The sequence below is a fragment of the Mycoplasma sp. 5912 genome (genome assembly GCF_054353835.1).
In genome coordinates this window covers 57,672-99,573 of sequence record NZ_JBTHHI010000004.1, presented here as the reverse complement: position 1 = coordinate 99,573, position 41,902 = coordinate 57,672, and the positions used below count along the sequence as shown (strand labels likewise).

Genomic DNA, 41,902 nt, shown 5'->3' with positions numbered 1-41,902 from the left:
CAAGAAAATTGGTTAAAACACCCGAGAGGGTGTTTTTTGTATGTTGCTTCTTAGTTCTTTTCGTTACCTAGCTTGAATCTAGAACCTGGACTGCTATAACTACTGCTTTATTCTGCAAACATCAATAAAATATGCTTAGCACAAATTAATTGCACTAAGCATATCTTATACATTTGAAAGAACCTCAAAACCTCATCTGGTTCATTGAACATATAATATTTTTAAACCTTTAACATTCTTTTGATAAAAGTCTTCAAAGTATTGCTTGGTAAAAAAGAAAGTTCTTCCATAATATAAATTTTTTATTGTCTTTATGTTAAAACGAATGATAAGATTTTCAATGATTTGATAGTCTATATAATCTTGTTCATCCATCTTTTCAACTTTATTGCGATGTAATTGAAAGTCAAAACCACGAATTCGCATTAGCTTATTAAACAAATAAAAATCCTTATCAGAATTAAATGAAAAAATAATATTAGTGTTTTCTCATTGATTATATTTAATAATATCCTCTAAAGATTTAGCATGTTTGATAACAAAATTACGTGATTTTGGTGTCAAAACTTTTCATATTGGAGGAACAACTCAGTATCCGTTTTCCATATGATTAATTTTTATATATTTAACTTTCATTCTTATTCCAACATATTTAAAAAGTTTGCTATCCCTTGTTCATCATGTGAATTTGTGATAAATGTTGCTTTTGATTTAACTTCATCTCGTGCTTGACCCATTGCTACCGAATATTTAGTAACTTCAAACATCGAAACATCATTATCTTCATCACCAAATACCAATGTTTTATTTAAATCAATGTTATATTTATCTGCTAAAATCTGCAAACTTTTTCCTTTAGAATTATTGATTGGCATAATATCATAAACATGTACTTGCGAGTTGATAATATATACATTGTCAATCTTTGAAATTTTCATTGCTGAAATATCAGTCTTTTCGGCTGTACTATCACGCTTGATAACTAAGAACTTTAAAATATCTTGCTCATCTGTGTTAAAGTTTGGATTTTGATGATTTAAATCATAATAGTCGAATGCAAATTGATTTTCTTTTCTTCGTTTAGCAATTGTCTCTTCTAATCAAGCAAATCAACTTGGTTTGCTTGCATTTTTATGAAAACCATAAATTTGGTTACATGTATACACCAAAAATACTACACCTGATGCTATCAATGCTTCAAAAACTGCCTTAGCAGATGCTTTATTTATAGGATTTTTATAAACAATTTGATCATTTTGAAAATCGTAAATAAGTGAACCATTGCAGCAAATTGCAGGATAATCGCAATCTAAATTAAAAAACTCTTCTTTAGCTAAATAATGTGGTCTTCCTGTGATAACTGAGTATTTTTTACCAAGACTTCGCATTCTCTGGATGCCTTGATATGATTGTGGTGTAATATTTTTGTGTGAATCAAGTAAGGTTCCATCTAAATCAAAAAACAAATACTCAAAATCACTATTTTTTAATTTGTCCATAATATGCATTTGGTCCATGTTTGCGAAAGTGATGCTTGTTTTGTAAAGTCTGATTTGCAGGACCTTTATCGGGAACTAAAATTAAAGTGTGTAATGCCATTTTAGCAACTTCTTCCAAGGTAAGTGCTAAATTAACTGCATCTTTTGGATTTTTAATCGATCAAACAAATGGACCATGCTCTTTAACCAAGGTCGCACTAGTAGATTCAAAACTTATGTTGTTTTTAGTGAAATGTTCGATGATAACTAACCCTGTATTATGCTCATATGCACCATTTATTTCATCATCTGTTAGTTCTCGGGTGCAAGGAACGGAACCATAAAAATTATCAGCATGAGTAGTTCCAAAACACTTAATTTCCTTACCTGCTTGTGCAAAACCAACAGCATAAGGTGAATGGGTGTGAACGATACCTTTGATATTCTTATTTGCTTTATATAATAAAGTATGAGTAGGAGTATCTGATGATGGATTAAGTTTAGAATCTATTACATTATTATCCATATCAACTACTACCATATCATCGACACTCATAGTTTCATATGAAACACCTGATGGCTTGATTACCATATATTTGCGATCTTCTGATATTCCTGAAACATTTCCTCAAGTATGAATTGCAAGCTTATACTGATATAATAACATATTAGCTTGATAAACTTCTTGTTTAAGTTTTTGGATTTCTTCTTTATTCACCATTTGCTTCCTTTCATTGTTTTTGATAAAATACTTTTGCCTGTTTTAGCAATTCAATGTTTTGCATAGCAGTTTCATCTGGGTGGTTTTTTGATCACATTTCAATTAAAATTGGAACATTTAAATTGTGTTTAGTTAACTGCTTTAATGAATGTACAAAATCAACACTTCCATGTCCTCACGGAACTTCTTTGAATTTATTTGGTAGAGTGTCTTTAAAATGAAAACCAACGATTTTATCTGCACCCAAAAAGATTTCATTTTCTATATCTTTGGTAAATTGATTTAAGTTTCCTAAATCAGGATATATATAAAAATTAGGTGCATCGATTTGTTTTAAGAATGCTAAACATTTTGAAATAGTTCCTGCAAATGGTGTATCCATTGTTTCAAAAGCAACTGTTACAGAATATTTTGATGCAAGTTTAGCAACCTTTTTCATCCCTTCGATAAATCATTGCTTGGTTTGTTCATCCGAATCTTCATAATAAACATCGTAGGCAGCTAATTGAATAGTTCGAATACCAAGTTTTTTAGCCAAAATTAATGCTTTTTCCATTATCAGCAAGGCATGTTCACGAATTTTTAAATCATGTGATCCGAAAGGAAATTTACGGTGTGCTGACAAACACATTGAATTAAAGTAAAAATCTTTTTCTATCAAAAGTTTTCTTAATTCATTGATTTGTGTATTATTTCAATCTAATCTTTCAAGACGAAAATCTGATTCATCGACACTGAATTCAATAAAATCAAATCCTGCTGCCTTGGCAATATCGATTTTTTGACTTCAATGAAATTTATTATTGATTGCTTTTTCATAAATGCCTAAAAAACGGGTTTTAGTTTCAGTATTTTTTAAATTCATCTTTGAATTCCTTTGCTGCTTGCTGTGGATCTTCAGCATCGCGAATCGATCTTCCAGCAATGAAAATGTATACTGGAATACCTTTAAAGAGTTTAATATCTTCAACTGTTACACCCCCTGTAACAGTTACTTTAAACCCCATATTAGCAAGTTTTGCGACTGTATCAATGTCTTTTTGACCTCATTTAACTCCAGCAGCTTGAGCATCACGGGCACGGTGTCAAACGATTTGTGTAACACCAGATGCTTGTCATGCATCAACTTGATCCCATCTGAAGTTAGTAGTCATTTCAACTTGTATTTCTTTTTTAGTATCGAAAGTTTGTGAATATTTTACTAAATCAGCCATTGTTGCATTTTCAGCAGCACATATTGCAGTTGTAAAGTCTGCGCCTAATTCGAAGAACATTTTTGCAAATACTCTTCCTGCATCAGCAATTTTTCCATCAGCGACAATAATTTTATCTGGGAATGCTTTTTTGATTTCTGAAATAGCTTTTTTTCCTTCGGAAGCTAATAAAATAGTTCCAACTTCGATTACATCTATGTATTTTGCAGCTTTTGATGCTGAATCGATTGCTTCTTTAATTGTTAAGTTATCTAATGCGATTTGTAGTAGTGGTAATGCCATATTTTCCTTTATGCTTGTGCATCTATTTTGCTAATAATATCGATGACTTCTTGATTACTTTTTGCATTCATAATTGCTTCAATATTTGAATCTTGTTCAAAAATTCTAACAATTTGTGGTAATGCTTCTGATGTATGAACATCAGCTGATGTTGCTGCTAAAGCAACTAATAATGAAACTGGACGCTCGTCATTTTCAAAGTAAACTGGTTGTTTTAAAGTTACTAATGAAAATGAATTTTGTAAAACTCCAGCTTCGCTTTGGGCATGAGGGATTGCAAGATGGTTTGCAATAATATAATATGGTCCATATTTTAAGGTACTTTCAATCACAGCATCGTAGTATCTTGGTTCAACAAGCTTTTTATCAATTAAAGGTTTAATTGATAAATAAACTGCTTCTTTTCAGTCTTTTGCATGTAAACCTACATTAACTGTTTGATATTTTTTAAGTATTTCTAATAAATTAATTTTTTCCATAATTATAAACCTAGTGCTTTTTTAAGAGCTTCTCTAATTTCGTTTTCATCCATCAAATTTGTAACACCAACAATTTTTGCACGTTGGTTGTGATTAAACATTTCTGAAAGATGTTTTGATGAAATAATAATATCTACAGAATTTGTCATTCCTGTTGATTGGCCCATTGATAAAGCATCAACAGTTGCGCTTACTCCAAGTTCTTTCATAATTTTTTGAACTTTAAGTTTAATTATCATGCTAGTTCCCATTCCATTACCACATGCTGCGATAATTTTAAGTGTTTCCATAAGTATCTCCTAAATAATATAATAATATGTTTTTTACCTATATCATAGATAAAAAGATGTTTTTTTGAAAAAAGATTAGCACAAGGCTAATCTTAGTAAATTAGCTGTTAACTAATTTTGGTTGTAACTTAAGTATTTTTTGTAAAAATGTTTTTTTGGTTTGTGATCCATTATCTACAATTTGTCCTAATGCCAATAATCCAATTATTGCTAATATAACTAAAATTCAGGCAAGGATGAAATTATATGAAGAAATTCACATTAATAAACCAAAGAATAAGTTTCAGTCTGCCATACCAATATAACCATTTGCAACAGGTGAAACAAAACCACTTTTATCTATACCATCAGCAAATTGTGAGTGTTGTGTAATAATTGATTGGTATGAATTATCAATTGCTCTTGTCGCAATCGAAATAATTACAATTTCCAAGAAACCAAAGATTCCAGGAAGAAGTAATGCGGCTCTTCATCCACCTGATGCATTTGCATATACACCCAATGATCCCGAGTTAAAGAATAAGGTGATAAATAATGGTATTGCAATATTAAAGAATTTTTGGTTCGGAATTGCTGACAATCCACCAATAATTGCTACTGCGATAAATTGCCCAATTACCCCTGAAATAAATCCAAATGTAACAGAGTTGATTGAAAATCCATAAACTGCAGCTACATCGACAGCTACAACTGCACCAGGAATTATTTTTTCACTAATTCCATGGAATGATTGTTGTAGTTCTGTAATGAACATTCTAACCCCAGTAATAATTGCAACTAATGATGCAACTATTTTCAATGCTCCACCAAGGATATTTAACCCAAAGTTAGCACCACCAAATGAATTGTTTCATATTGCATAATTTGAGGTAAATTTAATGTGATCTGGAGCGATAACACTAAACGGATTAACAGATAACAATACAATAAATAATACTAAGAATAATAGCAAGATAATAATTGTTTGTGTGAAAATGTTATCTTCAAAGATTTTAAGGTATGAAGGAAGTTTTTTGTTTTCAGCTGAATCTTCTTTTTTACCAAAAAATCTACCTAATTTATATGTTGTAGCGATTGCAAGCATTTGTTGGTGTCCAACTGCAAAACCTGCATTTTGTGTTACAGCATTTGTTCCTTTTACAGTTGATGCAGAACCAACTGCTCAGTAAATTCCTAAGAAAATACCTGACATAATTATAATTCCTGCTTGTTCACCTGCCGATAAAGCACCTGTAAAGATACGCATATCTTGGAATAAGATAATGTATAAAATGGTTGTAACAACAGCTGATTGTTGAATCATAACATGTCCTGTTATCATTAAACTATTTGTGTTTGTTCATCTTTTTAATGCTACCATAACAATATTTACAGCAAATCCAAGGATGAATGCAAATGAGATTAATGAAACATAATTATTTCCTAAGAAAGCTTTTTCAAAGAATGTATTTGAACTTGCTAATGCAAAATACGGATCTAATGGTACGATTCCTGCACCTTGACCTATATTTTTAACTCCTTCAAATACGGGTTTAGCTAAGGAAACTAAGGTTCCTGAACCAATTTGTAATAAGATAAATCCAATAACGGTTTTTAAAAATCCGATTACTGATTCACGAAAACCTCTTCCGATGGTTAGATAACCTACAAATGTAAGCGAACCTAATAACAATGCAGGTTGCTTAAAGAAGTTATCCATATAAACTTTGTTAAACATGAAAAGGAAGGCATCACCAGCAGCTTTTGGTGTTCATGGTAACACCTTTGGATCATTTGGTTGTGCTGATTTAACCAACATTGATACTAAAATAATGAAAACATTGATTAAAGCAAATATTGATCACCCAATGATTAATCCTTTCCTTTTCTTAGAGTCAATTTTTTTAATCATATTTGTCCTTAAATAAGGTTATTTTACTTTTAATAGTTTTTTTAATTCTAAGACTCTAGGATTTACTTTAGTAACATCGTATTTTCTTGGTTCATCAAAAGCCAAGATTTCTGCTGGGTTGTTTACTAACATATCTTGAATTGCTTCTTCGCTAACTCCAACTTGTTTAAGAAGCGGAATAAATCTATCGAATAAGTATCCGAGACCAAAAGTTTCTTTACCTCTTTCGGCACCATAGTGTCTTTGATATAACACTCTACCAGCATCTAATGCAAGTGTAATGTGTTTTTGATACCCCTTGTCAACTAAATATTTGATGTTTTCTGCTAATGTTAAATCTGTGTAATATTTAACTCTATCAGGTCCATCAAAACATAAAGTTACCCCAAGTTCTGAAATAATTTTCTCATAGTAAAGTCTGTCAGGATTTTTATTTAAATGTGATAATTGAATTTTTCTCGGATTTGCTCCAAAATCAATTAAATGTTGTGCGGCTTCATATGCCATAGTTCCTAATTGTGTATGTACTAAAATTGGAGCTCCGGTCTCGATACTTGAACGAGCCGCAACCTCTAATGATTTAAGTTCAAGTCTATCAATAGCAGCATATCCTGTACCTGCTTTAATAATTCCTGCCTTTGCATTAGATCTTTTTACAACTGGTCCACTGTAGTTGTATTCATCCATACCAACTTCAATTTCTGCTTTAACCATTTCAACGATATCATCAATTGGTGCTAAAGCTAATCATGAAGCTCCCTTATCATAAAATGCTGCTTTATGAAAACCAGTAGCCATAATAATATGAGCTTTGTTTTTTAAAGCATTCGCTATTTCTAGCATCTTATGAACATCTCTACCTACATTGGGTGGGTCCATAGTAACCATACTTTTACCACCTTTTGCAATGTATTCATCCATTTCTTTTAATGCTGCATCGACTGAGAGCATAACAAAGTCAGGATGTTCGTGTGCTTCAGGACCATAATTTTTAATTAAATGATCATGGCAATCCACAACACCTAATTCTTTAGGATCAATATCACCTAAAACTGTTCTTGCGAATTTTTTCATTTATTCTCCTTTTAATATTATGAAATGTATTTTTATCATAAAACATTTTTTCATTTATTCTTGTAAAATATATTTATTTTAGTTTAAAAATATCTAAATACGGAAAAAATTGCGTATTTTTTCCATAAATTATTAAATTCTTGATAAAGCATATTTAAAAAAATTACAAAATGAAAAAAATAAATTTTTATTTTGTAGTACTGTAAAAGTAATAAATTTCGTTTTCAACTGTATATAAGGGAGAAAAGTTAGATAAAATTTGTAAATTATGTTCCTAAAATATATAAGTTTTTATCTTTATTTATGAAATTGATTTCATAAATAAAGATAATTTATTAATTTTTTCTTTTTTTTATTTCCTTACAGTGAAGACAAACTTACACAAGATAACAACTACATCAACAAACAAATACAATTTATAAGTGTAAAATAAATATTTTGATATAATCAAAACCAGAAAGGAAATAAATGGTAAAAGTAGAAAATACAAGAAATTCATCAATGCTTTTAAAAGCTGTTTTTAAAGGTGACAGTTATCCAAAAACCTTAGTTGAAAAAGAATCGGTTTTAACTGAATACTTTGACAGCAATGAAGCATTAGTTTATTTTGGAACAGAAGAAAAATATGACTATAATGTAGTCTCAAAATTCGCTAAGGGATTATTCGCATCACAAGTTCGCAACTTACAAATCGATCTTGATTCATTTGTTCGCGGAAAGGTTTGTATCCCTTGTGTTGTAGATGCGTTTACAAATGCATATAAATATGTAAATGCAGATATTTACAATGCAAAAACTTCTAAAAAAACAGAAAAATTTGCAGTAAGCTTTTTATCAATAACAGAACCACAAAGATATGAACACAAACTTTATAGCGCAAATGTTTTAGCAGATGCAGTTAATTACGCAAGAAATTTACAAATTATGCCACCTAACATTTGTAACTCTGAATATTTAGCTAAAACTGTTGTTGAAGATTTAACTAAATATGACAATTTAAAAGTAACAGTATTAAACAAAGCACAAATACAAGAACTTGGAATGGGATTACTTCTTTCTGTTAATCGTGGAAGTATGTATGAACCTAGAGTTGTTGTGATTGAATATAACGGGAATCCAGATTCAAAAGCCAAAACAGTTTATGTAGGAAAAGGAATTACCTTTGATTCAGGTGGATATTCACTAAAGCCAAGTCGTTCAATGCTTGGAATGAAATTTGATATGTCTGGTTCTGTATTTGTAGCAAGTGCATTGAAAGCAATCGCTCAATTAAAACCTAAAACCAATGTTGCTGCTGTAATGTGTATTACAGATAACCGAGTAAATGGTGATGCATCATTACCTGATTCGGTATGAACCAGTATGAATGGAAAAACTGTTGAAATTAATAATACCGATGCCGAGGGAAGATTAGTAATGGCAGATGGGTTAACATATGCAGTTAGAAATCTGAAAGCAACAAGACTTGTGGATGTTGCAACTTTAACTGGAGCAATCCTTGTTTCGCTCGGAAGTACCTATACCGGAGTTTGAGCAACAACTGATAAAGCATGAGATGATTTAAAGGATGCGGCAGAATCTCAACATGAACTAGTATGAAGAATGCCTCTTGATGAAGCATTTGCTAAGGAAATTAAAAATTCAGTTGTAGCTGACCTTAAAAACACTGACTTATCTGGTGCAGGTGGTGGAAGTTGTTCAGCAGCAATGTTTTTAAAAGAATTTACCGAAGGGATTGAATATATTCATTTAGATGTTGCTGGGACAGCAGAACAAGGTGGAAAACCAACTGGTGCAATGGTTAAAACATTAGTTCAACTAGCGCTTAATGCAACTGAGTAATTAAAAAACCATCAATTATGATGGTTTTATTTTGCTCTATATAAAAAGTATAAAAAAATGGCGATCACGAGAGGATTCGAACCTCTGACCACAAGCTTAGAAGGCTCGTGCTCTGTCCATCTGAGCTACGCGACCACTAGTATTTATTTTATCATAATTTGATTGTAATTTAAATTATTTGATTATATTTTATAATTTTTTGTTCATGTTTTTTCAGCTATTTTCATAATTATTATTTTTCTTCTCTTTTCAATAATTCTTATTATATTGAATATCATTTTTAATACAAAATAATTATGTGTATAAACATAATTATAATTGAAAATTAATATATCAAAGCATACTTCTAATATTTATGATAACTTATTATTGATACACAATATAATTAGCTTCAATTATGAATGAATATAAAATATCTTGATGAAAATGAAAATGTAAGTATTAACCAAAATATCTTAAACGATAATACAATTGAGTTTTATGAATATCTAAAAGATTTATATCTAAATACTACTAATAAACCAAAATTATCTATAATAAAAATAGCATAATTTCTGCTATTTTACATGCACAATAATTTGTCAAATAATTATTCCTACAATTACGATTAAAAGCAAAATTGAAATAATTGAAATTACATATATTCAAGTATTTCTACGATATTTTTTTATTGCTTCTTTAGGTAATGTATTTTCTTTAATAATTGAATTTACTAATGTAGTATATTGAAGATCTATTTTATCTTCGGTGTCTGTATTTATATTTGTTTGTTTTTTACTCATTTTTTTCTAATTCTACCATCACAGATACTGCAAATGCTTCTGGACCAGTATGTGCTGCAATAGGTAATGGAGTTGTTATTTGTGTGCTTGCCTTGATAAATTGATCAGATGTAATTGCTTGATTAACTTCATCATTAACACCTGAAATTAAATCTACATAATATTTAGCATTTTTGTCTATGTTTTTTAAACTATCTATAAACTCATTAACTAAATCAAATGCCTTAGCAGTAGCATTTTTAAAGTTTCATTTTGTTGCCACTGATTTAACTTTACCTTCTTCGTTATAGCTTAATACAGGGTATACTTTTAATTTAGATAAAAGAAATTTTTTAATACCAGACAACCTACCACCATTAATTAAATATTCTAAACGATAAGGAACAATAAATGTTCTTGATGTTTCATTAATATTATTTAATGTTTCAAAAAGTTGGTTAATGCTCGCACCGTTTTCATACATTTTTTTAAGATGTGCAACTGTTCGAACAATTTGATTGCCAAACAAGTGATTTTCCATTATATGCACATTTGACAGTTCCATTGAAATACTACGAGCTTGCATAAAAGTGTTAGATAAATGCTGTGAGATACCTAAATAAATCACATCATCATAGTTTTTTGCTGCATCTTGAATGATTCGAGTCATCTTGTCTATTTTTGGTAATGAAGTTTTAATTTTAGATGTAACCGATATCTTTTTTAGTATTTCTAGATTTGATACATATCCATCTTCAAAACTTTCTCCATCGATTTCTACTTGTAAAGGTAAAAATTTATAACCTAGTTCATCTGCTTGTGCAACTGATAAACCAGAAAAAGAATCTACTATTATTCCCAATCTTTTCATATGATAATTATATTTAAAAAATATAAAGATATAAAAACAAATTTAAAAATTTTGAGCAAATGAAATATGAATAAATTTATGATAAAAATATATAATATCAAAGATGAAATTTAGTGAGCAGAAAATCAAAAATTGACATTCTTTTTATTATAACGAAGGAATTGAAATAATTTCACTTCCTGATTTTTTCAATCATATAAGGCTTGCTAATTCTAATCCTGAATATAAAGTAAAAGCAACTAATTTAGGTATCGAATTTAACTGTGATAATCCTTTTTCAATGCATTGTTTTAACATATATACACTAATAGCAATTACCAAGAGTTTGTTGATAAATATTAAAAAGCGCAATAAAACTCTTTTGTTAGGACACTCTGAAGGTATTGATGCAAAAATATATGAGTTATTTAAGCGATCTTTTTCACATAAAAGCATAAAGCTACTCGAATATAATATTAATGTTATAAATGAATTTATTATTATAAACACAACATTAGGTATTGATGTTGATTATTATATTTATTTATATAAAAATCCATTTAATAATAATTACTACATTAAAATTTATCATGATTTATTTTTAATTTCTGTAAACGAACAAAAGCAACTGTTAAATAATGTTTTTGAATTTGATAAACAAATTATATTGCATAATTTTTATAATTTGTTTATCTTAAAAATAGATAAATTTTTATCTTTTTACAAATTAAAACTTGAAAATCAAAAACATCTTTTCCTTGAAAATCAAATTGATCGCAATAATTTAAATATTAAAATTGCTATAAACAATCCTGCTGATAACAATATCTTACAGAGTTTGCTAAATTCGCTAGGTTTTAATGTAAAAGAAGCTTCAAATCTAAGAATCCAAGAACGAAGTAAAAATTTATTTTGAATTTTTTTTAAATGAAACCTTTTTTCCTATCAAAAATCTAAAACTGATTTTCTAATTACTTCTGATAAAAAAAATCGTTATAATTTTTTTTTCAATATTAATGACAGATATATAAAAATAAATAACGAAGAATTAATTTATTTTTATATTAACTATTTCTTTTTACAGTGAAAGAATGAAAATAAACTTCAGCAAAATAAGGTTATAATAACACATAGTGTTAGTAAAAATATCATTAATTTATTAAATAACTTTAATATTCCTTATGAATTTGCTGAAAAATCTGATACTAAAAATGTTTTATTTGCTAATATTTTAGAACATTTTGGTGCAAATAATAATCAAGCATTAGAATTTAGTAATTTACAGTTCATTATCAATATTTGTCAGATGTTGCTTTCTTATAAAAATAACAATAATTTACTTGATTATAAATACTTGAAGATGCGTAATTATTTTAAAAATACTATATATATAGTTAAAAAAATCAAAATACCTTTTTTTAAATCAACTAATCTTGCTACATTTTTTCAAGTAAATCAATCCATATCAAGAAATTATCGAATATCTAAAATGGAACAACTAAATGCATATAACACCTATAGTTATGAATTTTTAAACCTTGAAATCCAAAATAAAAAGCAGCAAGTTTTCAATATCTGCATATATTATGATTTTAATCGAGAAAGTTTGATATTTAAGCAAGAACATAATTTTGAATACACACAAATTGAATATTATTTAAATAAATTTAAAGGTTCGCATCTAAACAACATAATCATTAAATATGTAAAGAAATATCTTAACAAACAAAATTAAAGTAAAATATAATAAAGGAGAAATATGATTTCTAAAGTAAAGGGAACAAAGGATTATGATATTGTAGAATATCAAATTAAAGACTTAGTAAACTTGGTATTTTCAGATATATGTGCAAATTATGGTTTTAAAATGATTGAAACACCAGTACTTGAAACATCTGAATTATTTAAACGTTCTGTTAATGAATCAGAAATTGCTAAAAAAGAAATGTATGAATTTTTAGATAAATCGAATCGTTCATTATGTTTGCGTCCTGAAGGAACTGCATCTTTTGTGCGTGCTTTTATTGAAAATAAGTGATATACATTAGTAAACGAAAAATTCGCATACAATATGCCAATGTTTCGCTACGAACAACCACAAAAAGGACGCTATCGACAGTTTTATCAAGCAGGAATTGAGTTTGTTGGTCCTAAATCATATTTAAAAGACTTCTTAGTTGTGCAAGTTGCTATTGATATTTTAGAAGCATTAGATATAAAATATGTGCTTAAAATTAACTCAATTGGAGATAAACAAACTAGAGCAAATTATGAAAATGCCTTAACTGAATTTTTAACAAAATACCAATCTCAATTAAGCCAGATTTCGCAGCAGCGTCTTAAAGATAAAAAAGTTCTTAGAATTTTAGATGACAAAGTTGATTCTAAACTACCTTTTATGCATAAAGCTCCAAATATTCAAGATTATTTAAGTAAAGAATCGAAGTTATATTTTGAAGAAATTAAAGGTATTCTAGATTTTTATGAGATTGAATATCATATTGCACCTGAACTTGTAAGAGGACTAGATTACTATGATGAATTTGTTTTTGAAATAACAGTAAAATCCGATAAAGCAGGTTCTCAGGACACATTAATCGGTGGTGGTCGTTATTCAAATTTAGTCTCTGAATTAGGTGGTCCAGATGTATCAAGTGTTGGTTTCGGATTTGGAATAGATCGTTGCATTGAATTAATTCGAGAAAATATTATTAAAAATACAGAACCGTTACAACAAATGCAAAATCAAAAAGTCGATATTTATTTTGCTGCATCAGTAAGCAACGAAAATCTAGAAAAACTTTTTCATTTAGCTCACTACGATTTAAATGGATTAACTAATTTTTATCATATGGATTTTCATCTAATGAAATCCAAAAAAATATATGAAAAAGCAAAAAAATTAAATGCAGTTTTTTTAATTACAGATGACAAATTACTACCTCATAACTCTTTTTATATCAAAAATCTTATAACAGGTGATAAAATGCAATTTTATTTAAATAGTGATGGTGTTATTGATTTACTTAAATTTATCAATGATGCAGATGTTTTTGAACCCGAAGTAGTGAGTGATTTTATTGCTCAATATGAAAGTGAAGTATAGTATGAATAAGACAATTAAAAATAATGAGTTAAATATCCACAATATAGGACAGCAAGTAACTTTATATGGTTGAGTTGCAAATAAACGTCGTTTTGGTGAATTAAATTTTGTTGATTTACGTGATAAATACGGTATTACTCAACTGGTTTTCAATCAAGCAATTAACTTTGCAAAAGAAAGTGTTTTAGAAATTACAGGACAAGTTGTTAAACGTAAAGATCCAAATCTTCAAATACCAACAGGGCAAATAGAAGTAGTGGTTTCAGAATATAAAGTTTTATCAACTGCAAAAGAATTACCATTTCAAATCCGAGATGATATCGATGTCAAAGAAGAAATTCGCCTCAAACATAGGTTTTTAGATTTACGGAGACCAATAATGCAAAAAACAATCGCTTTAAGAAATAAAGTGATTTTTGCGATGCGAGAATATTTGCAAAATAACGAATTTTTAGAAATTGAAACACCTATTCTATCTAAAGCAACCCCTGAAGGGGCACGCGATTTTTTAGTTCCCACACGTGATTTAAATTCTTTTTATGCACTGCCGCAATCACCACAGCTATTTAAACAACTGTTAATGATTTCGGGTTTTGAAAGATATTTTCAAATTGCTAGATGTTTTCGTGATGAAGATTCAAGAAAAGATCGACAACCAGAATTTACCCAGTTAGATATAGAAACATCTTTTTTGGATGTTGAAATTTTTCAAAGGATAGTTGAAGAAATGTTCCAATATTTAATGAAGAAAGTTATGAATGTTGATATTAAAATACCATTCGATCGTGTCAGTTATGATGATTGCATCAGAAATTATGGTAGTGATAAGCCGGATTTTCGATATGAGCAAAAAATAGTTGATATTAATAGTTTTTGTAATAATTCTTATTTTGATATCATCAAAAATGCTCCTGCAAAAAGACTCTTGAAAATAAATGAAACACTAAACAAAAAACAACTTAAAACATTAGAAGAGATCTCAAAGAAAAATAAGGCAAATGCTTTATTTTACTTGGTGGTAGAGCAAAAAATAGTTACAGCAAGTAATTTTGCTTCAAAAGCAGGCGATTCAGTTGAACAACTCTTAAAAGAGTTTAATTATGCTGATGGAACATATTTAATTGTTGCTAATACCTTTGAAAATGCTTCACAAGCACTTGGTGCGTTGCGGGTAGAACTAAACACCTGATTTAATTGAGCTAGAGATGAATTTAATTTTAAATGAATTACTAAATTTCCAATGTTTGAATATGATGTAGAAAACAACAAATGAGCAGCTGCACACCATCCTTTCACACAATTTGATCACGATTTATCGCAAATCGATGCAATGGATAAATCTGATATAAAAGCTAAAAGTTATGATTTAGTATTAAATGGTTATGAATTAGGTTCGGGTTCTGCACGTATTTATGATAAAGATGTGCAAGAAAAAATGTTTGATTTAATCGGTTTGGATAAGCAGGCACAAGAAAGTAAATTTGGTTTCTTTTTAAAGGCTTTAGATTACGGAGTTCCACCACATTGTGGAATCGGACTCGGTATCGATCGAATCGTTATGATTTTAGCTAATTTAAACACAATACGCGATACAATTGCATTCCCTAAGAATTCTAAGAATCAAGATGTTTTCACTAATGCGCCTTCATCAGTTGAAACTCAACAACTAGATGAATTGTTTTTGCAAGTAAAATCAAAATAGTAAATTAATAAATTAAAAATGATTTGTTTTTACTTCTTTTTTTGGTAAAATTAAAGAACTTGTTTTAAAATAAACTTAATATATAATAAAAAGGAAATTTATGCGTAAAGAAGTTAGACTTAAAAACAAAATGATCGCAGAAAAAAGAGCTAAAAAACTTTCTAAAGAATATGCAAGAGATTTAAGAAGACAAGAAAGATTAGCACAAGCACAATAATTTAACCCAAACGGGTTTTTTTACACTTTTTTACTTGCTTATCAAGGATTTATAGCAATTTATGAAAACAATATAAATTATTTTTTCTTGTTATTTTTATAGTTTTTTATAAACTTAATAAATTTAATTTATAATTTATAAAATACAAAATAAAAGCAAAGGAGGATAATGGAACATAAGGCACTTTATCGAAAATATCGACCTAAAACTTTTGCTGATGTTATAGGTCAAGAACATATTATTGAGACATTAAAAAACATACTTAAAACTCACAAAATACATCATGCTTACTTATTTAGTGGCCCAAAAGGAACTGGTAAAACGTCAGTTGCTAAAATATTTGCTATTGTACTAAATTGTATGCATACACACGATTTGACTCAGGCTTGCGAAAGTTGTTTATCAAACTATAATGATAATTTTGACATTATTGAAATGGATGCTGCTTCAAACAATGGAATTGAAGAAATTCGTGATTTAAAAGAAAAAGTTGAACAGGTTCCTATCAATGGGCACTTTAAGGTATACATTATCGATGAAGTGCATATGCTAACTAAAAGTGCCTTTAATGCTTTACTTAAGACACTTGAAGAACCTCCAAAACATGTGATATTCATCCTTGCAACTACTGATCCACAAAAAATTCCTTTAACAATTTTATCTAGGGTTCAAAGATTTAATTTTAAGCGAATTAACGAACAACAAATCGTCAAGCAACTTAAAAGTATTTTGATAAAAGAAGATATTAAATTCGAAGAAAATGCTCTTAAAACACTTGCTTCTCTTGCTTCTGGGGGGATGCGTGATGCACTTTCACTTGCTGAACAAGCTAGTTCATTTAATGATAATAAAATCTTATTAGAAGATGTGGTAAACAATTTTGGTTTGATGTCTTTGCAAAAAATTATTGATTTAATTATTTATTTAAAAAACAACGATATAATTAATATTTTAAAATTGATTCAGCAAATGCAAGAAGATGGAATTGATCCAAAACATTTTCTAATATCAATTTTAGAAGTTTTAAAGGAATGAATTATTTTTTCTAAAACTTACGATATGCAAATATTGCATCATATTAATCAAGATGATTTTTATAAACTTCCTTTAAATAATGATTTAGCAGTTAAAATATCAAAGAATATTTATGATATTTTAACTAAAATAACAAAAAGCGAAGAACCTTTTAAACTAATTGAAACAGGATTTATTAATATAGTTGATTTGGATAATTCACCTAAAATTAAAGCAAATCACACTCAAAATCAAGGAAAGAAAATACCTGAAAAAAATGATGAAATAAATTTTATTAATCAACCATATAAAGAACAGGTAACTGAGTCCCCTATTTTAGAAGAAAATAAACTAAATGAATTATTCACAGGTGATGATTTCTTAAAATCCAAGTTTAATAATCTTGAAGTTGAACCTAAGACAAATGCAGATATCAACTACACTGATGTAGATGAAACAATGCAGCATACAAAAGAATTGTTACTGAAAACTAATGAATTTATTCTTTCATCTAACGAACATAACGGAAACAAAGAAGATTTAGAAAGTAATATACTTACTGATATTGATACATCAGAACAATTATTTAACAATACAATTGAGATTAATATCCCACATAATCATCAACCGATCAAATATCAGTGAGAAGGTGAAGACGAAATGGAAAGTATGCTGAATTTAGTTTTATGAATCCAACAAGATCGTAACAATCGCAGCACAAAAGATGTTTATAACAAACTAAAACAAGATGCTGAATTTACTAATAATCGAGTAGATTTAAATCGTTTTTTTGAATGATTTAGAGTAATTGATATTTTAGTAGCAACAAAAAATGCAATTATTTTTCAGTGTAATGATGATAAAATGATTGAATTATTAAATAAAAATAAATATAAAGTAGATTTTCAGAAGTTTATAGATTATGTTTATGGTGATGGATATAAATGATTATATTTTGTAAATTCTAATGATCGTGAAAATATTAAAAAACTTGTCACTGAATATCGTAGAGGTAATTATAAACTCAAAAATCCTATACATCAACCTGAAAAACTTATTAATGTTATTCCGAACGATCGCGAAGATCAAATTGAAGCTTCGAAATATATCTATAAAAAAACTTGAAAATCATAGAAAGGCAAATTATGAATGCAGATTTTATTAAAAGAGTAAAACAATTACAAAAAGAAATGCAAATTAAACAAGATGCATTTTCAAAACAAGAATTTGAGGTAGAAAAACAAGGGATTAAAATTGTGGCTACTGGTGATATTCAAATAAAAAGTATTGATATTGATCCAGTTTTAATAGATCCAGATGACAAGGAACTACTTGAAGATTTATTAATCGTTACAATTAATGCTTTAGTTGACAAAATCAATGAAGAACAAGATAAAATAGCACCAAAAGAAATGCCTGGTGGGCTTCCTTTTTAATTACTATGTTTGATTCAGATGATATAATAAATCTTTCTCAAAAACTAAGTAAAATACCAGGATTTAGTAAAAAAACAGTTGAAAAATTTATCTACTGGATTTTTGAAAATGATCAAAGTAGTGTTAATTTACTCGCAAATGAAATTAAAAAAATTAAGGAAAAAACTAAATTTTGTCCAAATTGCACTAGTATATTAACAGAAAATCAAGAATGCAAAATATGCACAGACTTCGATCGCAAAAACACTCTTTTAGTTATTGAAAGTCTTGCTATTTTAAACAAGATAGAAAAATCAGGTATATACTTCGGTAAATACTTTGTTTTTGATAAAAAAATCGAAAATGAAATACAATACAATCAAAGCATTACAGAGATAAAAAAATTTTTAGACTATGCGCAAACCTTTGATGAAATTATTTTAGCACTTTCTCCTACTTTAAAAGGTGAAATTGTAACTAACATACTTAAACAATCATTAAAAGAAAAAGGTTTAAATGTTTCACAAATAGCAATTGGAATACCATTAGGTGCTTCAGTTGATTATATCGACGAAACTACCTTAAAATTCTCAATAAAAAATCGTCAAAATGAATAGAGGACATTTATGTTTATTACATTCGAAGGATTAGACGGAAGTGGAAAGACCACTATTTTAAACCTACTTATTCAATATTTCAAAGAAAAATATCCAAACTTACCTTTTATTTCAACACGCGAACCAGGTGGACATAACATCCCTGAAGCAGAGCGGATTAGAGATATTATTCTTGATAAAAATAGTGATTTATCCCCTGTTGCAGAAGCGATGCTATATTCAACTAGTCGCAGGATTCATCTTGAGAAAGTTATTTGACCTGCATTAGAAAAAGGTGAGTTAGTGCTTTGTGATCGCTATATTGATAGTTTCTATGCTTATCAGGGGTTCGCACGTAAGTTAGGATATGATTTTGTTAAACAACTAACAAATTTAATTATTGATAATGCAATACCTGATTTGACTATTTTCTTTGATATCACACCTGAAAAAAGCAAGGAACGCCGTGATAAAAATCGTTTAGTTCAAGATCGTCTCGATAATGAAAAAATGCAGTTCCATCAAGATGTTTATTTAGGTTATCAAAAACTTATTTCCGAAAATCCTTCAAGATTTATTATTGTTGATGGTTCTGAAAATGCTGATGTAGTATGCAAAGAAGTTGTTGATAAACTCCATCAAAATCCTAAATTTTTAAGTTATATAAATAATAAATAAATAATAAAAATGTACCAAATACTAACTAAATTCGATGAGTTAAATAAAAAAAATAAATTGTCACATTTATACCTTTTTAAAACTAATTCAGATAATGTTAATATTTTTTTATTGCAGCTTATTAACATCATTAATAATACTAAATTTGCACCAGACACAGATTTAAGCAAACTTACAAATAATATTTATTTAATCGATGGAAGCAAGGATATAATTAAAAAAGATGATGTTCAAGCAGTAATTTATCAAGCACAATTTCAACAAAATAATAATCAAAAAACCATTATAATAATTAAAGATATCGATCATACTACACATATTACAATAAATAGTTTTTTAAAATTTATTGAAGAACCAAATGATAATACAATTATTTTTGCTACCACCAGCAAGATAAATAAGGTTTTACCAACAATTATTTCACGATCTCAAATTATTAATCTTATCCCTTTTTTAAAAAAACCAAATAAGGAAAATTGATACCAAAATTTTAGCGAAAACGAGCAGCATATAGTAATTTTGAAACAATTAATAACTTATTTTGAACAACTATTACAAAATAATTCAAAATATACACTTAATTTATTTTTAGATTTTTTAAATGAAAATCTAAAAAAAGAAAATATTTTTTTCTTTAATGCATTAAAATACCTATTTCAAACCAGTAATTTATTAAATTATAAATATAAAGAATTGGACAAAATATATAGATTAATAAATAGAAAAACACAAAATATTCGACAAGTTAATTCTGCTAATAAATTAATGCTTGAATTTAACAAAAATTTATCAGATTATAACAGTAATTTTGAGATGCAAAAAGTTGCTTTATTAATTAAACTTAGAAGGTTATATGAGTAAGTTATATATAATAGGAACTCCAATAGGTAATCTTAAGGATATAACGTTTCGCGCTGTTGAAACTTTAAATAAAGTAGATATAATTGCTTGTGAAGATACCAGAGTAACTACCAAACTATTAGAACATTTTAGTATAACCAAAAAAACATTGATTACTAATAATGCTTTTAACGAAAATGCTACTGCTAAAATTATTTTAAACTTTCTGCAAGCACAAAAAAATGTCGGATTGGTTTCTGATGCTGGGATGCCTGTTGTTTCTGACCCTGGTTTTAGTATTATTAATCTTGCAAGAAATAACGGATATGATATTGAAATAATTCCTGGTGTTTCTGCAGTAACAACAGCGTTTGTTGGTTCTGGATTTTCTAATAATTTTACTTTTTTAGGTTTTATCAAAGATAAAAGTCAGCAGCGAAAGAATCAACTTACTAATTTATCTGAAGGAACATATATTTTCTTTATATCACCACATAAACTACTTCAAACCATCAAAGATATTTATAATGTTTTTAATGATAATGTCAATATATGTTTAGCTAAGGAACTTACAAAAATTTATGAACAATGATTTTTTGATAAACCTTCTGTGTTAATAACCAAGTTTCAAAATATTGAAAAAATAAAAGGTGAATATACCTTAGTTATTAACATCCCAAAAACAAAACATATTAAGGTGAATAAATATCCTAAAATTAATAAAAATATCGTTTAGCACTGCTATATAGTGCTAAACGATTTATTTATTTAAAACCATTTGGAAATAATGCTGTCTTAAACGGTGTTTGTGAATTATCAAAACCATTCGGATAAATTATTGATAAATTTTGACGATACGAAGCTGTTTGTGCCGGGTATTTCTTCTTATCACTCCCATCAATTAAATTATATGCTTTTAATTTACCAAAATCATGTGATAGAAAGAACGGTGCAAATCCAGCTACCTTAGAAAAGTCATTCTTTTGAACATCTGAAGCAACTGCATCATATATACCTATCATTTGTCCAAATTCATTATACACAAGCGAACCAGATGCTCCATAATATAATGATGAAAATCAAATTGAATAATTATAACCATAATAATTACCTAGCAATCTTCCTTGTGCTGAAGTATAAGGTGTATAATTACCACTATTAATCTTTTCTTCTGCGCTATTTGTAGGTAATGCAAAAGTTTTTTCATTTGATTTACTTCGTGAATTTCATTTTAAAGAAGTTGAATTTCTTTCAGTTGGATTATTAATACTTCATGCTGCTGTTCCTGATGCATCAGCTTGTGGATAGCCACCTATATATACTTCTTTTGAATTAGTTAAACTGTTTTGGTTTTTTTCATTAAATGCACTCATATAATCAACAGTTTGCATATATACAGAAGTTTTTTTATCTTGATTAGGTAATTGATTTGTTGCATTTAGTCTAGCTAAATAAGAATCAACACCTGCTATAGCCAATTTAAACATTTGCTGTGCTTGAGTATTTAACTTAGACATATCAATATCTATTTCAAAAACAGCAAAATCTGTATAAAATGGATAAAAATTCTCATCTTTTAATTGTTGCTTTAAAATATGTCCTTCATCGCTTTCATCATCGGGATCAGCATCAGTAGTATAATTTTTTAGTCGTTCTTGTGCTAATTTCTTTAAATTATCTTGAAATGGTTGAATATATTTGTGATCAATAAAATCAAAACCTGCAAAAATTAACTTTGGAGATGATATACCTACTGCTTTTGTAGTTTCTGATGCGGCTGAATCAGACTTATTTGCATCCAAAAATTCATCTGCTGATGCGAATCATTTAACAGTATTTGCGCTATCTGCTTGATAATTATAGTTATTTTCTTTGATTGTAAAATCAGTTTTTTTTGCTGCTTTACCTATTGAGATTGAACGAGCTTTAATATTTCTTGGATCAATATAATTAAGTTTATTAGCAACATTTTCATCTAATGTATTTGATAAATCAGCTGCAACATGTAAATTAGTTGCTAAGAAAAGTTTATATTTATTATCGTCTTGTTTATGATAATCAAGTAATCATGCTGTCCCACTATCTGTTGAACGAAAATCATTACTGTGATCACCTGTCTTATTACCAACACCGAATTTTATAGCAAAACTGCGATCAAAAATTTCATTATATAACTGTTTTCTATCTACTACCTTATATTGCTTAACAAAATCTGGATATTGATTATTTTTACTATAGTCTTGTGTAGGAATATGAAAATCCGGTGGTAAAGGCGGGGGGGTCACGGGTTCTTTTGGTTTATCTGGTTTTGATGGTTGTGGAATTGGGTTCGGTTCTTGTTTTGGTCTTTGTTTTTTAAAAACCAAATTAGTACTTATTTGATTGGTATCTACAATTAATTTTTCAATCTTATAATCTTTATCAAAGTCTAAATTAGTTACATTAAATTTAATTTCCCTTGAATTTTTATCAAAACTTATTGCTGTCAATTTTTCAGTTAAACCACTTATTTGTATTTGTATTTTATCAGTTGTTATATCTGACGAAATTGGAATTTCATATGCTTTTAATGTTAAAATATACTTATTTGCTTTATTTTCAACACCAGAAACAAGTATTTTATATTTTTGTGGTTGCTTTTGTTGGTTAGTTGTCCCACATGAAATTGCAAGTGCAGATGTTAGCAATGAAACAAATGTTAATAGAGATAATTTTCTCTTCATATTTTCCTTTCTTATATACTTTCTTTGAGTTTATTATTAGTAAATAAAATTAAAGATTTTACAACAATTTCCTCTTCAATATTATTAAAAATTTCTTTATTAAAGAAACTTAAATCTCCTCCGGTGAAAATTATTTTATAATTTTGCTTATTTATATAATTTAAATACATAATTAAAGATAAAATTCTAAATTGAATCCCTGATGAAACTGCATCAGAAGTATTATAACCGATATTTTTTATATCTTTATTTAATTTGATTTGTTTAACTAATGAAGTATTATCAAAAAGTGCATTTAAACCTTTTTTTATCCCGGGCATTATGCTAACACCGATTATTTTTTTATTTTCAGTTTTACTTAAAACTAATGCTGTCCCTAATGAAACTACATAACCACTTTCATATTTATGCCCAATATAATATGCAGCCAGTAATATATCATTTCCCACTTCTTCTTTTGCTATTTTTTTATTGAATGTTAAATCATTTTCATTGAAATCCAAATATGAAATAAATTTATATTTTATTTTTAAAAAATCAAATACTTGCGATAAAATGATATTTTTTTCTGGTTTAACAGAAGAAATAATAATACTTTTAATATTTATTTTGTTTTTTATTTGAACAATTTTTTCTTTCAATGAATCAAAACTTAATAATTTCACCTCTAATTTTTCAATTATTAAGTTTGAATTCAAAAAATAACCAATTTTAATTAATGTATTACCAAAATCAATATATAACATAAGACTCCAGAATAAGAAAATAAAAGGTTATTAACCTTTTATATATAAATACTCAACAAGTTGATTAATTTTTTTATTTATTGCTTCAGGTTGCTCAAAAAATAAGGCATGTCCACAATTTTGCAAAAGTGTTACATTTTTTTGCATCTTATTTGCAATATTTTTTATAGTAAAGTAAGGAACAAATTTATCATTAATACCAGTAATAAATTCATAGTCATTATTTGCTTGATATAAACTTTTAATGCTTGTTTTTAGGTAATTGAGATTTAAAATCTGTGATGTAACCATATTTAAAAACATAGGTCGCTTTCTATCCATTAATTTCAAAAACATCGTAGCAACTTTTGATAAGTTTTTACGATAATCCAGTTTATCATTATAAATCAAATTATCTGAACTTTCATAAGCTGAATCATAATTTTCAGGTATGAGTCAACTTTTCATTCTTTTGATTGCTGCTTCAACACTTTCACCTAATTTATTATCCAAAATTTCATAATTTATCGGTGCTGCTAGTAATGCTTTTTTAACTAAATTATTATTTAATAAATACAAAGCACTTGCTCCTCCAAGTGAATGCCCAATAACAAGTTTAAAATCATAATTATATTGCTTTACAAATTCCAATGCAACCTGCTGATATAACTCAATTGATATTGCTTCTTTAGCACTACTGAAACCACAACCGGGAAAATCGATAGCAACTACATCATAATTACGATTTTTCTGTAAGTAAACTTGGTTTGCAAAAGCAGCAGAGGAATTAAATCCGTGTAAAAATAAAACTTTTGGTTTACCGGTGTTTTCTTCTATATAATGTATTCTTTCGTTTAAAATCTCTATATATTTACTTTCCATTATTCACCAAACATAATATCAACTATTTCTTGTGGACTAATGCTTCCAAAATAGTTATCTAAATTAGGTACTGATTTTAAAAATTCTAATATTTTATTTTTCTCAAAATCAAGTCCAACTAATGCACTTTCGATGCTTTCGGTTCCTAGTAAGGTAAGAAAATCACCTTCAAATTTAATTTCAACTATCTTGTTTTCTTTTACATTAGCACTTATTTGTAAAATTCCACCATCTGTTTTCTTTTCGCTATAAAAGGAAAATTCCGGATTCTTACCTAAAACTCACTCATTTGATGATCTAATTTTGCGCAATTGTGGAACTAAGGTAGTATATTTTTCAGGTATATCAAGCAATTTTGCATCATATTTATGCATTAAATATTCGATGAATTTATTTTTAAATTCATCAATGCTCATTTTTACTGGTAATTCATCTAAAATGTTTGTCACTCTTTGTCTTGCACTATTAATTCCTTTAGATTCCATTTTCAATTTACTTGGATTTAAAACAGTTGAAAGTCTTGTTAAATCAACATTAAATAATATAGTTCCGTGGTGTACAATTTTATTTTTATAAATAAATTGTGCATTACCTGAAAATTTTGCACCATTTACTACTAAATCATTTCTTCCTTTAAATTGTGCATCTAAACCAAGTGATTTTAAGAAATTAAGAACCGGCTCTAAAAACTTTTGATAACTATGCTCTGTTTTATCATTAGTAATAAATGAGAAATTTAAATTACCAAGGTCATGATAAACAGCTCCACCACCTGATAAACGACGATATAAACCTATTTTATCACGCTCTAAAACATCGAATTTAACTTCCTTATATGCATTTTGATTACGTCCAATAATCACATCATTAGCATGTTGATAAAGATAAATAATATCTTCATGATTATCTTCATCTTTAGCCATTATTTCTTCAAGAGGAAGTGTGTAAAATGGTGTAGTTTCCTTACATACATATATTTTCATTTTTTACTCCTTATTTACTAAATCAAAATTTGTTATACTTTTAAAAAGTTTAACAAATTTTGTTTCATTTTCCTTAAGATTTAAATTTGTAACACCAAAAATATTGATTTGTCCATAATCTCAGCGTTTTTGGTATCGATTTTTATCAAGCAAAAATAATAAATCTTCGATGAATCAGTCAAAATATTCATCAGAATACTTTAAATTACGAAGTAATCCATTAATTTTTATATCCAAAATACGATTTTGATGATTTAGAATCTCGAAATCAAAAGATAAATTTAATTCTTTGCTTGTTACTGTTTGAAATTGCTTCTTCATTATTTAATTATATCACTATATAAATACAAATGAAAAAGTTAATAAAAAGCAGTATTTTTAATTATAAAATAAACTTTTAATGACAAATTGAGCAAATTTATTGCATACATTTTCATATTTAAAGCAGATTTTGCAAAAATACTGCTATATTAAGGATTTTTATTTAGAATATATTATAATATAATCGTATTTAATATTTAAGGAGAAGGATGAATTTCCAAAAACAATTAGAAAATACAATTTATCAAAAAAATACTCAATTAAAGAGTAAGAAGACTATTTTGCTTATTGATGGTGAAGATCAAAGATCGATTCAGGCAGCAGCTAAAGTTGCTGAAAGTGATTTAGTAAATATTGTGTTATTAGTTTCACAACACAACTGCTCACTTACACCTAATATCAAGCAGGAAGTTATCTCAGATGAGAAAAAATCAGAATATGCAAAGCAATATTTTGAATTAAGAAAAGGAAAGGAAACTTTAGAAGCATCAGTTAAAAACCTTAAACAAGCACCTTTTTATGCAATGATGATGCTTAAAAACAAAGAAGTTGATGGGGTTGTTGGTGGATTAAATTACACAACAGCTGATATTTTACGGGCTGCTTTTAAAGTAATCGGACCTAAGAAAAACATCAAAACTATTTCTTCTGCTATGATTATGCATAAGGATGAACAAAAATACCTATTTTCAGATATTTCAGTCAACATCAAACCTAATGCAGATCAATTAGCAGAAATCGGATTAAATGCCACCGAATTTGCTAAAAGCCTTGGTTTTGATCCAAAAGTAGCTTTCTTGTCTTTTTCAACAGATGGTTCAGCAGTTAGCGATGAGTCAAAATTATCTGCTGAAGCAACAGCAAAATTTAACGAACTTTCAGATACTAAAGCAATAGGAGAAATCCAATTTGATGCAGCATTTGATGAAAAAGTAAGACAATCAAAATACAAAAAACCTGCATATACAGGAGTTACAAATGTTTTTGTGTTCCCTAATTTAGATGCAGGTAACATCGGATATAAGATTGCACAACGTTTTGGGGGATTCGGTGCAATCGGACCAGTTATTACAGGGATTGCTGAACCTGTAAACGATCTATCAAGAGGATCAACCACAGAAGATGTTTATAATACAGTTTTAATTACTGCATTACAATCTTATAAATAATATGAATGCTTTTTGTTATTCTGATAAAGAATAAAAAAATTTATAATTATTCATATTAAATAAAACGGAGGTTATTTAATGAAAATTATATCAATAGGAGCAAACCATGCTGGGACTTCATTTTTAAGAACAATGAAGAAAATTGCTCCAGACTCACATTTAGTGGCATATGACAAAAATACTGACATTTCTTTTTTAGGATGTGGTATTGCTCTATGAGTTGGTGGGGAATTTTCTAATCCAGATGGATTATTCTACTCAAGTATTGAACAACTTAAATCACTTGGAGTAGACATCAAAGACGCTCATGATGTTATAGAAGTAAATCGTGAAGAAAAATATGTTGTAGTTAAAGACTTAAGAACTGGACAAGTTTTTAAAGACTACTATGACAAACTTGTATATGCTGGAGGAACTTGACCAATTATTCCACCTTTTGAAAACATTCACTTAGACAACATTTTAGTTTCTAAAATCTTTGCACATGCAAAAGAAATTAAGGCTAAGGCAGAATCAAAAGATGTGAGAAATGTTGTTGTTATTGGTGCTGGATACATTGGTGTGGAAATTGTCGAAGCATTCCATAAATATGGAAAACATGTTACCTTAATTGATATGCAAGACCGCATTATACCAAACTACTTTGACAAAGAATTTACTGACAAAGTTGAAGCAGCTATGGTAAAAAACGGAATTCAATTACAACTTAATGAAAAAGTTCAAAGATTTACAACTAAAGACGGAAAATGTGTTTCTGCTGTTGTTACAGACAAAGGAACATACGATGCTGATTTAGTAATCTTAGCTATCGGATTTAGACCAAAAACCGAATTAATTCAAGGTGTTGACAAACTACCTAATGGTGCAATTAAAGTTGACAAATTCCAAAGATCATTATCAGATCAAGATGTTTATGCTATCGGTGATGCAGCTTCAATGATTAGCAATGTTTCAGATGAATATGTAAACATCGCTTTAGCAACAAATGCTGTTAAAACTGGTATTGTTGCTGCTTTCCACTTAGCAGGAAACGAAACTATTCCATTTCCTGGATACTCAGGAACTAACGCTATTAGTGTGTTCGATTTCAACTATTCATCAACAGGACTTTCAGAAGTAGCAGCATCTAGACATCCAAAATTCAAAGATTCTTATGCTGTAGAATACTTTGAAGACAATGATCGTCCTGAATTTATGCGTAAACACTATAAAGTATGAATGAAAATTACATATGACAAAAACACACTTAGACTTTTAGGAGCACAAATTGGTTCAGTAGGTAAAGAAGCAAACCACACCGAGGTAATTTATATGCTATCATTAGCAATTCAAGAAAGATTAACCTTACCACAAATTGCATTAATGGACTTTTACTTCTTGCCACACTTTAACAAACCATTTAACTTTGTAATCCAAACCATTTTAAATGCTTTAAATCTAAATTACAACAAAAAATAAGGAAATTTTCCTTTAAATCAAACATTAAATCAGAAAGGATGTTATGACTTTTAAATTTGTAAAACCTGGATTAGTAATGTCTAAAAAAGAAGAAATTGTTCGTTTCTTAGACATTGATGGAAATTTAACAGCCGAAGGTAAAAAACACGACCCTAAATTATCAAAAGAAGAATTGTTAAAAGCATATAGATTCATGGTTCTTTCAAGAAGACAAGATGAATATATGACACAACTTCAAAGACAAGGGAGAATGCTTACTTTTGCACCTAACTTTGGTGAAGAAGCATTACAAGTAGCGTCTGCTATGGTGTTAACCAAAGACGACTGATTTGTTCCAGCATTCCGTTCAAATGCAACTATGCTTTATATGGGAATGCCTATTAAAAATCAATTATTATACTGAAATGGAAATGAACGTGGAAGTGTAGTTCCAGAAGGGATTAATTTACTTCCTGTTAATGTTCCTATCGCAACACAATGTTCACATGCTGCAGGAATTGCTTATGCAGCAAAACAACTAGGTAAAAAAACTGTATCAGTTTCTTTCGTTGGAAACGGGGGAACAGCTGAAGGTGAATTCTATGAAGCAATTAATATTTCTTCAATTTGAAAATGACCATCAGTTTTCTGTGTAAACAATAATCAATGAAGTATTTCAACACCTGAAAAATTTGAAACTGGTTCTGAAACAGTTGCTGCTAAGGCTGCTGCTGCTGGAATGCCAGGAGTTCGTGTTGACGGAAATGACTTGTTAGCTTCTTATGTAGTAATGAAAGAAGCAGTTGAATTTGCTCGCGAAGGAAATGGACCTGTTTTAGTCGAATTCATTACTTGAAGACAAGGACCACATACAACATCAGATAACCCTAGAGTATATCGTACTGTTGAAGAAGAAAAAGAACACGAAAAATGAGAACCTATGCACCGTATTGAAAAATATCTATACGATAAAAAATACTTAACCGAAGCAGAAAGAGATCAAATGTGAGAATCTGCAATGGAAGAAGTTAAGAAAGCATACAATGAATCATTAGAAGAATTAGATGTAGACATCAATGAAGTATTTGACTACACCTATCACACACTTACACCTGAATTAGAAGAACAAAAACAAGAGGCTTTAGCTTACTATGCAAACTTAAAGGAGAGTAAATAATGGATAAAACAGTTACATTAAATAACATTGGTGCTTTAACTAATGCTATTGATTTAATGATGGAAAAAGATCCAACAGTTGTTCTTTGAGGACAAGATGCAGGGTATGAAGGTGGAGTTTTCAGAGCAACCGAAGGATTACAAAAGAAATACGGGCTTACCAGAGCTTGAGATTCACCTATTGCTGAAGCATCGATGTGTGGTGTTGGAGTTGGAGCAGCTATTTATGGACTAAAACCTATTGTTGAAATTCAATTCCAAGGATTCTCTTTCCCTGCATTTCAACAACTTTTTGTGCATGCAGCTAGATATAGAAACAGAACTCGTGGAAGAGTAACAGTTCCAATGGTATTAAGAATGCCTATGGCAGGTGGAGTTAGAGCTCTCGAACACCACTCAGAAGCGATTGAAGCACTTTATTCACACATTCCTGGATTAAAAGTTGTTATGCCATCAACTCCTTATGATACAAAAGGATTAATGATAGCAGCTATCAATGACCCAGATCCAGTTGTATTTTTAGAACCAAAGAAAATTTACCGTTCATTTAAACAAGAAATTCCAGCTGAAATTTATGAAGTTCCAATTGGAAAAGCAAATGTTTTAGTTGAAGGAAACGACTTAACTCTTGTAACATACGGAGCACAAGTTCACGAATCACTTGAAGCACTTAAAAAACTTCAAGCATCTAATCCAGAAATCAGTGTAGAATTAATTGACTTAAGAACTATTAAACCAATTGACACTGAAACTATTGTAAATTCAGTTAAGAAAACCGGAAGATTACTTGTGGTTCATGAAGCCGTTAGATCATTTTCAGTTTCAGCAGAAATTATTGCTAGAGTAAACGAAAGAGCATTTGAATACTTACAAGCTCCTTTAGCACGTTTAACCGGATACGACATCACAGTTCCTTTAGCACGTGGAGAAAAATATCACGCAATTGATAGTGATAAAATTGTTGCTAAAATTAAAGAGGTTGTTTCTTTTTAGGTTATAATTAACTACTAGAAAGGAAATTTATGGAAAGAAAAATCGCAACTCCTATTGCTCGTGCTGTAGCGAACAAATTGGGAATTGATATTAATTTAGTAACTGGAACAGGGCCACAAGGTAGAGTTACTGAAGCAGATGTTCGTGCATTTGCTGCAGCACCTGCTGCAAAACCTGCTGCCCCTGCTACCGCTGCACCTGCTGCTACTTCTGCTGCTCCTGCAGCACATGTTGATGTAGTGAGCAAACCTGCACCTGTTACCTTAGACGGAAGAAGAGAAAAAATTACTCCAATCCGTAATGCTATTGCTCGTGCAATGAAAACTTCACAAGCATCTGTTGCATACTTTTCATTAGTAAATGAAATTGATGTAACACGTCTTTGAGATTTAAGAAAATCAATCGTAGAAGATGTGCAAAAAGCTACTGGGGTAAAATTAACATTCTTACCTTACATTGCAAAAGCAATTATTACTGCTTTAAAAGAATTCCCTATTTTTGCTGCTAAATATGATGAAGCAGCTAACGAAATCGTTTATCCTACAACTATTAATTTAGGAATTGCTGTTGATACAGCAGCTGGGTTAATGGTTCCTGTAGTAAAAGATGCCCAAAACCTTACAATCGTGGATTTAGGTAAAGAAATTATCCGTTTAGCACTTGCTGCTAGAGATAAAAAAATTAAACCTAATGAAATGTCTGGTGGATCATTTACCATTACTAACTATGGTTCAGTAGGTGCTTTATTTGGAACACCTGTTATTAACTGGCCTGAAATATCAATCGCTGGTGTCGGAGCTATTCTTGATAAACCAGTTGTTAAAAATGGGCAAATTGTACCTGGTAAAGTAATGAACTTTACCGTCGCTGCAGACCACAGATGAATTGATGGTGCTGCTGCCGGTAGATTCGCTGCTAGAGTTAAAGAATTACTTGAAAAACCAGAAATTTTAGGAGTTTTATAGTATGCATAAATTTAAATTTGCTGATATAGGAGAAGGATTACACGAGGGAACAGTTGCTGAAATTTACAAAAAAGAAGGTGATGAAGTAAAAGAAGGTGATTCGCTTTTTTCTGTTGAAACCGATAAAGTTACTTCAGATATCCCTTCACCTGCAACTGGTAAAATTGTGAAGGTTTTAATGGCTGTCGGGGATGTTATCCATGTTGGCCAAGAAATATATTATATCGATGATGGAAGTGGAGATGTTGAAGAAGCAGCCCCTGTCGCTGCTCCTGCACCAACTAAAGAAGAACCCGCTGAAGAAGGTGGGGGAGCTTCAGTTGTAGGTGAAGTTAAGGTTTCAAATCAACTTTTTGACCTTTCTTCATTCAAAAGACCAGCAACCGCTACCAAACCTGCACCAGTTGCACCTGCCTCAACATCTGCTGCACCTGCAGTTGAGGCAAAGAACACAGGAAAAGCATATACAGGTAAAGTTGAAGAAGAATTTGACTTAATTGTTATTGGTTCTGGGCCTGGTGGATATTTAGCCGCTGAAGAAGCAGGTGGTGCTGGATTAAAAACTTTAATCATCGAAAAAGAATTTTGAGGTGGAGTCTGCTTAAATGTTGGATGTATCCCTACAAAAGCATTATTAAAAACTACTGAAGTTTTATCAAATATTAAACATGCACACGATTTTGGAATTGATGGAATAATTGATGTTAGTGTAAACTGAGAAAAAATGCATGCCAGAAAAGCCGGTGTGGTAAAACAACTTACTAATGGTGTACAAGCTCTAATGCGTATGAACAAGGTTAAAACTATCCTTGGAACAGCAAAATTTATTGGAGCCCATGAAGTTGAAGTTGATTCAAAAGTTTACCGTGGGAAAAATATTATCATTGCAACCGGTTCATCTGATCGTAAAATACCACTTCCTGGATTTGAAGAAGGTTATAAATCAGGTAAGTTAATTACTTCAAAGGAAGCAATTAACCTTAAAAACAAACCACAATCATTAACTATCGTTGGTGGAGGTGTAATCGGGGTTGAATTTGCCCAAGTATTTTCTGCTGCTGGAACAAAAGTAACTATTTTACAAAACCTTCCAACTGTTTTAGCAATGCTTGATAAAGATATTATCAAACAAGTTACTGCTGATTTAAAAGAAGCAGGTGTTACAGTTATTGCTAATGCAAATACAACAAAATTTGAAAACAACAAAATTTTCTATACTGTAAATGGTAAGGAAGAATCAATTGAATCAGAATTAGTTTTAGTTTCTGTTGGTAGAGTTCCAGAATCACTTGGTTTAGAAGAAGTCGGAATCAAACTTGGAGATCGTAAGCAACTTTTAGTAGATGAATTCTGTAAAACCAATGTTGATGGTGTTTATGGTATCGGTGATGTTGTAGGTCAATCAATGTTAGCACATGTTGCTTACAGACATGCAATTGTTGCTGTATCTAACATTCTTAAAAAAGAAGTTAAATACTCTTCAAAAACCGTTCCTGCTTGCGTTTACACCCATCCAGAAATTGCAACTGTCGGATTAACTGAAGAACAAGCAAAAGAGCAAGGTAAAGATTTTATAGTAGCTAAACACCAATTCACATTCATTGGTAAAGCATTAGCAGCACACGAAGAAAAAGGTTTTGCTAAATTTATTATTGGAAAAGAATTTGGTGAAATTCTTGGATGTCACATTATTGGTGGAACAGCAACAGACTTAATCTCAGAGGTTGTTTTAGCTATGGATTTAGAATCAACTATCTATGAAATAGCTTCTGCTATACACCCACATCCAACTTTCTCAGAAGTATTATGAGAAGCTGCACGTAATGCAGTACATCAATTAAACAAACTAAAAAAATAAACAAAATAAAAGTATAAGTTCTCACTTATACTTTTTTTCTTTTTATGACTAGAAACAAAAACCAAGGATAATCCTTGGATTTTGTTATTTAGTTAAATCATTTTCAATAATAACTTTGAGCGCTCTATTGTCTCCGGCATGCTTAAAGATGTTATATGCAGTTTCCATTTCTGAAAGCTTAAAGTGGTGTGTTACCATTTTGCTTGCATCGATTTTTCCTGATTCTAAGACATCTAAAAGCATTTGTGTAGTTGTTGCATTTACTAAACCTGTTGAAAAAGTAATGTTCTTAATTCATAGTTTTTGCAATTCAAAACTTACTGGTTTACCATGTACTCCAACATTAGCTATGTGTCCACCGATAGCAACTATATTTTGTGCTACATCAAATGTTGCTGGATAACCAACACATTCCATTGCCACATTTACTCCATGTCCATTAGTAATTTCCGAAACTTTTGCTTTAATTTCTTCTAAATTACCTGATTTAATAGTATGTGTTGCACCGAATTTTTTTGCAAATTCTAGTCTTGATTCTGATAAATCAACCATAATAATCTTTGATGGTGAGTAAAATTGTGCTGTCAGTAAAGCGGCTAAACCAATTGGTCCTGCTCCAATAATTGCAACAGTATCTCCTGGTTTAATATGAGAACTTTGTACCCCGATTTCAAATGAGGTAGGGAAGATGTCAGATAACATTACTAAAGCATCATCAGATACTGTTTTAGGTGCATGATATAATGAACCATCAGCATGTGGAATGTGTACAAATTCTGCTTGTGTTCCATTAATATTATGTCCTAAAATTCATCCACCTGTTTCACAGTGTGCGGGAAGACCACGTTTACAGTAGTAGCATTTATTACATGATGTAATACATGAAACAATAACTTTATCACCTACTTTAAAGTTAGATACTGCTGAACCTGCTTCCTCAACTATACCAATTCCTTCGTGTCCTAAGATTTTACCAGGTTGTGTTTCAGGAACATCTCCACCTAAAATGTGTAAATCTGTTCCACAAATAGTAGTTTTCAAAATCCGAACAACTGCATCGGTAGGTTTAATAACTCTAGGTTTGTCAAAGTCAACTAACTGTACTTTTCCTTCTTTATTAAATGTAATTGCTTTCATTTTCATAATAATTTCTCCTTTATTTTAAATAACTATTTGATAGTATTATACTCTTATCTATATAAGTTGTTGAATTTTTTAGAAAAAATATGAAATTCATTTCATGTTTTTATCAAAACTGGTTTACTTTTTTTGTTTTGAATATATTACAAACTAATACCAACAATGCATCCAAATTTATATAAAAGTGTATTAAAATACCCCAAAACGGGGTTATATGGTATTAAATATATGGCGCGCCCGGCAGGAGTCGAACCCGCAACCTTTAGGGCCGTAACCTAACACTCTGTCCAGTTGAGCTACGGGCGCATTTAATTATGGAGGCACTAACGGGATTCGAACCCGCACTCAAGGTTTTGCAGACCCATGCCTTGGCCATTTGGCTATAGTGCCTATAAATTGCTAAATTATTATAGCGAAAAACAACAAAAAACAAAATATTTTTATAGATTTTTTATAATTTTAATACATAAATATTTTTATTAATTTCTATCTTGTAAAATGTGGAAATACTTTTATATATATATTCTTATATTTATAACATATGATATAAGAAAGCAATATGAGATATTATTACTCTATAATCGTTAAATAACGATATCTTTTTATGGAAATTATGAAAATATTTATTTTATATAAAATTACATACTTTTTATATATATAATTAATTATATACATATAAATTATAAAATATTTCTATAAGGAATTTAAGGGAAATTATGAAAAAGCACAAGTTATCAAAATTATTCTTATCAATTGCATCTTTAACTATAACTCCTATTGTTATTGCTGTAAGCTGCTCACCAAAAATAAAAGAAGAAGCAAAACCAGTTGATTTAAATTCTCCAAAAATGCAGGTTACAAAAACTACACCAACACATCCTATTGAAAAACCTAAACCTAATAACCCACAATCTCAAAATCTACCTATCAAAAACAATCCTAATCCAAGTGATGAAAAAAATAAACCTGATAAAGTAGATTATTCAAATGCTTTAGTTAAAAAACCAAATATAAGTGATCAAGTAATTTATAATAAAATATTAGAAAAACCTTTTAAAGGATTACAAAGATATAAAGATCCTGATTTTATAGGGATAGCTGGTGGAGGTAATGGAACTGATAACCAATTATTTTCAGTTAGAGATGGATTGGATATTAGTAAACTTACATCAGATGGAAAAGAGGAAACTAAAAGCAATAGAGTGTTCGATAAATCTACATGAGATCCTAAAACTAAAACTATTACATTTAAATATATGGTAATTGGTTATACAATGCAATATTCACAAACCATAACTTTAACAAATATAGTTGAAAAAACATCCGAACAAAATCCGAATAACCAAACAGAAACAAACATAGATTATTCAAATGCTTTAGTTAAAAAACCAAATATAAGTGATCAAATGATTTATGATAAGATATTAAAAAAACCTTTTAAAGGATTACAAAGATATAAAGATCCTGATTTTATTGGTATAGCAGGTGGAGGAAACGGAACTGATAATCAATTATTTGATGTTAGAGATGGATTGGATATTACTAAACTTACATCAGATGGTAATCCTGAAACCAAAGATAATCGCAAATTTCTAAATTCAACCTGAGATCCTGCTACTAAGACAATTACATTTAAATATATGGTAATTGGTGGCAAAACAGAATACACACAAATTATTAAATTAAATAATATAACAGAACCTTCTACAAAAGATAATGGGCAACCTACTAACAAAAATGGAACATCTGCTCCAAAACCTGATTTAGATAAAACAAAACAAGAAACTCAAAGTTCTGAACAAAAACCAACATCTGGAGCGAGAAGTAGTACCCCTCCAAAAATTCCAATTACATCTGAAACAGATGAAGACAAAAAAACAAACAAATCTGAAAATACTGAACCTCTTTCATATGAAAATGCATTAGAAAAATTACCTAATGTTACAGATGAAAAAATTTATAATAAGATTAAAGAAAGATTGTCAACAAAGAAAAATGTATTCCCTGGGTTACAAAGATATAAAGAGACTAAAGCTGGAAAAGCAGAAAATAGCACTTACTTTTTTGGAATAGCAACTGGTGGTACAAGTGATGATAATAAACTCTTTAAAACAAAAGATGGACTTGATCCACTAAAATTAAAAGATATCCCAAAAACACAAACCTCTGAAACTAAGAAAACTAGAAAGAAGGGACGTAATAAACATAACAATAATGTATTTGAGAGTTCAATTTGAAATGAAGAAGACAAAACATTAACATTTAGATATATAGTTGATGGTAAAAATAAAACATACGAGCAAAAAATCAAACTTAATATAACAACACAAGAACAAGATCCAAAAAATCCTAATACATCACAAACAAATAATACTCCATCTGATAAGGGTAATCAAAAAACAAACTCAACAGGTAAAACTGAAGAAAAGGTTAGTTCTGCAGAGACAAAGCAACAAAATACAGAACATCAAGATTCTTCAAGAGAAGAATCACCTAATGATGTAAATTCTAAAACTGACAACGAACCAAAAACCACAGATTCTACAAAAACTCCGCAAGGAAAACCTAATTCATCGGATACAACAAATCCAAAAACAGAAAGTGATTCACCAAAAAACTCTACTCAACCCACAGGTAATTCTGATTCTGAACAAAAAAATAACAATGAACAAAATATACAATCTGGTTCAGGTGAAACAGTCCATGAAACACCCCCTGCTCCAGCAGCATTAAAAGCTGAAAAACCTAATGCAAATGCACAAACAACATCAAGTGAAACTTCTAAAAATCAACCAGAAAACTCGGAACCAACATCTAATGATAATACAAATGATCAAAGTGCAAAAACACCAACAAAAGAAAATAATCAGAAAGATACCCCTTCAGAAGAACCTACATTAAAATCTTCTGAATCACAACCTAGAGTTGTAGCAAGTCAAAATAACCAACCTAATCCAAACGAAAATCACGAACAGCAACATGAACAAAACCAACCAAGTGATTCAACACAAACAGGAACTCCATTTAACGGAACCGAAAACCCACAAGAACAACCAAAATTAAAAACTGAAACTTTACCAAAAAATAATCTAACTAGTGAAGAAACATCTGATAATACAAAAGTTGTAGATGGTAATGAATCAAAAAATGTTGACAATGAAAATGAAGAAGAAAGTCCAAAACAAAGTGAAGACACTATTAAAACTGCTCCATTAAAATTATATGATGGTGTTACAAAAGAAAAAGTCAAAGAACAAATTCAAAAAGCACTCGAAAAGAAAACAAAGCCAAAGAAAAATAAAAAATTTCCTGGTTTACAAAAATATGGAACCAATGGAAAAGAATATGTTGGAATATCAGGTATGGGAAATAAAAATGATAATAAATTATTTTCTTTTGCAGATGCGTCATATGCAAATAGAATTACATCAAAAAAATCAGATGCTAAAAAATTCACCGATTCAACTTGAGATCCTAATACCAACACATTAACATTTAAATACCATATTGATGACGACAATAAAGAATACTCACAAACTTTTGTGTTAAGTTAAAAAAATATCACAAATTAGATGCCTAATTTGTGATTTTTATACCTTAATTAATGAAACTACTTCGGTATGTTCACCTAATAATTTTCTTCCATGCAATTCTTGTAATTCTAATAAAACAATTACTTTTTTAACTTCTACACCTTGCGATTCTAATAACTTAATAATTGCTTTGGTAGTCCCACCAGTTGCAAGCACATCATCTACAATTGCAGCCTTTTGACCTGGTTTAACAAACCCTTTTTGTAATTCTAAACTATTGCTTCCATATTCCAAATCATATTTCATCGCAATAACTTCACCTGGTAGTTTATTAGGCTTACGAACCATAATAAATGGTTTTTTTAAAAAAGCAGCAGCGGGTGTACCGAATAAGAATCCTCGCGCATCTGGGCCTACAATGATATCAACATCTTTGCACTCATCAGCAATCTTTGAAATTGTATAATTTAAAGCCTCTCCGTTTGCTAATAAAGGTGATATATCTTTAAACATTATCCCTGGTTTTGGAAAGTCGGGAACATTTCTGATTAATTTTGCTATATTCATATTTTAATTATAAACTATTTGCTTATTTTTTGCTATATTTATCAAAAAAATAAAACACATAAAATTTTTATGTGTTTTATAAAATCCTAGTTATATGTATAACTGTGATCAAAAGAAGTTAATAAATGTGGTAATTTTTCAATGTTAGTTGTATAATCCATTTTTGGTCTAAGGAGAATTGAAAGTTGATAAATTTTCTTTCTAAATGCTCATTTTAACTTAGATATTTTACTATCCAACACAATGCGCGATTCGATGGTATGAAGTAAGGACTTCATATCTCATAAAATAATATTCTTCATATTTCCATAGGTAGGTTTAAATTGATAAATTGATTCTTTTAATAACTTTTTAGCATCTGCATATGAGAGCTTATTAGCAACTTCAATTTTATCATAGATTACATATCCGTTTTCTTTTAACGAAGCAGCCATATGTGCTGAGAGAACCGAATTTGCTTCTGTTTGTAGTTTAACTCTAACTTCTTGTTTTCTTGAAGTTACATAAAAGTAGAATAATGACATATTCATATACACTGCATTTAATAAAATTACAACGATGCTAAAGAAACCAACTCCACCAAAGAAGACGAATGAAATGATGTTTTTAACAATTCATACATATCAGTTTTCTCGAAAACCTAATGAAAGCATCATCAATGCTACAACTGAAAGTGAATTAATCATTGATAATAGTATGTTTCCATCAAGTTTATATTTATAAAAGGTCCCAAAAGCATTTTGCACAGGATCGAATCCAAAAGTGATGTTGTATAAATAAGTAACTTGTGGATTTAAGAAGTAAAAAGCAATTGATAAAATAATAAAAATCATTCCAAAGAAAGTTCATGTGTGAACACCCGAAACAAAGTATTCAAAGACAATCTTTTTACGAATATATGTTTTATGGAAGTTAAAAATTAAAATTGGTATATATATGAATAAATTAATTAACCCATCGATAATTAAATAGTTATAGAAAGCAAAGCATATAAAGAAAATAATATTTATCAAACTCAGTAAATAAGCAATTTTATAATGCTTTGAAAAGAAATAATTAGCTAAAATACCAAAGATACCAGAAAATGAAACTAAAACATTGATAATTGCAACCGAACGGTTCGGGTTTTGTCATGCTCACACTTTATAATCAAAATTATAAAGTGAAACATATACCAACACTACTATGTTAATTACAATATAACATTTCTCTATTACGTCACGATGTTTAAGAACTTGTTGCTTGAACTTAAGCATTTTTCTTTAAAGCCACAGTACGTGATGAATAATAAAGTGCTTCAGCAATAGTTGGGTGTGTGTAAATAGATTCTTGTAGTTGTTTAAAGGTAACTTTTTGTTGCATTGCAAATGCGACTTGGTTGATTAAAATATGTCCACCTTCTAAGAACATAAAACTTCCTAGAATTTCTCCGGTTGATTTAGAAACAAAGAATTTAACGAAAGCCAATTCATTTGCTAAACCATCAGCATGCATTCTTGGTAATGCCATACCAGGAACCATTACTTCATTAAATTCAACCCCATCTTTTTCTAATTGAGCAGCTGTTTTACCAACACCGGCTAATTCAGGGTTTAAATAAATTGCTCATGGAACATTGTTTAAGTTTAATTTTTCAGGTTGTAATCCTAAAATATCTTTAGCAATCACATCTGCTGTTTTGTAAGCAACAGTAGAAAGCATAAATAATCCAGTTACATCACCTAAAGCATAAACGTGATCTAAACTAGTTTTCATCGATTCGTTTACTTCAACAAATCCACGAGCATTTAGTTTTAATTTAAGTGCATCTAGACCAGATAGGTTTGCTACTCTACCAATTGCTACTAATGTTTTTTGTGAAGCCAATGAGTGTTTTTGCTCTCTTCATTGATAACTTACAAATCCATTAGAAACTGATTCTAAGTTCATTTCATCAACAATTACAACACCTTTTGCTTCTAAAGTAGCACGAACTGCTTTAGCAGCATGTGGATCAAGATGTGCTAAGAATTTAGTGTTACATAAAATAGTAACTTTAGTTCCTAATGTGCTATAAAAATAAGCAAATTCTAATGCAATAGGTCCTGCTCCAATAATTACTAGTGTTTTTGGTGCAGCATCTAATTTCATTGCTTGTTCAGAATCGATTAAGTATCCTGATTCATATGCTTCCATGGCACCTTCGATGCTTAATGCACGATTTGATGAACCAGTTGCTACAACTAATTTATCAAAGTGTAATGTTTCTTCATTAACTGTTAAACTGTGTTCATCTACAACAGTACCCATTCCTTTGAATACATCAACATGAGCGCCTGCTAAAAAGTTGCTAATAGCACCGTTCAAAAGTTCTTTGTTTGCTTTACGACGGTTTTGCATTACTTGGAAACTATATCCAAGGTATTTGTTGAAAACTCCATATTTTTCAGAATTTTGGATTGTGTCTAAAACTTTTGCTGACTTAATTAAAGTTTTAGTAGAGATGCAACCTTTGTTAACACAGGTTCCACCTAAATCTTCTTTTTCAACTAAGGCTACTTTAAGCCCGTTGCTTGATAGAATACCAGCCAAAGTGTACCCACCAGGTCCAGCACCTAATACTACGACATCATAGTGTTTCATATTTCTCCTTTATTTTTAAATATATACATATATTATAAACAAAATAATAATAAAAAGTGTAAAAAAATCATTTTTTTAATATGTTTTTGCATTTTTTTAAAAATAAAAACACAACTGAGTGTGTTTTATACATAAGCGATGATTACAACTATTAAACTTGCAATAAAATAAATTATTAAGTTAAAATAAAACGGAAAATTAGATTTTTTGATTTTGGGTTGCTGTTTTTGTTTTTTTTGCTCTAAGTATGCAACTTTTTCAGCATGAGTCATTCTTAACATCTTTTTTTCTTCTTTATATCGCGATGAAATAAACTTATTTTCACGAAATCTTTCAAATGTTCGTTCCATAAATCCTC

General features: G+C 29.4%; 39 protein-coding genes and 3 tRNA genes (1 of these 42 running past the window's edge). 18 read left to right on the top strand and 24 right to left on the bottom strand.

Annotation, left to right across the window (positions count from 1 at the left end; all coding sequences use genetic code 4):
• Positions 1-165: 165 nt before the first annotated feature.
• From ACXYRP_RS02235 to ACXYRP_RS02195, 9 genes are all read right to left on the bottom strand, one after another.
• Positions 166-636, bottom strand: a complete 471-nt coding sequence (locus ACXYRP_RS02235) for an MPN499 family protein (protein WP_458614189.1) — start codon at positions 634-636, stop codon at positions 166-168.
• A gap of 2 nt (positions 637-638) precedes the next feature.
• Entirely contained in the window at positions 639-1,499 is an 861-nt protein-coding gene (locus ACXYRP_RS02230; RefSeq protein ID WP_458615123.1) for an HAD family hydrolase, read from the bottom strand.
• Positions 1,480-2,199 carry an L-ribulose-5-phosphate 4-epimerase AraD gene (gene araD, locus ACXYRP_RS02225; protein WP_458615122.1) on the bottom strand — a complete coding sequence of 240 codons (720 nt, stop codon included), beginning with the start codon at positions 2,197-2,199 and terminating at the stop codon, positions 1,480-1,482. The genes ACXYRP_RS02230 and araD overlap by 20 nt, the downstream gene beginning before the upstream one ends.
• On the bottom strand, positions 2,189-3,064 hold the full coding sequence (locus ACXYRP_RS02220; protein ID WP_458615121.1) for an L-ribulose-5-phosphate 3-epimerase: 876 nt from the start codon (positions 3,062-3,064) through the stop codon (positions 2,189-2,191). The genes araD and ACXYRP_RS02220 overlap by 11 nt, the downstream gene beginning before the upstream one ends.
• Entirely contained in the window at positions 3,039-3,695 is a 657-nt protein-coding gene (locus tag ACXYRP_RS02215) for a 3-keto-L-gulonate-6-phosphate decarboxylase UlaD (RefSeq protein WP_458615120.1), read from the bottom strand. The genes ACXYRP_RS02220 and ACXYRP_RS02215 overlap by 26 nt, the downstream gene beginning before the upstream one ends.
• Before the next feature lie 8 nt (positions 3,696-3,703).
• Complete coding sequence (locus tag ACXYRP_RS02210) at positions 3,704-4,174, bottom strand: PTS sugar transporter subunit IIA (RefSeq protein WP_458597271.1); 471 nt, start codon at positions 4,172-4,174, stop codon at positions 3,704-3,706.
• Positions 4,175-4,176: 2 nt separating this feature from the next.
• The gene (locus ACXYRP_RS02205) at positions 4,177-4,464 is read right to left on the bottom strand and encodes a PTS sugar transporter subunit IIB (RefSeq protein ID WP_458597270.1); all 288 of its coding nucleotides are present in this window, start codon (positions 4,462-4,464) and stop codon (positions 4,177-4,179) included.
• Positions 4,465-4,564: 100 nt separating this feature from the next.
• On the bottom strand, positions 4,565-6,355 hold the full coding sequence (locus ACXYRP_RS02200) for a PTS ascorbate transporter subunit IIC (RefSeq protein WP_458597269.1): 1,791 nt from the start codon (positions 6,353-6,355) through the stop codon (positions 4,565-4,567).
• A gap of 18 nt (positions 6,356-6,373) precedes the next feature.
• The gene (locus ACXYRP_RS02195; protein WP_458607588.1) at positions 6,374-7,429 is read right to left on the bottom strand and encodes a phospho-furanose lactonase; all 1,056 of its coding nucleotides are present in this window, start codon (positions 7,427-7,429) and stop codon (positions 6,374-6,376) included.
• Positions 7,430-7,897: 468 nt separating this feature from the next.
• Between ACXYRP_RS02195 and ACXYRP_RS02190 the strand changes: the two genes are divergently transcribed.
• On the top strand, positions 7,898-9,271 hold the full coding sequence (locus ACXYRP_RS02190; protein WP_458615119.1) for a M17 family metallopeptidase: 1,374 nt from the start codon (positions 7,898-7,900) through the stop codon (positions 9,269-9,271).
• Positions 9,272-9,329: 58 nt separating this feature from the next.
• Here ACXYRP_RS02190 and ACXYRP_RS02185 read toward each other — a convergent pair.
• A tRNA-Arg gene (locus tag ACXYRP_RS02185) sits at positions 9,330-9,406 on the bottom strand.
• Between the two features lie 266 nt (positions 9,407-9,672).
• On the opposite strand from ACXYRP_RS02185, the gene ACXYRP_RS02180 reads away from it, so the two are divergent.
• Entirely contained in the window at positions 9,673-9,822 is a 150-nt protein-coding gene (locus ACXYRP_RS02180) for a hypothetical protein (RefSeq protein ID WP_458615118.1), read from the top strand.
• 6 nt (positions 9,823-9,828) lie between these two features.
• Here ACXYRP_RS02180 and ACXYRP_RS02175 read toward each other — a convergent pair whose 3' ends face one another.
• Positions 9,829-10,053, bottom strand: a complete 225-nt coding sequence (locus ACXYRP_RS02175) for a hypothetical protein (RefSeq protein ID WP_458615117.1) — start codon at positions 10,051-10,053, stop codon at positions 9,829-9,831.
• Positions 10,046-10,903 carry a DegV family protein gene (locus ACXYRP_RS02170; RefSeq protein ID WP_458597265.1) on the bottom strand — a complete coding sequence of 286 codons (858 nt, stop codon included), beginning with the start codon at positions 10,901-10,903 and terminating at the stop codon, positions 10,046-10,048. The genes ACXYRP_RS02175 and ACXYRP_RS02170 overlap by 8 nt, the downstream gene beginning before the upstream one ends.
• A 103-nt stretch (positions 10,904-11,006) precedes the next feature.
• On the opposite strand from ACXYRP_RS02170, the gene ACXYRP_RS02165 reads away from it, so the two are divergent.
• From ACXYRP_RS02165 to rsmI, 9 genes are all read left to right on the top strand, one after another.
• Positions 11,007-12,617, top strand: coding sequence for an MAG5620 family putative phospho-sugar mutase (locus ACXYRP_RS02165; RefSeq protein ID WP_458615116.1), 1,611 nt, complete (start codon positions 11,007-11,009; stop codon positions 12,615-12,617).
• Positions 12,618-12,641: 24 nt separating this feature from the next.
• Positions 12,642-13,988, top strand: a complete 1,347-nt coding sequence (gene hisS / locus ACXYRP_RS02160; RefSeq protein WP_458615115.1) for a histidine--tRNA ligase — start codon at positions 12,642-12,644, stop codon at positions 13,986-13,988.
• A 1-nt stretch (position 13,989) separates the two neighbouring features.
• Positions 13,990-15,690 carry an aspartate--tRNA ligase gene (aspS, locus tag ACXYRP_RS02155; RefSeq protein WP_458615114.1) on the top strand — a complete coding sequence of 567 codons (1,701 nt, stop codon included), beginning with the start codon at positions 13,990-13,992 and terminating at the stop codon, positions 15,688-15,690.
• 385 nt (positions 15,691-16,075) lie between these two features.
• Positions 16,076-18,055, top strand: coding sequence for a DNA polymerase III subunit gamma/tau (gene dnaX, locus ACXYRP_RS02150; RefSeq protein ID WP_458615113.1), 1,980 nt, complete (start codon positions 16,076-16,078; stop codon positions 18,053-18,055).
• 11 nt (positions 18,056-18,066) lie between these two features.
• The gene (locus ACXYRP_RS02145) at positions 18,067-18,357 is read left to right on the top strand and encodes a YbaB/EbfC family nucleoid-associated protein (RefSeq protein WP_435130268.1); all 291 of its coding nucleotides are present in this window, start codon (positions 18,067-18,069) and stop codon (positions 18,355-18,357) included.
• A gap of 5 nt (positions 18,358-18,362) precedes the next feature.
• On the top strand, positions 18,363-18,953 hold the full coding sequence (locus tag ACXYRP_RS02140) for a toprim domain-containing protein (RefSeq protein WP_458597260.1): 591 nt from the start codon (positions 18,363-18,365) through the stop codon (positions 18,951-18,953).
• Positions 18,954-18,962: 9 nt separating this feature from the next.
• Complete coding sequence (tmk, locus tag ACXYRP_RS02135) at positions 18,963-19,610, top strand: dTMP kinase (protein ID WP_458597259.1); 648 nt, start codon at positions 18,963-18,965, stop codon at positions 19,608-19,610.
• A 9-nt stretch (positions 19,611-19,619) separates the two neighbouring features.
• Positions 19,620-20,471: a hypothetical protein gene (locus ACXYRP_RS02130; protein ID WP_458614196.1), complete on the top strand. Its 852-nt coding sequence runs from the start codon at positions 19,620-19,622 to the stop codon at positions 20,469-20,471.
• On the top strand, positions 20,464-21,186 hold the full coding sequence (gene rsmI / locus ACXYRP_RS02125; protein ID WP_458614197.1) for a 16S rRNA (cytidine(1402)-2'-O)-methyltransferase: 723 nt from the start codon (positions 20,464-20,466) through the stop codon (positions 21,184-21,186). Before ACXYRP_RS02130 ends, rsmI begins: the two co-directional genes overlap by 8 nt.
• Before the next feature lie 28 nt (positions 21,187-21,214).
• Here the strand turns inward: rsmI and ACXYRP_RS02120 are convergent, their stop codons facing one another.
• Genes ACXYRP_RS02120 through ACXYRP_RS02100 form a run of 5 tightly spaced genes read right to left on the bottom strand, consistent with a single transcriptional unit; the run spans position 21,215 to position 26,084 of the window.
• A complete protein-coding gene (locus tag ACXYRP_RS02120; protein WP_458597256.1) occupies positions 21,215-23,173 on the bottom strand; it encodes an MIP family Ig-specific serine endopeptidase in 1,959 nt (652 codons plus the stop codon).
• An 11-nt stretch (positions 23,174-23,184) separates the two neighbouring features.
• Positions 23,185-23,919, bottom strand: coding sequence for a type III pantothenate kinase (locus ACXYRP_RS02115; RefSeq protein ID WP_458597255.1), 735 nt, complete (start codon positions 23,917-23,919; stop codon positions 23,185-23,187).
• Between the two features lie 30 nt (positions 23,920-23,949).
• Positions 23,950-24,780, bottom strand: a complete 831-nt coding sequence (locus ACXYRP_RS02110) for an alpha/beta fold hydrolase (protein WP_458614199.1) — start codon at positions 24,778-24,780, stop codon at positions 23,950-23,952.
• Positions 24,780-25,763: a lipoate--protein ligase gene (locus ACXYRP_RS02105; protein ID WP_458614200.1), complete on the bottom strand. Its 984-nt coding sequence runs from the start codon at positions 25,761-25,763 to the stop codon at positions 24,780-24,782. Before ACXYRP_RS02105 ends, ACXYRP_RS02110 begins: the two co-directional genes overlap by 1 nt.
• A gap of 3 nt (positions 25,764-25,766) precedes the next feature.
• On the bottom strand, positions 25,767-26,084 hold the full coding sequence (locus ACXYRP_RS02100; protein WP_435130242.1) for a hypothetical protein: 318 nt from the start codon (positions 26,082-26,084) through the stop codon (positions 25,767-25,769).
• A 209-nt stretch (positions 26,085-26,293) separates the two neighbouring features.
• Between ACXYRP_RS02100 and ACXYRP_RS02095 the strand changes: the two genes are divergently transcribed.
• The 6 genes from ACXYRP_RS02095 to lpdA all read left to right on the top strand — a co-directional run bounded on the left by ACXYRP_RS02095 (position 26,294) and on the right by lpdA (position 33,682).
• Positions 26,294-27,253, top strand: coding sequence for a phosphate acetyltransferase (locus tag ACXYRP_RS02095; RefSeq protein ID WP_458614201.1), 960 nt, complete (start codon positions 26,294-26,296; stop codon positions 27,251-27,253).
• A gap of 78 nt (positions 27,254-27,331) precedes the next feature.
• Positions 27,332-28,711 (top strand): FAD-dependent oxidoreductase, encoded by a 1,380-nt coding sequence (locus ACXYRP_RS02090; RefSeq protein WP_458597251.1) that lies wholly within the window; start codon positions 27,332-27,334, stop codon positions 28,709-28,711.
• A gap of 43 nt (positions 28,712-28,754) precedes the next feature.
• Positions 28,755-29,867: a pyruvate dehydrogenase (acetyl-transferring) E1 component subunit alpha gene (pdhA, locus tag ACXYRP_RS02085; protein WP_435130234.1), complete on the top strand. Its 1,113-nt coding sequence runs from the start codon at positions 28,755-28,757 to the stop codon at positions 29,865-29,867.
• A complete protein-coding gene (locus ACXYRP_RS02080) occupies positions 29,867-30,859 on the top strand; it encodes an alpha-ketoacid dehydrogenase subunit beta (RefSeq protein ID WP_435130232.1) in 993 nt (330 codons plus the stop codon). Before pdhA ends, ACXYRP_RS02080 begins: the two co-directional genes overlap by 1 nt.
• 29 nt (positions 30,860-30,888) lie before the next feature.
• Positions 30,889-31,824, top strand: a complete 936-nt coding sequence (locus ACXYRP_RS02075) for a 2-oxo acid dehydrogenase subunit E2 (RefSeq protein WP_458597250.1) — start codon at positions 30,889-30,891, stop codon at positions 31,822-31,824.
• Position 31,825: 1 nt separating this feature from the next.
• Positions 31,826-33,682 carry a dihydrolipoyl dehydrogenase gene (lpdA, locus tag ACXYRP_RS02070; protein ID WP_458615112.1) on the top strand — a complete coding sequence of 619 codons (1,857 nt, stop codon included), beginning with the start codon at positions 31,826-31,828 and terminating at the stop codon, positions 33,680-33,682.
• Between the two features lie 84 nt (positions 33,683-33,766).
• Here lpdA and ACXYRP_RS02065 read toward each other — a convergent pair whose 3' ends face one another.
• From ACXYRP_RS02065 to ACXYRP_RS02055, 3 genes are all read right to left on the bottom strand, one after another.
• The gene (locus ACXYRP_RS02065; RefSeq protein ID WP_458615111.1) at positions 33,767-34,825 is read right to left on the bottom strand and encodes a zinc-dependent alcohol dehydrogenase family protein; all 1,059 of its coding nucleotides are present in this window, start codon (positions 34,823-34,825) and stop codon (positions 33,767-33,769) included.
• Positions 34,826-35,051: 226 nt separating this feature from the next.
• Positions 35,052-35,128: transfer RNA gene (locus ACXYRP_RS02060), tRNA-Arg, on the bottom strand.
• Positions 35,129-35,137: 9 nt separating this feature from the next.
• Positions 35,138-35,212 (bottom strand) — tRNA-Cys (locus tag ACXYRP_RS02055).
• 326 nt (positions 35,213-35,538) lie between these two features.
• On the opposite strand from ACXYRP_RS02055, the gene ACXYRP_RS02050 reads away from it, so the two are divergent.
• Complete coding sequence (locus tag ACXYRP_RS02050; protein ID WP_458615110.1) at positions 35,539-38,376, top strand: hypothetical protein; 2,838 nt, start codon at positions 35,539-35,541, stop codon at positions 38,374-38,376.
• 36 nt (positions 38,377-38,412) lie between these two features.
• Here the strand turns inward: ACXYRP_RS02050 and ACXYRP_RS02045 are convergent, their stop codons facing one another.
• From ACXYRP_RS02045 to ACXYRP_RS02030, 4 genes are all read right to left on the bottom strand, one after another.
• Entirely contained in the window at positions 38,413-38,922 is a 510-nt protein-coding gene (locus tag ACXYRP_RS02045) for an adenine phosphoribosyltransferase (protein WP_458597247.1), read from the bottom strand.
• Positions 38,923-39,008: 86 nt separating this feature from the next.
• The gene (locus tag ACXYRP_RS02040; RefSeq protein WP_435130212.1) at positions 39,009-40,178 is read right to left on the bottom strand and encodes a nicotinamide mononucleotide transporter; all 1,170 of its coding nucleotides are present in this window, start codon (positions 40,176-40,178) and stop codon (positions 39,009-39,011) included.
• On the bottom strand, positions 40,171-41,544 hold the full coding sequence (locus ACXYRP_RS02035) for a dihydrolipoyl dehydrogenase (protein ID WP_458614672.1): 1,374 nt from the start codon (positions 41,542-41,544) through the stop codon (positions 40,171-40,173). Before ACXYRP_RS02035 ends, ACXYRP_RS02040 begins: the two co-directional genes overlap by 8 nt.
• Before the next feature lie 125 nt (positions 41,545-41,669).
• Positions 41,670-41,902 carry the 3' portion of a hypothetical protein gene (locus ACXYRP_RS02030; RefSeq protein WP_458615109.1) on the bottom strand. The gene runs 223 nt beyond the window's last position, so the window shows 233 of its 456 coding nt (coding positions 224-456); the start codon falls outside the window, past its right edge; it ends in the stop codon at positions 41,670-41,672.